The 55,907-nt window shown below is 61.9% G+C and carries 53 protein-coding genes (1 of these 53 running past the window's edge); 38 read left to right on the top strand and 15 right to left on the bottom strand.

Annotated elements, in window-relative coordinates; genetic code table 11:
- A protein-coding gene (locus ACW9I6_RS03825; protein WP_236260825.1) for a LysR family transcriptional regulator crosses the window boundary here: on the top strand, positions 1-815 show its 3' portion. Its footprint begins 82 nt before the window's first position; the window shows 815 of its 897 coding nt (coding positions 83-897); the start codon falls outside the window, past its left edge; it ends in the stop codon at positions 813-815.
- Here ACW9I6_RS03825 and ACW9I6_RS03820 read toward each other — a convergent pair.
- Positions 805-1,206 (bottom strand): RidA family protein, encoded by a 402-nt coding sequence (locus tag ACW9I6_RS03820; protein WP_003208087.1) that lies wholly within the window; start codon positions 1,204-1,206, stop codon positions 805-807. The genes ACW9I6_RS03825 and ACW9I6_RS03820 overlap by 11 nt on opposite strands.
- Positions 1,207-1,387: 181 nt before the next feature.
- Between ACW9I6_RS03820 and ACW9I6_RS03815 the strand changes: the two genes are divergently transcribed.
- Together ACW9I6_RS03815 and ACW9I6_RS03810 are read left to right on the top strand one after the other, a co-directional pair.
- The gene (locus tag ACW9I6_RS03815; protein WP_008437056.1) at positions 1,388-2,941 is read left to right on the top strand and encodes a DUF726 domain-containing protein; all 1,554 of its coding nucleotides are present in this window, start codon (positions 1,388-1,390) and stop codon (positions 2,939-2,941) included.
- Between the two features lie 41 nt (positions 2,942-2,982).
- On the top strand, positions 2,983-4,302 hold the full coding sequence (locus ACW9I6_RS03810) for an Nramp family divalent metal transporter (protein WP_087694160.1): 1,320 nt from the start codon (positions 2,983-2,985) through the stop codon (positions 4,300-4,302).
- 10 nt (positions 4,303-4,312) lie between these two features.
- Here the strand turns inward: ACW9I6_RS03810 and ACW9I6_RS03805 are convergent, their stop codons facing one another.
- The 3 genes from ACW9I6_RS03805 to ACW9I6_RS03795 form a co-directional block, all read right to left on the bottom strand.
- The gene (locus ACW9I6_RS03805; protein WP_003208092.1) at positions 4,313-4,690 is read right to left on the bottom strand and encodes a type II toxin-antitoxin system VapC family toxin; all 378 of its coding nucleotides are present in this window, start codon (positions 4,688-4,690) and stop codon (positions 4,313-4,315) included.
- Positions 4,687-5,058, bottom strand: coding sequence for a type II toxin-antitoxin system Phd/YefM family antitoxin (locus tag ACW9I6_RS03800; RefSeq protein ID WP_008437059.1), 372 nt, complete (start codon positions 5,056-5,058; stop codon positions 4,687-4,689). The genes ACW9I6_RS03805 and ACW9I6_RS03800 overlap by 4 nt, the downstream gene beginning before the upstream one ends.
- Positions 5,059-5,196: 138 nt before the next feature.
- Positions 5,197-6,129 (bottom strand): LysR family transcriptional regulator, encoded by a 933-nt coding sequence (locus ACW9I6_RS03795; protein WP_102604793.1) that lies wholly within the window; start codon positions 6,127-6,129, stop codon positions 5,197-5,199.
- Between the two features lie 118 nt (positions 6,130-6,247).
- Here ACW9I6_RS03795 and ACW9I6_RS03790 point away from each other — a divergent pair, with 118 nt between their 5' ends.
- The 3 genes from ACW9I6_RS03790 (at position 6,248) to ACW9I6_RS03780 (ending at position 7,456) form a co-directional block, all read left to right on the top strand.
- Positions 6,248-6,733, top strand: a complete 486-nt coding sequence (locus ACW9I6_RS03790; RefSeq protein WP_026078275.1) for a DMT family transporter — start codon at positions 6,248-6,250, stop codon at positions 6,731-6,733.
- Between the two features lie 4 nt (positions 6,734-6,737).
- On the top strand, positions 6,738-7,193 hold the full coding sequence (locus tag ACW9I6_RS03785; RefSeq protein WP_008437062.1) for a DMT family transporter: 456 nt from the start codon (positions 6,738-6,740) through the stop codon (positions 7,191-7,193).
- Positions 7,194-7,285: 92 nt separating this feature from the next.
- Positions 7,286-7,456 (top strand): metallothionein, encoded by a 171-nt coding sequence (locus tag ACW9I6_RS03780; protein WP_008437063.1) that lies wholly within the window; start codon positions 7,286-7,288, stop codon positions 7,454-7,456.
- Between the two features lie 117 nt (positions 7,457-7,573).
- On the opposite strand, the gene ACW9I6_RS03775 is transcribed toward ACW9I6_RS03780, so the two are convergent.
- Positions 7,574-7,816: a DUF6555 family protein gene (locus ACW9I6_RS03775; protein WP_003208104.1), complete on the bottom strand. Its 243-nt coding sequence runs from the start codon at positions 7,814-7,816 to the stop codon at positions 7,574-7,576.
- Between the two features lie 116 nt (positions 7,817-7,932).
- Here ACW9I6_RS03775 and ACW9I6_RS03770 point away from each other — a divergent pair, with 116 nt between their 5' ends.
- The 3 genes from ACW9I6_RS03770 to ACW9I6_RS03760 all read left to right on the top strand — a co-directional run bounded on the left by ACW9I6_RS03770 (position 7,933) and on the right by ACW9I6_RS03760 (position 9,950).
- Complete coding sequence (locus tag ACW9I6_RS03770; protein WP_008437064.1) at positions 7,933-8,697, top strand: AraC family transcriptional regulator; 765 nt, start codon at positions 7,933-7,935, stop codon at positions 8,695-8,697.
- 89 nt (positions 8,698-8,786) lie between these two features.
- Positions 8,787-8,960 carry a DUF1427 family protein gene (locus tag ACW9I6_RS03765; protein ID WP_003208108.1) on the top strand — a complete coding sequence of 58 codons (174 nt, stop codon included), beginning with the start codon at positions 8,787-8,789 and terminating at the stop codon, positions 8,958-8,960.
- A gap of 30 nt (positions 8,961-8,990) precedes the next feature.
- Positions 8,991-9,950, top strand: coding sequence for a quinone oxidoreductase family protein (locus ACW9I6_RS03760; protein WP_102369314.1), 960 nt, complete (start codon positions 8,991-8,993; stop codon positions 9,948-9,950).
- A gap of 142 nt (positions 9,951-10,092) precedes the next feature.
- Here ACW9I6_RS03760 and ACW9I6_RS03755 read toward each other — a convergent pair whose 3' ends face one another.
- Positions 10,093-11,130 (bottom strand): purine-nucleoside phosphorylase, encoded by a 1,038-nt coding sequence (locus ACW9I6_RS03755; protein ID WP_457338914.1) that lies wholly within the window; start codon positions 11,128-11,130, stop codon positions 10,093-10,095.
- A 20-nt stretch (positions 11,131-11,150) separates the two neighbouring features.
- Positions 11,151-12,107 carry a nucleoside-specific channel-forming protein Tsx gene (locus ACW9I6_RS03750; protein ID WP_032899590.1) on the bottom strand — a complete coding sequence of 319 codons (957 nt, stop codon included), beginning with the start codon at positions 12,105-12,107 and terminating at the stop codon, positions 11,151-11,153.
- 224 nt (positions 12,108-12,331) lie between these two features.
- Here ACW9I6_RS03750 and ACW9I6_RS03745 point away from each other — a divergent pair, with 224 nt between their 5' ends.
- Positions 12,332-13,141: an aminoglycoside phosphotransferase family protein gene (locus ACW9I6_RS03745; protein ID WP_008437070.1), complete on the top strand. Its 810-nt coding sequence runs from the start codon at positions 12,332-12,334 to the stop codon at positions 13,139-13,141.
- Here the strand turns inward: ACW9I6_RS03745 and ACW9I6_RS03740 are convergent.
- A complete protein-coding gene (locus ACW9I6_RS03740) occupies positions 13,111-14,058 on the bottom strand; it encodes a helix-turn-helix domain-containing protein (protein WP_177047422.1) in 948 nt (315 codons plus the stop codon). The genes ACW9I6_RS03745 and ACW9I6_RS03740 overlap by 31 nt on opposite strands.
- Positions 14,059-14,272: 214 nt before the next feature.
- On the opposite strand from ACW9I6_RS03740, the gene ACW9I6_RS03735 reads away from it, so the two are divergent.
- Both ACW9I6_RS03735 and ACW9I6_RS03730 read left to right on the top strand, forming a co-directional pair.
- Positions 14,273-15,583, top strand: coding sequence for an ABC transporter substrate-binding protein (locus ACW9I6_RS03735; RefSeq protein WP_457338913.1), 1,311 nt, complete (start codon positions 14,273-14,275; stop codon positions 15,581-15,583).
- A 22-nt stretch (positions 15,584-15,605) separates the two neighbouring features.
- Positions 15,606-16,379, top strand: a complete 774-nt coding sequence (locus ACW9I6_RS03730; RefSeq protein WP_003208119.1) for an L-iditol 2-dehydrogenase — start codon at positions 15,606-15,608, stop codon at positions 16,377-16,379.
- Positions 16,380-16,542: 163 nt separating this feature from the next.
- Here ACW9I6_RS03730 and ACW9I6_RS03725 read toward each other — a convergent pair whose 3' ends face one another.
- Complete coding sequence (locus ACW9I6_RS03725) at positions 16,543-17,250, bottom strand: NUDIX hydrolase (RefSeq protein ID WP_008437074.1); 708 nt, start codon at positions 17,248-17,250, stop codon at positions 16,543-16,545.
- Between the two features lie 147 nt (positions 17,251-17,397).
- Between ACW9I6_RS03725 and ACW9I6_RS03720 the strand changes: the two genes are divergently transcribed.
- Genes ACW9I6_RS03720 through nadE form a run of 3 tightly spaced genes read left to right on the top strand, consistent with a single transcriptional unit; the run spans position 17,398 to position 20,099 of the window.
- Positions 17,398-18,045 (top strand): nicotinamidase, encoded by a 648-nt coding sequence (locus ACW9I6_RS03720; RefSeq protein WP_003208124.1) that lies wholly within the window; start codon positions 17,398-17,400, stop codon positions 18,043-18,045.
- A gap of 10 nt (positions 18,046-18,055) precedes the next feature.
- Positions 18,056-19,282 (top strand): nicotinate phosphoribosyltransferase, encoded by a 1,227-nt coding sequence (gene pncB, locus ACW9I6_RS03715; RefSeq protein WP_457338912.1) that lies wholly within the window; start codon positions 18,056-18,058, stop codon positions 19,280-19,282.
- 1 nt (position 19,283) lies between these two features.
- On the top strand, positions 19,284-20,099 hold the full coding sequence (gene nadE / locus ACW9I6_RS03710) for an ammonia-dependent NAD(+) synthetase (protein ID WP_457338911.1): 816 nt from the start codon (positions 19,284-19,286) through the stop codon (positions 20,097-20,099).
- Here nadE and ACW9I6_RS03705 read toward each other — a convergent pair.
- Entirely contained in the window at positions 20,079-21,509 is a 1,431-nt protein-coding gene (locus ACW9I6_RS03705) for a serine hydrolase domain-containing protein (protein WP_457338910.1), read from the bottom strand. The two genes, nadE and ACW9I6_RS03705, sit on opposite strands and share 21 nt — an antisense overlap.
- Before the next feature lie 25 nt (positions 21,510-21,534).
- Complete coding sequence (locus ACW9I6_RS03700) at positions 21,535-22,449, bottom strand: LysR substrate-binding domain-containing protein (protein WP_003208132.1); 915 nt, start codon at positions 22,447-22,449, stop codon at positions 21,535-21,537.
- Positions 22,450-22,838: 389 nt separating this feature from the next.
- Here ACW9I6_RS03700 and ACW9I6_RS03695 point away from each other — a divergent pair, with 389 nt between their 5' ends.
- The 9 genes from ACW9I6_RS03695 to ACW9I6_RS03655 all read left to right on the top strand — a co-directional run bounded on the left by ACW9I6_RS03695 (position 22,839) and on the right by ACW9I6_RS03655 (position 35,139).
- Positions 22,839-24,398, top strand: coding sequence for an ABC transporter substrate-binding protein (locus tag ACW9I6_RS03695; RefSeq protein ID WP_008437103.1), 1,560 nt, complete (start codon positions 22,839-22,841; stop codon positions 24,396-24,398).
- Positions 24,399-24,400: 2 nt separating this feature from the next.
- A complete protein-coding gene (locus tag ACW9I6_RS03690; protein ID WP_003208135.1) occupies positions 24,401-25,342 on the top strand; it encodes an ABC transporter permease in 942 nt (313 codons plus the stop codon).
- Complete coding sequence (locus ACW9I6_RS03685; RefSeq protein ID WP_168197512.1) at positions 25,339-26,217, top strand: ABC transporter permease; 879 nt, start codon at positions 25,339-25,341, stop codon at positions 26,215-26,217. Before ACW9I6_RS03690 ends, ACW9I6_RS03685 begins: the two co-directional genes overlap by 4 nt.
- Positions 26,214-27,857: an ABC transporter ATP-binding protein gene (locus ACW9I6_RS03680; RefSeq protein WP_177066591.1), complete on the top strand. Its 1,644-nt coding sequence runs from the start codon at positions 26,214-26,216 to the stop codon at positions 27,855-27,857. The genes ACW9I6_RS03685 and ACW9I6_RS03680 overlap by 4 nt, the downstream gene beginning before the upstream one ends.
- 112 nt (positions 27,858-27,969) lie before the next feature.
- Entirely contained in the window at positions 27,970-29,223 is a 1,254-nt protein-coding gene (locus ACW9I6_RS03675; protein ID WP_008437109.1) for an OprD family porin, read from the top strand.
- Between the two features lie 145 nt (positions 29,224-29,368).
- Positions 29,369-30,487 carry a succinylglutamate desuccinylase/aspartoacylase family protein gene (locus tag ACW9I6_RS03670; RefSeq protein ID WP_177117202.1) on the top strand — a complete coding sequence of 373 codons (1,119 nt, stop codon included), beginning with the start codon at positions 29,369-29,371 and terminating at the stop codon, positions 30,485-30,487.
- Positions 30,488-30,591: 104 nt separating this feature from the next.
- Positions 30,592-31,785, top strand: a complete 1,194-nt coding sequence (gene rocD / locus ACW9I6_RS03665) for an ornithine--oxo-acid transaminase (protein ID WP_177080209.1) — start codon at positions 30,592-30,594, stop codon at positions 31,783-31,785.
- Positions 31,782-34,433, top strand: a complete 2,652-nt coding sequence (gene acnA, locus ACW9I6_RS03660) for an aconitate hydratase AcnA (protein ID WP_457338909.1) — start codon at positions 31,782-31,784, stop codon at positions 34,431-34,433. The genes rocD and acnA overlap by 4 nt, the downstream gene beginning before the upstream one ends.
- Positions 34,426-35,139 carry a transporter substrate-binding domain-containing protein gene (locus tag ACW9I6_RS03655; protein ID WP_457338908.1) on the top strand — a complete coding sequence of 238 codons (714 nt, stop codon included), beginning with the start codon at positions 34,426-34,428 and terminating at the stop codon, positions 35,137-35,139. Before acnA ends, ACW9I6_RS03655 begins: the two co-directional genes overlap by 8 nt.
- On the opposite strand, the gene ACW9I6_RS03650 is transcribed toward ACW9I6_RS03655, so the two are convergent.
- A complete protein-coding gene (locus ACW9I6_RS03650) occupies positions 35,136-35,498 on the bottom strand; it encodes an NUDIX hydrolase (protein ID WP_023658918.1) in 363 nt (120 codons plus the stop codon). The two genes, ACW9I6_RS03655 and ACW9I6_RS03650, sit on opposite strands and share 4 nt — an antisense overlap.
- Positions 35,499-35,639: 141 nt before the next feature.
- Between ACW9I6_RS03650 and ACW9I6_RS03645 the strand changes: the two genes are divergently transcribed.
- Together ACW9I6_RS03645 and ACW9I6_RS03640 are read left to right on the top strand one after the other, a co-directional pair.
- Positions 35,640-36,620: a Gfo/Idh/MocA family protein gene (locus ACW9I6_RS03645; RefSeq protein WP_457338907.1), complete on the top strand. Its 981-nt coding sequence runs from the start codon at positions 35,640-35,642 to the stop codon at positions 36,618-36,620.
- A gap of 36 nt (positions 36,621-36,656) precedes the next feature.
- Positions 36,657-37,295, top strand: a complete 639-nt coding sequence (locus ACW9I6_RS03640) for a ribonuclease T2 (RefSeq protein ID WP_371916592.1) — start codon at positions 36,657-36,659, stop codon at positions 37,293-37,295.
- A 6-nt stretch (positions 37,296-37,301) separates the two neighbouring features.
- Here ACW9I6_RS03640 and ACW9I6_RS03635 read toward each other — a convergent pair whose 3' ends face one another.
- Genes ACW9I6_RS03635 through ACW9I6_RS03625 form a run of 3 tightly spaced genes read right to left on the bottom strand, consistent with a single transcriptional unit; the run spans position 37,302 to position 40,591 of the window.
- A complete protein-coding gene (locus ACW9I6_RS03635; protein WP_003214649.1) occupies positions 37,302-38,144 on the bottom strand; it encodes a metal-dependent hydrolase in 843 nt (280 codons plus the stop codon).
- A gap of 15 nt (positions 38,145-38,159) precedes the next feature.
- Entirely contained in the window at positions 38,160-39,059 is a 900-nt protein-coding gene (locus ACW9I6_RS03630) for an SDR family NAD(P)-dependent oxidoreductase (protein WP_003214652.1), read from the bottom strand.
- The gene (locus ACW9I6_RS03625; RefSeq protein ID WP_457338906.1) at positions 39,056-40,591 is read right to left on the bottom strand and encodes a flavin-containing monooxygenase; all 1,536 of its coding nucleotides are present in this window, start codon (positions 40,589-40,591) and stop codon (positions 39,056-39,058) included. The genes ACW9I6_RS03630 and ACW9I6_RS03625 overlap by 4 nt, the downstream gene beginning before the upstream one ends.
- A 303-nt stretch (positions 40,592-40,894) precedes the next feature.
- Here ACW9I6_RS03625 and ACW9I6_RS03620 point away from each other — a divergent pair, with 303 nt between their 5' ends.
- The 12 genes from ACW9I6_RS03620 to ACW9I6_RS03565 all read left to right on the top strand — a co-directional run bounded on the left by ACW9I6_RS03620 (position 40,895) and on the right by ACW9I6_RS03565 (position 55,819).
- A complete protein-coding gene (locus tag ACW9I6_RS03620) occupies positions 40,895-41,893 on the top strand; it encodes an alpha/beta fold hydrolase (RefSeq protein WP_023658917.1) in 999 nt (332 codons plus the stop codon).
- Positions 41,894-42,211: 318 nt separating this feature from the next.
- On the top strand, positions 42,212-43,492 hold the full coding sequence (locus ACW9I6_RS03615) for an alkane 1-monooxygenase (RefSeq protein ID WP_087694132.1): 1,281 nt from the start codon (positions 42,212-42,214) through the stop codon (positions 43,490-43,492).
- Positions 43,493-43,638: 146 nt separating this feature from the next.
- A complete protein-coding gene (gene praA / locus ACW9I6_RS03610; RefSeq protein ID WP_008437144.1) occupies positions 43,639-44,133 on the top strand; it encodes an alkane oxidation protein activator PraA in 495 nt (164 codons plus the stop codon).
- Positions 44,134-44,264: 131 nt separating this feature from the next.
- Positions 44,265-44,780, top strand: coding sequence for an alkane oxidation protein activator PraB (praB, locus tag ACW9I6_RS03605; RefSeq protein WP_008437145.1), 516 nt, complete (start codon positions 44,265-44,267; stop codon positions 44,778-44,780).
- 148 nt (positions 44,781-44,928) lie between these two features.
- On the top strand, positions 44,929-45,444 hold the full coding sequence (praB, locus tag ACW9I6_RS03600) for an alkane oxidation protein activator PraB (protein WP_087694131.1): 516 nt from the start codon (positions 44,929-44,931) through the stop codon (positions 45,442-45,444).
- 103 nt (positions 45,445-45,547) lie between these two features.
- Entirely contained in the window at positions 45,548-46,042 is a 495-nt protein-coding gene (locus ACW9I6_RS03595) for a hypothetical protein (RefSeq protein WP_008437146.1), read from the top strand.
- A gap of 107 nt (positions 46,043-46,149) precedes the next feature.
- A complete protein-coding gene (locus ACW9I6_RS03590) occupies positions 46,150-47,592 on the top strand; it encodes an outer membrane protein transport protein (RefSeq protein WP_008437147.1) in 1,443 nt (480 codons plus the stop codon).
- 262 nt (positions 47,593-47,854) lie between these two features.
- Positions 47,855-50,392, top strand: a complete 2,538-nt coding sequence (locus ACW9I6_RS03585; RefSeq protein WP_457338905.1) for an acyl-CoA dehydrogenase — start codon at positions 47,855-47,857, stop codon at positions 50,390-50,392.
- Between the two features lie 160 nt (positions 50,393-50,552).
- Positions 50,553-51,896, top strand: coding sequence for a 3-oxoacyl-ACP reductase (locus tag ACW9I6_RS03580; RefSeq protein WP_177050055.1), 1,344 nt, complete (start codon positions 50,553-50,555; stop codon positions 51,894-51,896).
- 2 nt (positions 51,897-51,898) lie between these two features.
- Positions 51,899-52,789, top strand: a complete 891-nt coding sequence (locus ACW9I6_RS03575; RefSeq protein WP_087694128.1) for a MaoC/PaaZ C-terminal domain-containing protein — start codon at positions 51,899-51,901, stop codon at positions 52,787-52,789.
- Entirely contained in the window at positions 52,786-54,084 is a 1,299-nt protein-coding gene (locus ACW9I6_RS03570; protein WP_177123338.1) for an acetyl-CoA C-acetyltransferase, read from the top strand. Before ACW9I6_RS03575 ends, ACW9I6_RS03570 begins: the two co-directional genes overlap by 4 nt.
- 31 nt (positions 54,085-54,115) lie before the next feature.
- Positions 54,116-55,819 (top strand): AMP-binding protein, encoded by a 1,704-nt coding sequence (locus tag ACW9I6_RS03565; RefSeq protein WP_457338904.1) that lies wholly within the window; start codon positions 54,116-54,118, stop codon positions 55,817-55,819.
- Positions 55,820-55,907 lie beyond the last annotated feature (88 nt).

Raw genomic sequence — 55,907 nt, 5'->3', positions numbered from 1 at the left:
TGCCGCGTTCCACCGTCAGTAAACTCATCACGGACCTGGAGAAGCACCTTGGCGTCAAGTTGATGCATCGCACCACCCGTGCGCTGGCGGCGACGCCGGAGGGGTTGGAGTACTACAGCCACGCGCTGTGCCTGGTGGCGGAACTCGATGAACTGGACAATGCCCTGCGCGGGCAGAAGCTCAAGCCCGGCGGCCACCTGAAAGTGGATGCGCCGGCGTCCTTTGCCAATTGCCTGCTGATCCCGGCGCTGGTGGATTTTCATCGTGAGTACCCTGAGATCACCATCGCCCTGGGCATCAGCGACCGCGCCGTGAATATCGTGGGGGAGGGCGTGGATTGCGTGCTGCGCGCTGGCAAGCTCGATGACATGGCGATGATCGCCCGCAAGGTTGTCGACCTCGAGTACGTCACTTGTGCGGCCCCCGGCTACCTGGAGCGCATGGGTACGCCCGTGTCTCCCGAGGACCTCGAGAAGAACCACCTCAAGGCGGGGTATTTCTTTGCCGGGTCGGGTAAGCCGGAGCCGTTGATTTTCGAGAAGGGCGCGACTCGGTATGAGGTAGGCAACTGCGCGTTTTCCACCAACGAAGGCAACGGCCTCAAGGAAATGCTGCTCGCCGGCCTGGGCGTCGGGCAGCATTTCAAGACCATCGTTGACTACTACGTAGAGGCAGGCCATTTAGTCCCGGTACTCGAAGACTGGACTCGGCCCGCCACGCCGTTGCACATCATCTATCCACCCAATCGCCATCAGAACGCCCGGCTGAAGGTATTTATCGACTGGGTGATCGAGCGGTTCGGCGTCAGGCAATAATCGCTGTAACGCGGATTTCAATGCGCATTGCCGGCAGCCCCAGGGCTTCTACTCCCAGCTCAGTCCAGATGGGGGCGTGATTGGGCATGTAATGGCGGTACCACTTGACCATCTGCTCGTTCACCTCCGGCGGGAAACCTCCCACGTGGTAGGAATTGACGTGTACCACATGCTCCCAGCCGGCGCCGGCTGCCGCCAGGGTGCGTTCGAGGTTTTGAAAGGCCAGGGCGATCTCGTCGGTGAGGGATTCGGGAATCTGGAACTCGTCATCCCAGCCGCCCTGGCCCGAGGTTTCGACGCGGTTGCCGATTTTGACCGCCTGGGTGTAATGCAGGGTCTCGCGTGCAATGTCGCCGTAACCGGGTGTGATGAAAAACTCGGGCTTGCTCATGGTGTTCCTCGGCTTCAGTGGTTGACCCGACAAAGGTTAATGGACTGAATCTGCGAACAAAATCCGCGTTTTTTGTCATCACTGTGCAGGGATATGGATAGTCCGAGTATCAGTTATTCACATTCCCGTAGCCCGCCCTTTGTTACTATCGCCCTCCGTCGTCGCCAGGAGTCACCGTCACATGCAACACCAGTGGGATGAAATGCACCGCACCCGCAAGCCCACGTTTGTGTTGTGTGGCGAGCCCCAGGGGGATGTGCTCAATCTCTACGTGCATGGTTATTCGGCGTTCTTCAACCAGCAACAACTGGGTAGTTTCTCCCGGCAACTGGCAACCATCGAAGGCTCCACCAACCTGATGCTGTTCTGGCCGGCAGGGCATTTCCTGGAAAACCTGTTTGCGCCGTTCAAGGATGTGATTACCTCGATGCTGGGTGGCGGTAGCCTGGGTGCCGCAACCATCGGGGTGGGCAAGGCGATTGCCTATTTCCTCGACCACTACAAAAGCGTCGAGGCGCGGGTGGATGAGGTCGCCAAAAGCCTGCTGCCCGAATTGGCCAACTACCTCCATGGCGAGTCGATCAAGGTGCGGCAGATCAACCTGATCGGCCACTCCCTGGGCGCGCGCATCCTGGTCAAGAGCCTGCTGGCCAGCCCTGAGGTGGCCCGTGAGTTGCCGCTGAACAACCTGCTGCTGATGGGCGGTGCGATTTGTACCTCCAGCCCCTGGGACCTGGTCTCGGCGCCGCTCAGCGGTCGGGTGATCAACTGCCACTCGAGCAAGGATTGGGCGCTGGCGCTCAAGCCGGACACCGAGCGCTGCATCGGTCGTTATGCGATCCCGCTGACACCGGCGCTCAAGGCCAAGGTCGCCAACGTGCACCTGGCCACGTTCGACCACGCCGCGTATTGGCCGCAACTGAAGACGGTGGTGCAGTACACCGACCTGCTGCAGGAACGCCGGGGCATGATCCGCGCCGATCAACGCAGCAGCGAAGTGCGCTTTGCGGAAGAGGATGTCGAGCTGTTCCCGCTGCTGGTGCAGGCGCGGCCGGAGGAGTTGCAGTTTTTCGCCGAGCTGATGGCGCAAAAGCGCAGTGCCTCTATCGACGCCACCGTGCGCGAGCCCTTGAAGCTGGCCATCGAGTTGCAGCGCATGGGCGGCGACACCTTTATGAACCTGGCCCGTGGTCATGGCGTGAGCTATCGCGAAATCGCCCAGGACGTGGCGCAGCGGGTGGGTATCAAGTTTGATCAACCGATCGAGAAAGTGGCCCTTGCTGATCTGGAACTGCAGGTTGCCGAGCGGCTGATCGAGCAATACAAGGACAAGCTCAGCCAGGCTGATCGCCAAGTGTTCGAGGCAGAGTTGAAGGCTGCGGCACAAAAGGAACAGGGTTTTTTCAATCGTTTCGATGTCGGGCGCTCAGCCACCACTGCCCTCAGCGGGACCGCGCTGGCCGGGTTGACCGGGTTTATCCTGCGCCGCGGCGCGGCCACGGCCATTCCGGTGGTGGGGCAGGCGCTCGCGGCGGCGATGCTGCTGGTGACCGGCGTGCGGGCGTTTTCCGGCCCCGCGTATTCCATCACCACCCTGGCGGTGCTGGTGATCGGGGTGATTCGCGAGCGCCTGGAGCGTGAAGCACTGAACCAGGAGATGGATCTGGTGGTCCAGGTGGTAGAGGCATTTGATCTGCCCCGGGAGACGGTGATGCGTACCGTTGCGTCTGACTGATAAGCTGCGTTCACGTCTTGTGTGAAAGCCTGGTACCCCGCGTGAAATTCAGCCTGCCCAAAATCGCTACCGCCCCGTTCTGCCCGCCGGAAGTCGCCGGCTCCATCGTCGTTGATCCCCGTGCCTCGTTTTTCAAACGTGCGCTGATGTTTGCCGGCCCTGGCTTGCTGATCTCCATCGGCTACATGGACCCGGGCAACTGGGCAACGGCCATCGAGGCCGGTTCGCGCTACGGCTACAACCTGTTGTTCGTGGTGCTGCTGGCGAGCCTGGCGGGGATGGCGGTGCAGTGCCTGTGCTCACGGCTGGGCATCGCCACCGGCAAGGACCTGGCGCAACTGAGCCGCGAGCGCTACAGCCGGCGCTCGTCGTTCGTGCAGTGGATACTTGCGGAAATCTCGATCATCGCCACCGACCTCGCCGAAGTCCTCGGCTGCGCCCTGGCGTTTCACCTGTTGCTGGGCGTGTCACTGACCACCGGGATTGTCATCACTGCCTTCGATACCTTGCTGATCCTGGCCCTGCAAAATCGAGGTTTCCGCCGGCTGGAAGCGATCATGCTGGCACTGGTGGCGACCATCGGCGTGTGTTTCTTCATCGAGCTGGTGCTGATCAAGCCTTACTGGCCCGACGTGTTTCGTGGTTTCACCCCGTCGTTGTCCGCCATCAGTGATGCCGCACCGTTGTACCTGGCCATTGGCATACTGGGGGCCACGGTGATGCCCCATAACCTCTACCTGCACAGCTCCATTGTGCAAACCCGGCTGGTCGGCAAGGACCTGGCCAGCCGCCAGGACGCGGTGAAACTGGCGCGTATCGATACCATCGGTTCCCTGTCCCTGGCACTGCTGGTCAACGCGGCAATCCTGATACTGGCCGCCGCCGCGTTCCACCAGACTGGCCACACCGATGTGGTGGAAATCCAGGACGCCTATCACTTGCTCGACCCGCTGGTGGGTGGCGCGTTCGCCAGCGTGCTGTTCGGTGTTGCGCTGTTGGCTTCGGGCCAGAGCTCCACGTTCACCGGCACCATTGCCGGGCAAGTGATCATGGAAGGCTACCTCAACCTGCGCATTCCCTGCTGGCAGCGACGCCTGATCACCCGTGGCCTGGCGTTGATCCCGGCGTTCCTCGGGGTGTGGCTGATGGGGGATGATGCCATCGGCAAGCTGCTGATCCTCAGCCAGGTGGTGTTGAGCCTGCAGTTGCCGTTTGCGTTGTTTCCGCTGATCCGCATGACGGGTGACAAGCGCCTGATGGGGCCGTTCGTCAATAGCTTGCCTACGCGGCTGCTGGCCTGGAGCTTGTTTGTGGTGATCAGCGGGGCGAATGCCTGGCTGATCGGGCAGTGGTTGTTTTGAGCGAAGTGAATTAAGTCAAAACGGCCAATGATGTGTATTTCGCCACCATCGGGTCGGCTGTCACTAACTTCATCGGCTCAATGATAGCCGTTGCAATGATGAGCCGATCAAACGGGTCCCTGTGATGGTGTTCAAGGTCCTTGACCGCGATGGCGTGCTCCGAGGTGATGGGCAGTTCCACGTAGCCGCTTTCCAGGCAGTATTCGCGAATTTCGTCCAGGTTTACGTTGAGCTTCCCGAGCCCGACCTTTATCGCCAGCTCCCAGAATGTGGCGGCACTGACGTAAATTTCAGCCGCGTTCTCGATCAGCTTTCTGGCCTTCGCTGGCAGTTTTGGATCATCGCTCAGGGCCCAAAGCAGGATGTGGGTATCCAGCAGTATTCTCATGGGTGGTTTCCCTCAAACGCATCCAGCATGTCGTCTGGCAATGGCGCATCGAAGTCATCCGGCACCACCAGTTTGCCCTTCATCGCGCCAATTCGCCGGCCTGTCGGTTTCCCGACAGGAACAAGGCGAGCCATCGCCCGCCCATGCTTGGCTATGGTGATGATTTGGCCGGCGGCGGCATCATCGACCAGTTTTGATAAATTATTTTTTGCTTCACCCAACGGTACGGTAATCATTTGGTCTTCTCGAGGTTTTGGCCAAATATAGCCAAAATTTCGTAAGCAGGCAAAGATCAACCGACTGCTGGCGGAGGGTGATTTTTGCGGGGACGATTGCAGGTTTCCAAACGAGTAATGACTGGCATCCATGACGTCTCTCCTGAAGGAATTCCTCGAAGTCTGCCCGAGTGCAAGCGGTTTTTGACCCGTGTTGTGGAAAATCAGATCGGACTTACTTGAAGGGGGATTTTTCCCGACAGTGCGGGCCGAATAGTTTCCCACAGTTGCTCAACGGTCCCAGTAAGGCACTGCCCCAAAACACTCGACGAAGTAATCAATCACGGTCCGCACCTTCAACGACAGCCGCCGGCTACCCGGCCACAGCGCAGCAATCTGTTGCGGCTCCAGGGTCGTCGCCACTTCATAGTCGCTGAGCACCGCCTGCAGCGTGCCGGCGCGCAGGCCTTCACCGATCAACCATGACGGGAACACCACCAGCCCCAGGCCTTGTTCGGCAGCGTGGGTCAGGGTGTCGGCGTGGTTGCCGGTGATCGGGCCCTTGACGCTGTAGGACGTCCAGTCGCCCTGGTCGCGGCGGAAGAACCAGCGCTGCTGGCCGGTGACGCCCTTGTAGGCCAGGCACTGGTGGTTCACCAGTTCGTCCGGATGCCGGGGCGTACCGAAACGCTCCAGATAGCCGGGGCTGGCAGCGAGACGAAAGCGCTGGGGGGCGAAGATTCGCGCCTGCATGCCGGAATCGTTCAGCACGCCGATGCGAAACAGCAGGTCTGTGCCGTCTTGCAACGGGTCGACGTAGGTGTCGGTTTGCTGGATATCCAGTTGCAGCTTCGGGTAACGCCGACACAGCTCCCCAAGCCACGGCGAGAGGTGGCGTTGGCCAAACACCATCGGCGCATTGATGCGCACCAGGCCGCTGGGTTCGCTTTCCTGCTCCTGCAACGCCTGGCCGGCGGCTTCCAGTTGCTCCAGCATCAATCGCGCATGCCGGCCCAGCAGGCGACCGGCTTCGGTAGGGCTGACCGCACGGGTATGGCGGTACAGCAACTGTTGGCCCAGGGCCTGCTCCATCAACTGGATCTGCCGGGAAATGGAGGAGGGCGCCAGGCCTTCGCGGCGTGCGACTTCGGAAAAGCTGCCGTAGTCCAGTACCGCGACAAACAGGCGAAGCGCCTTGAAGCTCAGTTCGTTCAAACCCTGCATCATCACTCCATGTTGTGCGTATTGCGCAAAGGTGTTGTCGGCATGCTCCCATTTATCGCACAGCAGTGCCACCGGATAATACGCGCCATTGTTCCTCTCTCTAACGCGCAGGTGATGTATGCAGGCTTCTTCAATGGCGGGTGTGGCTCAGGCCCGGCCCAAGACATTTCTTCGGTTGCTGTTGCTGCCGCTGGTAATTTTCGCGGGCATGGGCTTGTCGGTGGAGGCCGGGTTGCTGGGCCCGCTGGGTGTGCAGGTCGGGCATCTGTGGGCGACCTTGAGTATCTTCGGCGTCGGCTCGGCGATCCTGTTTTTGCTGTTGCTGTTCAGCGGCCCGCAAAAGGGCCCGGCGTTGACCGACCTGCCGCGCTGGCAATTGATCGGTGGCTTCCTGGGGCCGATGTACGTGGTGGTGCTGACCCTGGCGACCCCGCATATCGGGATCGCGATGACCATGATTGCGATCTTGTCGGGCCAGGTGGGCAAGAGCGTGCTGATCGACCACTTCGGCTGGTTTGGCACTGCCCGCAAGCGGGTCAACGTGGAGCGCTGGATTGCATTGGCGTTGATCGTGGTTGCACTTGTTCTGATTGCGCGAGGTTAAGGCGATGAACCTGTTTCTGTTGTTGGTATTGGTAGTGGCCGCCGGTGCGGTATTGAGTGTGCAGGCCGCCATCAATGGCCGCCTCGGGCAGGCGGTGGGCGTATTGCGCAGCAGCCTGCTGACCTTTGTCGTGGGCGCGATCAGTACCGGGTTGCTGATTCTGTTCTTTGAGCCCGCCCACGCGGTCAGCCTGCTGGACGTGCCGAAGTGGCAACTGACCGGGGCGTTGTTCGGGGTGGTGTACATGATGGTAATGGTCGGCGCGGTCCCGATTGTCGGCACGGCAGTGGCGACGGTGGCGGTGATTGTCGGGCAGTTGGGCATGGGCATGCTGATCGATAACTTCGGCTGGCTCGGCAACCCGGCGATCGAACTGTCCGGCAGCCGCATCGTGGCGATGCTGTGCCTCGCGCTGGCCCTGGTGTTCATGTACCGCAGCAACGCTCGTCGGGCTGACTGACGGGCCTTTGAACCTTGAATCGTTGCCTATAGTCATTGCTTGAGGTGCCGGCGTTCGCCGCACCTGGACGACCACGAAAAAGGAGTCTGACCATGCAAGAGAAAACATGTGCCTGCCCCCACTGCAACTGCCAGTTGGGGAAAAACGCGGTGATGAAGGATGGCAAGGGCTATTGCTGCCAAGGCTGCGCAGAGCATCATGCCCATGGCGAGCCTTGTGCTTCGGCGACCGGGTGCGAGTGTGCCAAGTCGGCGCACGGCTAACGCTGGCTGCCTCCTGTAGGAGCGAGCTTGCTCGCGAAACACCCGAGAGCGACGCGGGGCACCAGGTGCCCCGCGTCATCGTTAACGACCTTCGCGAGCAAGCTCGCTCCTACAGTTTCACGCGCTGGGGCGCGCATCCGAGCGGCGCCATTGCACGTTTTCGATGCCGAATTTCTCGGCCTGGGGCTGGCTCGTCTTCTTCACCTGCTCACGGGCAAAGCGCCCGATGCGGCCTACGCCGGCGTCGCAGCTCGCCCAATGCCAGGCTTCGGCGTTGTCGAGTTTTTCCAGGCGGATGATGAATGACTTGGGCTGGCCATGCAGCGTGTAGTCGATCACGAAAAGTTTTGCGTTAGTCATGGATCCGTAAACCCTCCTTGTGTCTTTAAGTGACCCTGCGCAGGTGGTAAAAATTCACTCGGATCATCCGGTTCACGTCTTATCATGGCGCTCCATACTTGAACGATGTGTCTTCCATGGCCCTTGCCGCGCCTCCCGACCTCAGTGATCACGCCGTCCCCGTGCAACCCTTGGCGCGCACCTACCCGCGTGGGTTGTATGTCGAGCCCCATCAACACGATTGGGGCCAGTTGCTGTATGCCATGAGCGGCGTGATGTGGGTCGAGACACCCCAGGAAGCGCTTGTGGTGCCGCCCCAGCGCGCGGTGTGGCTGCCGCCGGGTGTCGAGCATGGGATTCGCGTGGTGTCGGACTTGCAGATGCGCAACATCTACCTGCGCCCGGCGCTGGCAGCGACCCTGGACAGCCAGGTGCAAGTGATCGAGGTCGGCGGGCTGCTGCGCGAACTGATCGTGGCGCTGGTGGAGCAGGGCGACAAGGGGGACCAGGCCTATTACGAAGCCGTGGTCGGCCTGGCCCTGCTGGAACTGCAACGGGCCCGGCGCTCGCCGATCCGCATTGCCTTGCCCGTGGGCGCCGACCGACGCCTGACCAGCGCCTGCCAGGCGGTGATGGCGTCACCGTCCCTGGACATTCCCTTTGAACAGCACGCCGAAGCCGCCGGCGCCAGCGTACGCACCCTGGCCCGGCTGTTCCAGAACAGCCTGGGCATGGGCTTTGCCGAGTGGCGCCGCCAGGTGCAGTTGGCCACCGCCGTGGCCGAGTTGATCCAGGGCCAGTCGGTCAGCGCGATCGCCCGTTCCCTGGGTTATTCGCCGAGCAGTTTCAGCGACATGTTTCGCCGTGAACTGGGGATGGCGCCGTCGCAGTATCCCGTCTGAGGCTTGGCCGAAATCCTGAAGCACTTGGCCGATGCTTCGGTTTCAGCCCCCCTACACTGACCGCATCAACCCTTGCTGCGGAGTGTTCCATGAATTACCTGATTTCCTTGGCCATCGGCCTGTTGGTCGGCGTGATTTACGGTGCCCTGGACTTTCGCTCGCCTGCGCCTCCTGCCATCGCCCTGATCGGGCTGATGGGCATGCTGATGGGCGAGAAGCTCTGGCCCATGGGCCGGCAAATGGTCAGCGCCTGGTTCTCCTGAAACCCTTTTTAACCTCGATGGATATTGGTCATGAAAGCACTGCAATTTTCCGCCACCGGCGATCTCGCTGCCCTTGCTTACGTTGATGTCGCCACGCCGGTGCCGGCGGCCGGTGAAGTCCTGGTGCAGATCAAGGCTGCCGGGCTGAACCCCAGCGACGTGAAGAACGTGCTCGGGCGTTTCCCCTACACCACGTTGCCACGCATTCCCGGCCGTGATTTTGCCGGGGTGGTGGTGGAAGGCCCACAGGAACTGGTCGGCCAGGAGGTCTGGGGCACCGGTCGCGACCTGGGTTTTTTCGCCGACGGTTCCCACGCCCAGTACCTCACCGTGTCGGCCAAGGGCGTGGCGCACAAGCCCAGCCATCTGAGCTTTGCCCAGGCCGCCAGTCTCGGCGTACCGTACACCACGGCGTGGGATGCCCTTGAGCGCAGCGGTGTCGGCAAAGGTACTCGCTTATTGGTGATTGGTGCCAATGGAGCGGTAGGCAGCGCGGCGTTGGCCCTGGCGAAGATTCGTGGGGCTCAGGTGCTCGGGGCCGTGCGTCGGCCGGAACAGGTCGAGGCCTTGCGCGAGCAGGGTTTCGAGGGCTTGTTACTGGGCCAGCCGGAAGCGCTGGGAGGGCAGGTTAATGCGCTGTTCGGTACGGGCGCCGATGTGATCTTTGACACCACCGGCTTCTGGTTGCCGGCAGCGGTGGCGGCACTCGCACCTTTTGGCCGTATCGCAATCATCGCCGCGCCGGTTGACGGGCACGTGCAATTGCCGGCCCTGGCGTTGTACCGCAAGGGTGGTTCGGTGGTGGGGATCAATTCGCTGCTCTACAACTGCGAGCAATGCGCCGTGATGCTGGAGCAGTTCGGGCGGTTCTTCGATGAGGACTTGTTGCCGCTGCCGACCGGTTTGCGAGAAGTGTCGCTGGCCGACGGTGTGAAGTGCTTTGAGCAAGTGAACCAGGGCAGTGCCGACAAGATTATCTTCCTGCCCTGACCCGCTTATTGTGGGCGCGGGCTTGTGTGGGAACGGGCTTGTCTGGGAGCGAGCTTGCTCGCGAATACGGTGTGTCAGCCAATACATTCGGCACTGATCCACCGCTTTCGCGAGCAAGCCCGCTCCCACATTTGATCTTTGTTCAGGCTTCGGGAACGCCTTTTTCCCACGCCGACCAGTTCTTCAGAATTGCCTGCACCAGCGGATTACCGGTGCGATACAGGTTCTCCAGCGCCGGCACAAATCCGCCCTGGTCCGCATACTTCAGCAGGTTGTCCACTTCGCTGTAGCCCGGGTACGGCCGATCAAAGTCGGAACCGGCCCGCACCACCGCCAGGCGATTGATATCCACCAACCCTTCACGGCTGGCCCGCAGCAACGCTTCATAGGTGGAGTTGTCTTCCTGCTGGGTGGTGCAGTACACGCCTTTATTGTCCGTCAGCAATTTGGTCCAGACCTCGGCGCGCTCACTCAGGCGCGTCCCGGAGAACCAGGTATTGCCCGCCAGGGTGTCGCACTGGGTGACCTGCGGCGGCTGATTGGCCGGCGCGTACGGATAGTGTTTGCGCCAGGCCGTGGACTCCTTGCTTTCACTGAGCTCGACTTTTTGCGACAGCGCAAACGCCTTGGCTTGCAGCTTGGGATTGAGCTCGAACACTTCGGTCTTGTAGTCCAGCGGCGGCTTCTCGTTCGGCCCCTTGGTATTGATGCCGATATAGCCGGTCGGCCAGTCCTTCGGCGCGTCCCGTGAATCCAGTTCCCATTGGGTTCCGAATTCCACCAGGTAATGGGCCCACGCGGCGGTGCCGATGGTGCCATGGTGCGGGTTGATCCCGGCGATCCCGGCGATCAGGAAGTAGCTCTGGCGCAGGTCGAACTTGGGCGACAACGCCAGCGCCAGGGTCGAGGCGGCAGCGTTGGTCTGGCCCATGCCGGTCACCAGCAGGCACACGTCCTGGGTATTGCAGCGGATCACTGGATACTCGGCCGACAAGCCTGGCACGCGAACTTCCTGCTTGAGTTCCAGGCGGTCGATCCAGTTCTGCGCTTCGGGGGCGAACATGGTGATCAGCATCACCTTGGGCTTGATCGGGGCCCGGGCATCAGCCAGCACGACATGCGGCAACAGCGCCCCGGCGGCCAGCCCGATGGCGATTGAAAGGCGGGTAAAGGTCTTCATTTACTGCTCCTTGTTCACACTCAGAATTGATAGCCCACGCCGGCGTAGTAACCCCAGCCGTTGGAGCGGGCGCGGAAATTACCGTCGCCAAAGTTCAGCTCGCTGCCGTCTTCCCAGTTGCCGCCGTTGTGGAAGTAGCGGCCGACCAGGGTGAAACGCAGATGAGTGAACGAATACAACAGCACGTTTGTTGCAACCAGGGAGTTGGCGGTGCGCGCGGGGTTGTCTTTATGCAGGTCCGAGCCGAAATCGTAGTTGGTGAAGCCGATATAGGTCAGCGACGCACCATTGTCGAAGCTGCCAATGGGCACGATGTATTTCATCTGCGCCCGGTAGCCGTCCCACGAATACTCGTTGCTGGCGCCATAGTTTTCCCACTGGTAACGGCCATAGAAGTTGGCCGACAGGTTGACCCGCGAGTGGGTCTCGATGTCGGTGCCCAGGCCGCTGTACAAGGTGTTGGCACGGTTGTCCTTGTTGCTGCCGTGGTCGTAGATCCAGTCAAACGCTACATACCATTCCTTGAACGGGCCGATGGCCAGGCTGCGACCGGCCAGGTAGTCGATGGAGATGCGCGGTTCGTGCTCCATGAACACCGGCGAGCCGTGGTCCCACGCGCCTTTGTCGTTGCTGTTGCCGATCCCGAAGATCTTCGGGATGTCGACGTAGCCATACAGTTCGAACGGGCCCTTGCGGCCGAAGTATTCGTACTCCAGGTACACGTCATCGGCGGGTTTGGGGCCGAAGCTGATGTCTTTGCTGCCGATCACCGTCAGGTCCTGGTTGAACCAGTCCGACAGGTACACGCCTTTTTTCGACGGGCTGGCTTCCGGGGCCAGGGCTTCGCCCTGTGCTGAGTCATCGGTGGGTTTTTCCTGCGCCAAAATGGGTCCGCTGAGTACTCCCGTAACGGCAGCCAGTAGCAGGGAAACAGCAAAAGGGGTAGCCGACGCGGATCGTCTGGAAGTGGGTTGCATTGAAAATCCCTGTTCGTACGCGGTTGGGGCCCGATTCTTCGGGTTGAGGTGAACCTGGTTGCCAAGTTCGTTCCGCAAACGTTTGCACAGGTTGTACCAATTTGTGTCAATTGCATGAAGGAATTGAGAAAAGTGGGAAATAGTCGGCCTTTTGGTCAGAAACGTAACGGACCGGGTAAAGGCGTGTGTGGCATCCTGCAGGACCTCGCACTGGGAGTCGCCCGATGTTCGATCACTATTTGAAACGCTGGAACCTGACACCCGAGGGTGACGCCATCATCACCCCCGGCAGCGACCTGCTGCCGGTGCGCTGGGACGGGCAGCCGGCGATGCTCAAGATCGCCCGCGAGCCCGAGGAAAAGCTCGGCGGCGAATTGATGACTTGGTGGGCCGGCAAGGGCGCCGCCCGCGTGTTTTTCCATGACGGCGATGCCGTGGTGATGGAGCGCGCAACCGGCCCGGGTTCGCTGATGCACATGGCCCTCAACGGCCAGGACGATGAAGCCAGCCGCATTGCCTGCGCCACCGTGGCGTTGTTGCATGCGCCGCGCCCGTCGCCACCGGCGGGCTTGCACTCATTGGAGCTCTGGTTCCGCTCCCTGTGGCTCGCCGCTGAGGGTAAAGGCGGGCGGATACGCGAGTGTGCCGCCACGGCGCGCAGCCTGCTGGCGTCACCTCAGGAACCGGTGGTGCTGCACGGTGATGTGCACCACGACAACATCCTCGATTTCGGCCCCCGGGGCTGGCTGGCGATTGATCCCAAGCGGGTGGCCGGCGAGCGTGGCTATGACTACGCGAATTTGATCTGCAATCCGGATTTGCCCACTTGCACCGATCCGGCGCGATTTACACGCCAGGTCGAGATCATCGCCGGGGCTGCGGGCCTGGAGCGCCAGCGCCTGTTGCAATGGGTGGTGGCGCACGCCGGTTTGTCGGCGGCGTGGTTTCTGGAGGATGACCAGAGACACCGCGCCGATGGGGAGCTGGAAGTGGCACGCCTGGCTCAATGCGCCTTGGTAAACGGCAGCGCCTGATCGCCATTGCGGTTAAACAGGTACATCGCGGTTTCCCGGCGATATTCGCTGGGCGTCTGGTTCATCTCGATGCGAAAGTGCCGGTTGAAGTTGGAGAGGTTGGCGTAACCCACTTCAAAGCAGATATCGGCCACTGACATCTCGCTTTGCAGCAACAGGCGGCAGGCGCGCTGCACCCGGAACTTGCGCATCAGGTCGATAAAGCCGTGACCGGTGACGCGCTTGAAAAAACGCGAGAAGCCCGGTTCGCTCATGTCCAGCCGTTGGGCGATCACCGACAGCCGTAGGTCGCCGGTCAATTCCGTCATCAGGTATTCGAAGGCCTTGTGGATACGCTCCGAGCTGCGGGCATCCAGGCTTGGCGTGTAGCAGGCACTGGCCAGGCAATGGGCTTCCCCGGAGGGGGCCTGCCCCAAGGTATGCAGTAACTGGATGAACAGAATCAGGCGCGCCAGGCCCTCGGCGGGGCCGATGGACTCCAGCAGGTGCGCAGCCTTCAGGGCGGTTTCACCGGTGAATTCCAGGCCGCGCCGGGCCCGGTCAAACAGGCCTTGCAGGTCGCCCAGCTCGGGCAGCGTGGTGCGCAGGGCCAGCAGTGCGGCGCCGTCGAACTGCAACACCACATCGCGCCCCGTCAGGTACTCGCCGGGGGCCAGGTCGCCGATCCAGTCGTGGGGCAGGTCGGGGCCGATCAGTGCGACATGGCCGGCGCCAAACGCACCGATATAGTCGCCCGCCACGAGCTTGCCGCTGCCCTGGCGGATCAGGTGGATTTCAAATTCGGGGTGATGGTTCCAGCGGGCGAGCTCGAACGGATAGTCATGTTCGTACCAGCGAAAGCCATGCTCGGGCTCGGCCAGAATCACTTCCAGCTCGGCGGGGCGCTGCTCGAAAAGGGCGGATCGGCTTGCAGGCATGGGCTTGGCCCTTCTGGGCTTTTTGGAATGGGACCAAAATACGCCCTTTGTCCAAGTAGCCGCTACCCCGGGTTTTGCCCGCCACTGATACTTTTTTGATCTTGGCGATGCGGTTAAAAAAGTATCAGCCGGGCATCCGTCAGTCGTTTGTCCGGCCTTGGGCAAGCTGCTGTAATCGGGCCGTCAACAACAAAAACAATAAGTGGAAACCGCCATGCTCAAGATTCCGAAACCGCTGTTCCTGCTCTCCGGCCTCACGCTCGCGATGGCCGCACATGCTGCCGAAACCGTGACCATCGCCACGGTCAACAACAGTGACATGATCCGCATGCAGCGCCTGTCCAAGGTGTTCGAACAGCAGCACCCCGAGGTGAAACTCAATTGGGTGGTGCTCGAAGAAAACGTCCTGCGCCAACGCCTCACCACCGACATCGCGACCCAGGGCGGCCAATTCGACGTACTGACCATCGGCACCTATGAAACCCCGCTGTGGGGTGCCAAACACTGGCTGGAGCCGATCACGCCGCTGCCCGCCGACTACGACGTGGAAGACATCTTCCCCGCGGTACGCCAGGGCCTGTCGGTGAACAACACCCTCTACGCGTTGCCGTTCTATGGCGAAAGCACCGTCACCTATTACCGCACCGACCTGTTCAAGCAGGCCGGCCTGGCGATGCCCGAGCATCCGACCTGGACCCAGCTGGGGACGTTCGCCGCCAAGCTCAACCAGCCCGCCAAGGACCAATACGGCATGTGCCTGCGGGGCAAGGCCGGCTGGGGTGAAAACATCGCGTTGCTGAGCACCATGGCCAACGCCTTTGGTGCGCGCTGGTTCGACGAGCAATGGAAACCCGAGCTGACCAGTCCCGAGTGGACGGCGGCGGCGAACTTCTACGTCAACACCCTGAAAAACTATGGCCCGCCGGGCGTCTCCAGCAACGGTTTCAACGAAACCCTGGCGCTGTTCAACAGCGGCAAATGCGCGATCTGGGTCGACGCCAGCGTTGCCGGCTCGTTCACCACCGACAAAACCCAAAGCAAAGTCGCCGACAGCGTGGGTTTTGCCGCCGCACCCACCGAGGTCACCGACAGGGGTTCGTCGTGGCTGTACGCCTGGTCCCTGGCGATCCCGGCCACCTCCAAGCACAAGGACGCCGCCAGAGCCTTTATCACCTGGGCCACCTCCAAGGAATACATCCAGCTGGTAGCGGATAAGGACGGCATCACCAACGTACCGCCGGGCACGCGCCAGTCCACCTACAACGCGGCGTACCTGGCCGCAGCGCCGTTCGCCAAGGTGACCTTGCAGATGATGCAACACGCCGACCCCGCGCACCCGTCGGCCAAACCCGTGCCGTACGTGGGCATCCAATACGTGACGATCCCCGAGTTCCAGGCCATCGGCACCTCGGTGGGCAAGCTGTTTTCGGCAGCGCTCACCGGCGGCATGACGGTCGACAAGGCACTGGCCGAGGCGCAGTCCACCACCGAGCGTGAAATGAAACGCGCCGGCTACCCGAAATAATCACCTCAGGGACACTGCATTGATGAAACGACTGGAAGGTAAAAGTGCGCTGGTCACCGGCAGCGCGCGGGGCATTGGCCGGGCGTTTGCCCAGGCCTACATCAACGAAGGCGCGACCGTCGCCATCGCCGACATCAACCTGGAGCGGGCGCGGGCCACCGCCACGGAGCTGGGCCCGAAAGCCTACGCGGTGGCGATGGATGTCACCGACCAGGCGTCCATCGATGCCGCGATTGCCGCCGTGGTGGCGCAGGCCGGCAAGCTCGACATCCTGATCAACAACGCCGCCTTGTTCGACCTGGCGCCCATCACCGACATCACCCGCGAGAGCTTCGACCGGCTGTTCTCGATCAACGTCGCCGGTACGTTGTTCACCTTGCAGGCGGCGGCCCGGCAGATGATCAAGCAGGGGCATGGCGGCAAGATCATCAACATGGCCAGCCAGGCCGGGCGCCGGGGTGAGCCTCTGGTGGCGGTGTACTGCGCGACCAAGGCGGCGGTGATCAGCCTCACGCAATCGGCGGGGCTGAATCTGATCAAGCAGGGCATCAACGTGAACGCCATCGCGCCGGGAGTGGTGGACGGCGAGCATTGGGACGGGGTGGACGCGATGTTTGCCAAGCACGAAGGGCTGCCGCTGGGCGAGAAGAAAAAGCGCGTAGGAGCAGAGGTACCGTTTGGGCGGATGGGGACTGCCGAGGATTTGACCGGAATGGCGGTTTTCCTCGCGTCCAAAGAAGCCGACTACGTGGTTGCCCAGACCTACAACGTCGACGGCGGCAACTGGATGAATTGAGCGGGACGCAGCTCCTCGAACCATCGCAGATCAAAAAAGGTGGGAGCGGGCTTGCTCGCGAAAGCGGTGTATCAGTCAATCTATCCGGCGACTGACACTCCGCATTCGCGAGCAAGCCCGCTCCCACAGTTGATCTTCATTGTCCTGGGAAGGGGGCTTGGTCTTATTCGGCAAAGCTGCGATCAAAGAAGTACACTGCCCCAGGCTTCAGATTCTCCACTGTCGCCTGCGGCCGTCCGCCCTCGCCATGCTTCTTGCGCCCCGTCTCCCGCAAAAAACCGGCCTCGGTCAACTTCAGCAACCGCTGGCGGATACTGGTCTTCAGCACCGGCCGCGCCAATACCAGCGAAAAGATCGTAGTCGCCTCCGGCGCACTGAACTCATTGCCCAAAAACATCAATGGCAAGCTGCTGTACAGCGACTTGGAAAACAGCCTTTCCTGTACCGCTGCCACAATCGCGTTGTGATCGAAGGGCAGCTTGACCCCGCCAGTCGCCACGGCATCAACAGAGCACCACTTTTGATGCCCCCCCAGCTCCACCTCATCAGCCACGATCGCCAGGTAATAGGTCGACGACGACCAGCAGCGCGGATCGCGAAACGCATCGCCCACCGTGCCCACTTGCTCATACCAGGCCAGCGGCAACCCAACCTTGTCACTGGCCCGCAACCGCTCCACGGCATCCTGCAGGCTCAGATCTTGCACGCCGCCATTCACCACTACACCGGGCAAGGCCCAGTGCCCGGCGAATGGCTCGGCGTCGCGCTGGTTGAGCAATATCTTCAGTTCCCCGGATGCACGGCAATAGAACAGCACGCACAAGTCCACGGTGTGCAGGTAGGCGCTAAGGGTTGGGGCGTGGTCTGGCATGTCGGGTCCTGTGGGCAGCGGTGGGGCACAGTCTAACGGATCAAACGGGTGTGTCGTGTACTTGATCCAGCATAGATAACAAAATGTTTCTTGCTATGAAAGTACATGACGTGTACTTTTATATCCAGGCCACAGGAGAACACGACCATGACCGTCTCTAAGAACGCTATCGCCTCATTCGACGTTGACGCCCAGAAGAGCTTCACACCGCTGTGCCCCAACGAATTGCCGGTCGCTGGCGGTGACCAGATCGGCGCCGAGCTCAATTACATGGCCAGCCTCGCCGCGCGCCGTGTCGGCAGCAAGGACGCCCATACCCCGCACGCGCCCTGGGTGGTGCAACAGCACAGCGAGATGCTGCAACCCACCGGGCTGGTACATGCCGATGTCACCTGGGTCGCCCACTGTGTGCCCGGCACCGAAGGTTTCACCCTGTTGGACGAATTGCCCACGCCCTATGACTACGACTACTTCATCTGGAAGGGCGTCGAACCCGACCTGCATCCCTACGGCGCCTGCTACCACGACCTCCACGACAAACTCTCCACCGGCGTTATCGAATACCTCAATGCCCAAGGCATCCAGCGTGTGATTGTCGGCGGCCTGGCCCTGGACTACTGCGTCAAGACCACCGCCTTGCAACTGCTCAAGGCCGGTTTCGAGGTGATCCTGCACCTGCCGGCATGCCGTGGCATCAGCGAGGAGGGCGGTGTGCAGGCGGTCAGCCATCTGCAACAAGCAGGCGTTGTAATTACCCGCAATCGGGAAGAACTGGCCGCGATGGCCGCGCGTTAAGGAGTACCTCATGGAAAGTGCATACGACTACGAAAACGCTGTGATCCAGGGCCTGCTGGACACCGACTACTACACCTTCACCATGATGCAGGCCGTGTTGCACCAGCACCCGAATGTCGATGTGGAATACCAGTTCATCGTCCGCTCCAGAGAGAAACTGGGGCACCTGATTCCCGAGCTGCGGGTGGAGCTGGAAAAACTCGCCGGCCTCAGCATGCGCGAAGGCGAGCTGCGCTTTCTGTTCAACCAGCGCCGTGAGTACTTGACCCCGGATTTCGAGCGCTTCCTGGGGCTGTTCCGCTTCAACCTGCGCTATATCCACGTCAGTGAAATCGACGGCCAACTGAACGTCCGCGTGGTCGGCCCGATGCTGCACTGCATCATGTTCGAACAGCCGGTATTGGCCCTGGTCAGCGAGCTGCGCAACCGCGACAAATACCCCGACGTCAGCCTCGAAGACGTCACCCGCAAGCTCTACCAGAAATTCGACTGGCTGGAGAAAAACCTCACCCGCGACGAACTGGCCGACCTGCGTGTCTCGGACTTCTCCACCCGCCGGCGGTTGTCGTTCAAGGCCCAGCGTGAAGTGGTCGACATCATGCGCCGCGACTTTCCCGGCCAGTTCATCGGCACCAGCAATGCGCACCTGGCCTACGAATTCGACCTGCCGCTGATCGGCACCATGGCCCACCAGTGGCTGATGGTGCACCAGCAACTGGGGCGGCTGCGGGAAAGCCAGAATGCGGCGCTGGAAAACTGGGTGCGCGAATACCGTGGGCGCTTGGGTATCGCCCTGACCGACTGCATCAGCACCGACTTTTTCCTCAAGGATTTCGACCTGTACTTTGCCAAGCTGTACGACGGTTTGCGCCAGGACTCCGGTGACCCGATCGTCTGGGCCGACAAGGTGTTGGCCCGCTACAAGGAGCTGGGCATCGACCCGATGACCAAGGACCTGATGTTCTCCGATGGCCTGAATTTCGAGAAATGCCTGCCGATCCTGCGGCACGTGCGGGGCAAGGCCAGGTTCGGCTTTGGCATGGGCACCAGCCTGGCCTGTGATGTCGACGGAGTGGAGCCGCTGAGCATCGTGATGAAACTGGTGCGGGTGCACGGCGAGCCGGTGGTGAAATTCTCCGATGACCCGATCAAGAACGTCTGCGAAGACGCCTCGTTCCTGCAGTATGCAGCGCAGGTGTTCAACGTCGGCAACGTCAATCCGCAACTGGGGGTGTGACATGGACACTCAGGCACGTATCGCACAAGAACTGAAGATCAACCGGCTGCTCGGCAATGGGGGCGAGGACGCTGAACTGCAACGGCGCATCGACTTCATCAAGGGCACGTTGCGCCAGTCCGGCTGCCACGCGCTGGTGCTGGGCATCAGTGGCGGTGTCGACTCACTGACCGCCGGGCGCCTGTGCCAACTGGCAGTGGAACAACTGCGCAACGAAGACTACGAGGCGCGGTTTATTGCCATGCGCCTGCCCTATAAAACCCAGGCGGACGAGCGCGACGCCCAGGCTTCCCTGGACTTTATCGCACCGGACCGGATCGAGACGCTGAACATCGCCACCTGCGTCGACGGGCTGATGGGCAGCCTGTCTGCCGCGCAAGCCAGCGCCGAACGCATCGACTTTATCAAGGGCAACGTCAAGGCCCGGGCGCGGATGATGGCGCAGTACGCCGTGGCGAACCTGCACAACGGCCTGGTGGTGGGCACCGACCATGGCGCGGAGGCGCTGATGGGATTTTTTACCAAGTTCGGTGACGGCGCCTGCGACCTGGCGCCGCTCTCAGGGCTGACCAAGACCCAGGTGCGCCTGCTGGCCAGCGCCCTTGGCGGGCCACGGCAGTTGGTGGCCAAGGCACCGACCGCCGACCTGGAAGAACTGGCACCGGGCAAGCCGGATGAGTTGGCGTATGGCTGCAGCTATGACGAGATCGACCGCTACCTGATGGGCGAGGCAGTGAGTGAGCGGGTGAGGGCGATTGTCGAGAGCGCCTACCTCAAGACCGCCCACAAGCGTGCATTACCGGCTGTTCCCGACTAAGACTTCCTGCTCCTTCCCGGCACTGTTGACGTTGACCGTACGCGCCACACTCACGCGGTCACCGTCAAACCCGCACACCACCCGATCGCGAAACGCGGTTTGCGGGTAGATCCAGGTCATCTCCAGCGTCCTGGTATCCAGCCAGCGCGCGCCGGCAACGATCTGCGCATCCTTGAACTCATAACCGTGGTGCAACGCCCGGCCCGGCATGTTGGTGGTGCCGGCGATCCAGTGATCAATCCCCACCTCTAGGGCATGAGTCGCCTTGCTGTCGGTCAGTTGGAAGCGCAGTACATTGCCTTCGACGGCGAACGCCAATTGCTGCACATCCAGCCCGTTGGGCTCTACCTGATACACGCCCGTGAAATCTCTCGGCCCTGCACACGCTGAAAGCAACTCAGGCCGCTGTGCCATGCTCGCCAGACGTTGCTGCAACCGTGAATCCGCTTCGGCTTTGACCGTGCAATCATCGCCAAACGCCGCCGGAAAATGCCGCTCGACAAACGGAATCAGCTCCGCCGAATTCTTCATCCCGCCGATCACCACCAGCGTTGCACCGTACTCGCGGAACACCATCGCCATCTGCACAAACACCCCGACAGCGCTGAAGGCGTGTGCCGGTTTCATCATCCAGTGATAACCGTAGCGGCTGTCCGGCCCGCCTTGTGGTCGGGTGGCCGCTGCAACCCAAGCCGCCGGTAGAACCTGCTTGCCATGCCACACGCCGCCTTGTGCATGCAGCACACCCAGCTTGAGCATGGCCGAGGTCGGCGCCTTCAAGCCATTGCCGCCGGGATTCACGCCATCGGGGCCGATGTCCCAGCTTTCATTATGGATCTCCAGCGGTACAAACAGCCGGGGCTTTAGGTACGCGTGCAAGGTTTGCCCGGTGACCTTGTTGATCAGCGCCGAGAGCATGTAGCTGGCCGCACTCGTATAGACGTAGGTGGTGCCCGGTGCATAGGCCAGCGGAATCTTGAAGAACTCGGCAATCCAGCTGGTCTCGATCCCCCGCCACACTGACCCCGAGGTATTGGTGGCGTGGCCGGTGCGCATGGTCAGCAGGTGTTCTACGGTCATGTCCGCCAGGCGCGGGTCGGCATCCATCGGCACACACTCCGCAAAGAACGCCACCAGCCGGTCATCCAGTTTCAGCAAGCCTTCATCCACGGCCAGGCCAATGGCGCAGGCGGTGAAGCTCTTGGCCACCGAGTGCAATACCCGCGGCTCGTTGGGGTCCACCGGCCAGCTCCAGCCTTCGGCGACCACGTGGCCGTGGCGGTGCAGCATCAGGCCTTGCAGGTCGAGGCCGGCCGCTTTCACTTCATCGAGAAAGGCAATCAGGTGCTCGGGATCAACGCCGACGCTGCTGGCGCTGGCGCGGGACAAACCATCGTAGGACATGGGCATAAACAGGCTCGTAGGGGGAGGGAAATCAACGGCTGCGGTGCACCAGCCGCGAATAGGAAATCAGCATGCTGGTCAGTTCCTGGCTGACGCTGGTGAGCGGCGATGAACGGCGGCTGATCAGGCATACATCACGGGTCGCCAGCGGTTCTTCGATGGCGATGGTGGTCAGGGCGCTGGAAAACAGCTTCATCCCCGGCAGCATGCGCGGCTCGATGGTCAGGTAATCGGTTTCCGAAACGATGTGCAGGGTTTCCAGCAACGAATCAGTGGTGATCGCAATCTTTGGCGGCGCCAGGCCCTGGGTACGGAACAGCTCGATCAAGCGGTTCTCCGCGCCGCCCACTACGCCGGCCGGGCGTACGCTGATCCACTGGCAGTCGGTGAGGGCTTGCACGGATTTTGCGTGGGCCTGCGGGTGGCCCTTGCGCGCAATGATGCCGGCGTTTGAGCTGTAGAGGCGATCGATGGCCAGGTCGATATCGGCCACGTTGGGCGCCAGCGGGCACAAGACGAAATCCAGGCGGCCATCGCGGACTTTTTCCACCAGGCCCTTGGTGGTGCCGCTGGCCACGTGCACCTGCATGCGCGGGAAGCGCTGGGTGAAGTTGCTCAGTACCGGCAGCAGCAATTCGGCCAAGGGTTCGGAGGTGACGCCCAGGGCGATATGGCCTTCGGGCTCGCCTTTCCAGGGTTGCAGGTCGAGCAGGGCACGTTCGCAGTCGAGAGTGATGGAACGGGCACGGGCCAGGAACACCTCGCCGGCCGGGGTCAGGTTGATGCCTTGGTTGGAGCGTTGCAGCAGCACCACCCCGAGTTCCTTTTCGAGGGTCTGGATTGACTGGGTCAATGTGCTTTGGGCCACATCCAACTGGCGTGCGGCCGAGCGGAAGCTGCCTTTTTCAACCACGGAGCAGAACGCGCGAAGATGGGTGAGGGTCATGACGGTGGGCTCGCTCAGTGCTGCATTTAAACCATTGAATGCCAGCCAGCTTATCTGATGACTATAGGTGAGCACAGATCGGTCTGGATGATCGCGATCATTATTTCTGATCAGGAAAACCCCATCTTTTCCAGCTCAAGGCCCTGATTTCTCGGTACGGTAAGGCCAGGGCAACCCGCGGACGGTTGATGATCGGATAAACCGAGCCCGATCACTCGGAGCGTTCTTCTCAAGTTGATCGGGTGGCGAATAAGATCGTTCCAGGAACATTCGCAAACCGTAATCAGCGACTAAAACAACAACAACTATTCAGGTGTTCGGCCGTGCCTCTTTTTGGGTCCTGCCAGCGTCCGAACCCAAGCGTAAGGATCATTCAAGGTGCATTTATCATGAACAAGACTTTATTCCTGGCTGGCGCCTTGTCCGCCGCGCTGGTGGGCACTGCCCACGCCGAGAATCTATTGAAAGTCGCGTTGAACGCCGACATTCGCAGCACCGAGCCAGGCGTCAACCGTGACACCAATTCCGACGCCGTCATCTTGCACATTACCGAAGGACTGGTGGCCTTCCGTGAAGATGCCACCGTCGGCCCGCTGCTGGCCAAGGACGTGCAGGTGTCCGACGACGGCCTGCGCTACACCTTCCACCTGCGCAACGGGGTCAAGTTCCAGAACGGTGCGCCACTGACCTCCGCCGAAGTGCTGTGGACCTGGAAACACTACCTCGACCCGAAAACCCAATGGCGCTGCGCCCCTGAGTTCGACGGCCATGGCGGCGCGAAAATCGTCGACATGAGCGCCCCGGACCCACTCACCGTGGTGTTTACCCTGGACAAGCCCAACGGCCTGTTCCTCACCAGCACCGCGCTGCCGGAATGCGGTGGCAGCGGCATCCTGCACCCCGACTCGGTGGTCGACGGCCAGTGGAAAGCCCCCATCGGCACCGGCCCGTTCCGCCTGGGCGAGTGGAAGCCCGGCCAATACATCGACCTGCTGCGCAACGCCAACTACACCCCGCGGGACGAGAAAGAGCCGGATGGCTACACCGGCAATAAAAACACAACCCTCGACCGCGTGCGCCTGCTGGTGATCCCGGACCCGGCGGCGGCCAAGGCGGCCTTGCTGTCGAAGAACGTCGACCTGCTGATTGACGTCACGCCGCTGGACGCCACCGAACTGGCTGCCAACCCCGGCATCAAGGTCACCTCCAGCGGCACCATGTCAGTCAACGCGTTGCTGTTCCAGACCCGCGACCCCTTGCTCAAAGATGTGCGCCTGCGCCAGGCCATCGCCCATTCGCTGGACTCCGCACAAATCGTCGCCGCCCTGACCGGTGGCCGTTCCCAGGCCAACAATTCGATGGTCGCCAGTGGCAGCCACTACCACCAGGCAATCGAGAACCAGGGCTTCGATTTCGACCCGGCCAAGACCGCCCAACTGCTGCGGGAAGCTGGCTATAAAGGCCAGCCAATCAAACTGATCGTCAACAAGCGCTACGCCGCGATCTTCGACATGGGCGTGTTCGTGCAAGCCATGGCCAAGGCCAGCGGCATCAACCTGGAACTGGAAACCCTGGAGTGGGGCACCCAGCTGGAGCGCTACCAGACCGGCAACTACCAGATGATGGCGTTCCCGTATTCCGAACGCCTTGACCCGGCCCTGAGTTTCGACTCGATGACCGGCGACAAGGACAAGGAAGCGCGCAAGGTCTGGGACAACCCCCAGGCCCAGGAATGGCTGCGTGAAGCCCAGCGCGAAGGCGATATCAGCAAGCGCCAGGCGCTGTTCGACCAACTGCATCAGCAGATGCTCAAGGACGTGCCGATGATCCCGATGTACAACGGCAATGCCATCGCCGCCAGCCGTGATTACGTCAAAGGCCTGCGCACCTGGCCGGTGTCCAAGCCGCGCCTGTGGACCGTCAGCGTGCCTGCGACCGGGAGTAACTGAGGATGTTGCGTTTCATCTTTCAACGGCTGGCGATGTCGATCCCGACCTTGCTGCTGATCTCGCTGATGGTGTTCGCGATCATCCGCCTGGTGCCCGGTGATCCGGCGCTGCTGATGCTCGGCGACATGGCCGATGCCCACAGCCTGGAGGTCGCCCGTGCGTCCCTGGGCCTGGACCAGCCGCTGCCGCTGCAGTTTGTGATCTGGCTCAAGGCGGTGCTCAGCGGCGACCTCGGGCATTCCATCACCACCAATGAAGCGGTGTTGCCGCTGATCCTTGACCGCTTCCAGGTGAGTGCCGGGATCGTGCTGGTCTCGGTGTTGCTCGCGGCGTTGATTGCGGTACCGGCAGGCTTGCTCTCGGCGTGGAAACAGAACAGTTCCCTGGACTTTGGCGTGGTCTCCACCGCGACCCTGTTGCTGTCGATCCCGAGTTTCTGGCTGGGCCTGCTGTTGCTCTACGCGTTCGGCATCAAGCTCGGCTGGCTGCCGGTGGTGGGTTACGTGTCATTCGGCCAATCGCCGTGGCAGGCCTTGAGTTTTATCGTGCTGCCGATTGTCACGCTGACGTTGGTGGAACTCGGCGCGATCACCCGCATGGCCCGGGCCAGTGCAATTGAAGTGCTGCGCCTGGAATACATCACCCATGCCCGCGCCAAGGGTTTGTCGGAGCGGGCGGTGTTGTGGCGCCATGCGCTGCGCAACTCGTTTGCACCGACCCTGACCCTGATCGGCCTGATCCTCGGCAACCTGCTCAGCGGCATCGCGGTGCTCGAAACCGTGTTCACCCTGCCAGGTATCGGCCGGCTGATGGTCGACGCCATCTACGCCCGGGACTACCCCGTGCTGCAAGGCTGCCTGCTGCTGGTGACCTTTGTTTATGTGCTGGTCAACCTGTTGGTGGACCTGCTGTACCCGCTCTTCGACCCCAGGGTTAAGTTATGAATAAGCCTCTACCTGTCGCACCCGAGGTGCTGTTGCCGGCACCGGCGCGTGCCCCCAGGGCCTGGCGTGTGCCGCCGCTGAACGCGCTGATCGGTGCGCTGCTGCTGGCCTTGTTGTTGATCATGGCCTTGCTGGGCCTGGTCTGGACGCCCCATGACCCGTTGGCCTTGAACCTGCTGGCGCGCTTGCAGGCGCCCACCGCCGCGCACTGGCTGGGCACTGACGAGTACGGTCGCGACGTGCTGAGCCGCCTGATGATCGGCGCGCACACCAGCCTGTGGGTGAGTGTGTTGACGGTGACGCTGGCGATCACCGCCGGCACGGTACTGGGCCTGCTGGCCGGGTTCCTGCGGGGCTGGGTCGACCGGGGCTTGATGATGGTCAACGATGCGTTGCTGGCGTTTCCCGGGATCCTGCTGGCCCTGGGCTTGATGGCGATCATCGGCCCGAGCCTGTACGGCATCGTGTTTGCCTTGAGCCTGGCCTACACACCGTCGGTGGTGCGGGTGGTGCGCGGCACGGTGTTGTCGTTGCGCGAGAAAGAGTTTGTCGAAGCCTCGCGGGTTATCGGTAACTCCGAGCTGTACACCATGCTGCGGCACATCGCGCCGAACTGCGTGGCGCCGGTGTGCGTGCTGGCCACCAGTATGTTCGGCTGGGCGATTCTGGCGGAAAGCTCCCTGAGTTTCCTCGGCCTGGGCGTCCCGCCGCCGGCCGCCACCTGGGGCAACATGCTCGCCGCCAGCCGGCCGTATATCGCCACGGCCAGCTGGCTGGGGCTGTTTCCCGGTGTCTGCATCGCCATGGCGTTGCTGGCGTTCAACCTGTGTGGCGATGCCTTGCGCGATCGTCTCGACCCGCGGATGAGTAAATGACCATGACTGACATCCTTCTGGCAGTCGACAAGCTGAAAATCCGCGTGGGGGCCAACGGCCCGCTGGCGGTCAATGACCTGAGCTTCACCATCGCCCCCGGCGAAATCGTGGCGCTGGTGGGCGAGTCCGGCAGCGGCAAGACCATGGCCGCCCGCGCCGCCATCGGCCTGCTGCCACCGCCGCTTGAGCAATGCAGCGGCCAGGTGCGTTTCCAGGGCCATGACCTGGGCAGCCTTGCGCCGGAGCAATTGCGCCAGTTGCGCGGGGCGAAGATCGGCATGGTGTTCCAGGAACCCATGGTGTCCCTCAACCCGTCCATGAGCATCGGCGAGCAAATGGCCGAGGGCCTGCGCCTGCACACCAGGCTGAGCGATGCGCAGATCCGCGAGCGCAGCCTGGAGATGCTCGGGCATATCGGCATCAAGGACGCCGAGCGTTGCCTGGCGGCGTTTCCCCACGAGTTCTCCGGCGGCATGCGCCAGCGCATCATGCTCGCCTCGGTGATGCTGCTGCGCCCGGCCTTGCTGATTGCCGACGAGCCCACCACGGCCCTGGATTGCCTGGCGCAACTGGACGTGTTGAAACTGATGCTCGACCTTACGCGCGAGCAGGGCACGGCGATCCTGTTTATCAGCCACGACCTGTCGCTGGTGGCGCGCTACGCCGACAAAGTGGTGGTGATGCGCGAAGGCCGCGCGGTGGAGCAGGGCACCATCGAGCAGATCCTGCTGGCGCCCAAGGCCGAGTACACCCGGCAACTGCTCGAGGCCCTGCCGCGGCGCGGCACCCTGGCAGCCCTGCCCAAGGCGGACCGGCCGTTGCTGACGGTCAAGGACGTGTGCATCGAGCACCCGGGGCCGCGCAGCCTGTGGGGCCGCAGTCAGTTCAAGCGGGTGGTGCATGCGGCCAACCTGTCCATCGCCCCGGGGGAAACCCTGGCGCTGGTGGGCGGCAGCGGCTCGGGCAAGACCACCCTCGGCCGGGCGATTGTCGGCCTGAACAGCCCGTGTTCCGGTGCCATCGAGTTTGAGGGCGTGGACATTCTCAAGGCTGGCAACCGTGACCATCGCCTGCAATGCCAGATGATTTTCCAGGACCCGTATTCGTCCCTCGACCCGCGCATGAAGATTGGCGACATCCTCGCCGAACCCCTGCGCCATGTGCCCGGCATGACGCCCGCGCAGCGTCGTGAGCGGGTGGCGAAAACCCTGGTGGACATCGGCCTGGCGGAACAGTTTGTCGACCGCTTCCCGCACCAGTTGTCCGGTGGCCAGCGTCAACGGGTGGCCATTGGCCGGGCGCTGGTGCGGCACCCGCGACTGGTGATTGCCGATGAGCCGATCTCGGCGTTGGACATGACCATCCAGAAGCAGATCCTCGAGCTGTTCGAACGCCTGCAGGCGCAGTATGGCTTTGCCTGCCTGTTCATCTCCCACGACCTGGCGGCGGTGGAACGCATCGCCCACCGGGTGGCGGTGATGAGCGAGGGCAGGGTGGTGGAAATGGGTGCCCGCGACGAGATCTTCGACCGCCCGCAGCACCCCTACACCCGCAAGCTGCTGGCCGCCGCCAGCCCCTTGGAGAAACTTGAAAACGGTGGCTACCGCATCCGCCAGGGCCCCGTACCGCTAGCGCTGTAACCCAGGACTGACGTCACCCGCCGCGCAAATCGCCGATTTGCGCGAACGGCGAAGCCATGCCCGAAGAACAATAAAAACACCAACCCCCACCCCACTGCCAGGAGCTAAAAAAATGAAAAAATCCCTGACTCAACTCATCACCGGCGTCGGCGTTGTCAGCAGCGGGCTGGTCCCGTCACTGGCCCATGCAGACTTCATCAAGGACAGCAGCGGTACGCTGGACTTGAAGAACTACTACTTCAACCGTGACTACCGCGAGGCCGCTTCCCAGTCGATGCGCGCCGAGTGGGCCCAAGGTTTTATCCTCGGTATCAAGTCCGGTTTCACCGAAGGCACCGTGGGCTTCGGCCTGGATCTGACCGGCATGCTGGGGGTGAAACTCGACTCCAGCCCGGGGCTGTCCGGTACCGGTTTGCTGCAGCGTGACAGCGACAAGAATGTCTCCGACGAGTACTCCAAGCTTGGGGTGACCGCCAAGGCCCGCTTCGCCAAAAGCGAGCTGCGTGTGGGCTACCTGGTGCCGGACCTTCCGATCCTGCAACCCAACACCAGTCGTCTGTTTCCGCAGTCCTTCAGCGGCACCCAGCTGGTGTCCAACGACATCAGCAACCTGAAAATCACCCTCGGGCAGATCGACCAGGCCAAGGACCGTGACTCCACCAACTACGAAGACATGAAGCTGACCACGGTGAGCAAGGTCTACAAGAGCACCGCCCTGAGCGACCAGTTCCGCTTTGCCGGTGGCGACTACTCGCTGACCCCAAACACCTTGCTCAGCTACCACTTCGCGGCGCTGGACAGCATCTACCAGCAGCAATACGTGGGCTTCAAGAACAACTTCGGCCTGGGGCCGGGCACGCTGAAAACCGACGTGCGCTACTTCAAGTCGGACAAGGACGGCGCGGGCCTGGCGGGCAAGGTCGACAACAGCGCCTTGAGCAGCCGCCTGACCTACCAGTACGGCGGCCACAGCATCGGCGGCGGCTTCCAGCAGCAATACGGCACCACGCCGTTTACCTACCTGGACGGCTCCATCACCTACCTGTTCACCGAGTACCAGTTCAGCAACTTCACCCAAACCAGGGAGCGAGCCTGGCACGCCCGCTACGACTACAACTTCGCCGATCTCGGCTTGCCCGGCCTGTTGTTTGGGATCAAGTACGCCAAGGGTGATTCGGCTGAAGTGCTCGGCTTCAACCGCGAAGGCCGCGAGTGGGAGCGCGACCTGGACCTGGGCTACGTGGTGCAGAACGGGCCCTTCAAGGGCGTGTCGATGCGCTGGCGCAACGCGCTGAGCAAAGGCAACTACTTCAACGACGTTAACGAGAACCGCGTGATGCTGGGTTACACCCTGGCGCTCTGGTAACCACCCACTGTGGGAGCGGGGTTGCCCGCTCCCACACTGATCGGATTACCAGATCAAGATAGTGTGGGCCGCCCTTACAGACGATCACGCCGGCTCGTTAATATTTCTTCAGCGTTCATCACTCGAATATCGAGATTTCCGGTTTATGAAACTTAAATCACACCCCTTGCTGCAAGCGACACAAGGCACCCACAGGCACGTGGACAGTGAGCATTACGGTGCAATGGGTGCAAGTCGAAAAATCTATATCCAGGCGGCGCTGCATGCCGACGAAACCCCGGCGCTGCTGGTGGCCGCGCACCTGCGCCGGCAATTGGTAGAACTGGAAAATGCCAACCGGCTGAATGCGCAAATCGTGCTGGTGGCCGTGGCCAACCCCACCGGGCTGAGCCAATACATCATGGGCGCGCCCAGCGGGCGTTTCGAACTGGGCAGCGGGCGTAATTACAACCGGGGCTTTCCGGTGCCGTACCAGGCAATCGCCGACAAGATCGAGCACCTGCTGGGCCAGGACATCGACGCCAACCGCCAACTGATCCGCCAGGCCTGGGGCGAATGTCTGCTGGACGCGGCGCCGCTGGACGAATTCCAGTCGCTGCAACGCACCCTGATGCTGCTGGCCCACGATGCCGACATCGTGCTGGACCTGCACTGCTCCCGCGAAGCGGCGATGCATGTGTACACCGGCGAGGCAGTGTGGGCGACCGTGGAGCCGCTGGCGCGCTACATCGGCTCTGAAGCCTCGTTGCTGGCCACCGATTCCCAGGCCAACTCGTTCGATGAGGCGCTGTACCTGCTGTGGGTCAACCTGCGTGAGCGGTTTGGCGATCGGTTTCCGATTCCGGACAGCAGCGTGGCGGTGACCGTCGAGCATCGTGGCCAGCGGGATGTGTCCTATGAACTGGCAGAACATGACGCCACGGCGATCATTGATTACCTGACCCACCTGGGCGCGGTTGAAGGCGCGCCACGGCCATTGCCGGCCCTGCGTAACCCGGCGACGCCGTTGGCCGGCAGCGAACAGTTTTATGCGCCGTGCGCCGGGGTGCTGGTACACCGGGCGGCGGTGGGCAGTCGCATCGAGGCGGGGCAGGCGTTGTTCGATATCGTTGATCCCCACAGTGGGCAGGCCACCACGGTTTGCAGCCACAACACCGGCGTGTTGTACATGCGCCGTGACGTGCGCTTTGTGAAGCCGGGGGATCCGCTGGGCCGGGTGTCCGGTGCCACGCCGATTCGCAGCGGCAAGCTACTCAGCGCCTGATTTGCCAGCTATGGAATACGGTCAAAATGTGGGAGCGAGCAAGCCCGCTCCCACATTGGGTCTTTGTTGTTCATTCATTATTTATTCGGCAGGACATCCCCACCATGCACCCCAACCCGGCAATCACCCTCGAAAACCAATTCTGCGCCCACAACTATTCCCCCTTGCCGGTGGTGATCGTCAAGGGCGAGGGCGTCTGGGCCATTGGCGATGATGACAAGCGCTACCTGGACATGATGTCGGCCTATTCCGCCGTCAGCCACGGCCATGTCCACCCGCGCATCCGCGCCGCCGCCGTGGCGCAGATCGACAAGATCAGCGTGGTGTCCCGGGCGTTCTACAGCGAACCCTTGGGCAACTTCCTCAAGACCTTGTGCCGCATCACGGGCTTCGACTCGGCCCTGCCGATGAACAGTGGCGCCGAAGCTGTGGAAACCGCGATCAAGGCGGCGCGACGCTGGGGCTACCGGATCAAGGGCATCCCGGCCAATCAGGCCAACATCGTGGTGGCCGACAACAATTTCCACGGCCGCACCTCGACCATCGTCGGCTTCTCGTCGGAGGCGGACTACAAGGCCGACTTCGGCCCATTCTGCAACGGTTTCACCGAGGCGCGCTTCGGTGACATCGAGAGTTTCCGCCAGGCCATTACCGCCGACACCTGCGCGGTGCTGATCGAGCCGATCCAGGGCGAGGCCGGCATTCGCGTGCCGGCCGCAGGTTTCCTGCGGGAACTGCGCCAGCTGTGCGACCAGACCAACACCTTGCTGATCCTCGATGAGATCCAGTCCGGCCTGGGCCGTACCGGCAAGTGGTTTGCCTTCCAGCACGAAGGCATTCGCCCCGATGCATTGATCCTCGGCAAAGCCCTGGGCGGCGGGATCATGCCGGTGTCGGCGTTCGTCGCTGATCATTCGATCATGGACCTGTTCGACGCCGGCAGCCACGGCTCGACCTTCGGCGGCAACCCGTTGGCGGCGGCCATTGGCCTGGAAGCGTTGAAGGTGCTGGAAGAGGAGGGCTTGATCGATAACAGCGCGCAACTGGGCCACTACCTGGTGGAGCGCCTGAAGGCCATGCACTCGCCGGCCATCCGCGAGATTCGCGGGCGTGGCTTGTGGGTCGGCGTGGAACTGGACCGCGATGCGCGGCCCATCTGCGAAGCGCTGCTGGCCGAAGGGCTGCTGACCAAGGAAACCCACGAAAACGTACTGCGCATCGCACCGCCGTTGTCCATTACCCGCGAAGAACTGGACTGGGGCCTTGAGCGTATCGAACGGGTATTCAAACAGCTATGAGTGAGTATCTCAGTCACCTCGACATCGACGGCCAGCGCTTTGCCTGGATCGACCTGCGCCAGTTGCTGACCCCGGCGCAACTGCAGCGCCTGCCGTATTCCGTGCGCATTCTCCTGGAAAACATTGCCCGCTGTGCCCCGGCTTCATTGCCACAGGTAGCGGCGCGGGCCATCGGCGAAGGGCCGGATTGCGAGGTGCCGTTCCAGCCCAACCGGCTGATGTTCCACGACACCACGTGCCTGCCGGCCCTGGCGGATTTCGCCGGCATGCGCGATGTGGTGGCCGAGCTGGGCGGTGATCCACGGGCGGTGAACCCTTCGATCCCGGCGGTGCTGACCATCGACCATTCGGTGATCGTCGAGCACTACGCCGAGGCGGGCGCGGTGGATGCCAACCTGGACATCGATTTTCGCCGCAACAGCGAGCGCTACCGTTTTATCAAGTGGGCCCAGGCCAGCCTGGATAACTTCAAGGTGATCCCGCCGGGCACCGGGATCATCCACCAGATGAACATGGAGTCCATCGCCCAGGTGGTGTGGGAAAGCGCGCCGCGCAACGGCCACGTGCTGTTGCACCCCGACTGCATGGTCGCCACCGACAGCCACACGCCGATGATCAATGCCATCGGCGTGCTGGGCTGGGGCGTTGGCGGGCTGGAAGGGCAGGCGGCGATGCTCGGCGAACCGGTGCCGATTCCTTATCCGCAGGTGGTGGGCATTCGCGTCACCAATGCGTTGCGCGACGGCGTGACGGCCACTGACCTGGCACTGACGGTGACTGAACTGCTGCGCCGGCGCAGCATGGTCGGCAAGTTTGTCGAGTTCACCGGGCCGGGCCTGGCGTCCCTGAGTTGGGCGGCGCGGGGCACCGTGGCGAACATGGCGCCGGAATACGGTGCCACCGTGGTGTTTTTCCCGTTTGATGACGAGACGCTGGCGTACCTGACCCTGAGTGCGCGCCCGCAGGCCTTGATCCACAAGGTCTCGGCCTACATGTCGGCGCAATCTCTGTGGCGCCGGGACGACGATCCCGAGCCGGTGTTCGATGAGTTGATCGAGCTGGATCTGGCGCAGGTTGAACCGAGTGTCGCCGGCCCGCATCAGCCCCATCAGCGCCAGTCCCTGGCCCACGCCGGGGCGTCGTTTCATCAGCATGTAAGCGCGCAAAAGCAGGATTTCTTCGAGCCGTCATTCCAGGTGCCGATCACCCATGGCGCGGTGGTGATGTCGGCCATCACCAGTTGCACCAACACCGCCAACCCGGCGCAGATGATCCAGGCCGGGCTCTTCGCCCGCAACGCCCGCGCCCGTGGGCTGACGCGCAAACCGTGGGTCAAGACGTCGCTGTCGCCAGGCTCACGGGTGGTGGCCGATTACCTGGAAGCCGCCGGCTTGCTGGAGGATTTCGCCGCGCTGGGTTTCGACCTGGCGGGCTTTGGCTGCATGACCTGCATCGGTAATTCCGGCAGCCTCGAACGCCATGTCGAGACCTTCGCCGAGCAGGGCTTGAAAGGCGTGGTGGTGCTCTCGGGCAACCGCAATTTCGAAGGCCGGGTCAACCCGAAAGTCCCTGCCGGCTACCTTGCCTCGCCCGCGTTGTGCGTGGCCTATGCGATTGCCGGCAGCATCGACACCGACCTGTCGGCCCAACCGCTGGCGATGGATGCCCACGGCCAGCCGGTGTTCCTGCATGAGTTAATGCCCAGCGAAGCCGAGGTGGCCGCGCAAGTGGCGGCGGTGGTGCGCCCGGCGCTGTTTCACCAGCGCCAGGCACTGCTGTGGCAAGGCACTCACCATTGGCAGGCGCTGGAAGCCGACGCCAGCGTGCAGTTTGCCTGGCACCCGGCCTCCACTTACCTGCGCCGCCCGCAGTACCTTGCCGGGGTAACGCCGGTGCCGGCCGCGTCCTTGGCCATCAGCAACGCCCGAGCTTTGGTGGTGCTGGGGGATAACGTCACCACCGACCATATCTCCCCGGCGGGCACGATTCCGGCCGACAGCCTGGCCGGGCATTGGCTGCGGGAGCGCGGTGAAGCGCTGGCGGACCTCAACCAGTATTCGACCCGGCGCAGCAACCACGAAGTGATGGTGCGCGGCGCGTTTACCAACCCGCGCCTGAACAATCTGCTGTCCTGCGACCAGCCCCCGCGCCAGGGCGTCTGGGCCTGGAATGCCGACCGCAGCGACTACCTGCCGCTGTACCTCGCCGCCCAAAGCTACGCCGGTACACCCACCGTGTTGTTCGCCGGGATCAACTACGGTGCCGGCTCCAGCCGCGACTGGGCAGCGAAGGTCCTGACCCTGCTGGGGATCAAGGTGGTGGTGGCCCGCAGCATCGAGCGAATCCATCGCAGTAACCTGATCGGCATGGGCGTGTTGCCGCTGGTGTTCGATGAGGGCGCATCGGTGCAGGACTTGAACCTCGACGGCAGTGAGTCCCTGAGTTTCCTCGGCCTGGACGCGTTGCAGGTCGGCGACAACCCGATCACCTTGCAGATTGACCGCGCCACCGGTGAGACCACGCGTACCCCCCTGACCTTGCGCCTCGACTCGTTGCAGGAGGTTGGTTACCTTGAACACGGCGGCGTCTTGCCCTTCGTCATTCGCAAGACCGTGCAAAGAACCGTTCAAGGAGCGCGTAATGATTGACCCGCAGGTACTGCAACAACTGGCCCCCGAGGGTGTGCTCAGGGCTGCCATCAACTTTGGCAACCCGGTGCTGGCCCAGCGCGGCGAGGACGGCCAGCCCCAGGGCGTGTCGGTGGCGCTGGCCAGGGCCCTGGCCGATGAGTTGGCGGTCGACCTTGAGTTGATCACTTTTGATGCGGCGGGCAAGGTCTTCGCCGCGCTGGGCGATGACCGCTGGCGCGTGGCATTCCTGGCCATCGAACCGGTGCGCGAGCAGGAAATCGCCTTCAGCGCGCCCTACGTGATCATCAAGGGTACGTACCTGGTGGCGGTGGATTCACCCCTGGGCAGCGTGTCCCAACTCGATGCTCCGGGCCAACGCATCGCTGTCGGCCAGGGTGCCGCGTATGACCTGTACCTGAGCCGCACAGTGCAGCATGCCGAACTGGTACGCGCGCCGACCTCGGCGGCTGCCGTGGACCTGTTTATCGAGCAAGGCCTGAACGCCGCGGCCGGGGTTCGGGATTACTTGCAAAACCGGCTGGATGAGCGCTGGTGCCTGCTGGAGGATGACTTCATGAGCATCAGCCAGGCGGTCGCGGTACCGGTAGCGCACGCAGCCGCTGCCGCGTTCGTCAAATCCTTTGTCGAACGGCAGAAAGCCAATGGTCTGGTAAGACAGGCGTTGTTGCGCAGTGGGCAAAGCCCGGAACTGGCGGCGCCTTAGAGACGGCGCAGGAAGGATTTGACGATTTTCTGGGTGGCCTGGGTGGTGTCCAGGTCATCCAGGCGACTGTAGGGATGCCACTGGCATTCCTTGATTTCGCTCAGTGGCCGGGCATCGTCGATATTCACCACCGACGCCTCGAACACATGGTGCAGGGTGTCGCTGGCCTTCAGCTCCTGCAATAACAGCAAACCGTCCACGTTCAGCCCGGTTTCCTCTTCCAGCTCCCGCGCGGCCGCGCCCACTGGCCGCTCATCGCGCTCGACCTTGCCGCCGGGCAATGCCCATTTCGATCGGGCTTTACGCACGAACAGGATGTGCCCGTCGTGCTCGCAAATCACCGTGGCCCTTATTTTCATCGTCTGTGCCCCCGCAGCTGGATGATTGTCATAAAAGTGTAATGCAATTGTCATGCTCAGTCTTTATCCGGCAGGGTGGAGAGGGGGCCGGAAAACACCGATACTGCCCCATCGAAAAAAACTCACCTGAAGGAGATGCAGATGAACACCGTACGCTGGGGCATGATCGGCTGTGGCGATGTCACTGAACTCAAGAGTGGACCCGCCTTCTACAAAGCGCCAGGTTCTGCGCTGGTGGCCGTGATGGGGCGGCGCGAGGAGGCCGTGCGCGATTATGCGGCACGCCACGGCATTGCCCGTTTCTACACTGACGCCCAGGCGCTGATCGACGACCCGGAAGTGGAGGCGGTCTACATCGCCACACCGCCCGACAGCCACCTCGAATACAGCCTGATGGTGGCCGCTGCCGGCAAGCATTGCTGCGTCGAGAAGCCCATGTCCCTGAATGCCGAGCAAAGCGCGCTGATGCAACGCACCTTCGAACAGGCCGGGCTGCACCTGTTTGTCTCCTATTACCGGCGTTCCCTGCCACGCTTCCAGCAGGTGCGGGACTGGCTGCAGGACGGGCGCATCGGCGAATTGCGTCATCTGACCTGGACCCTGTGCAAGCCGCCTTCGGAAGACGATGCCAGCAGTGCCAACTGGCGCACCGACCCGGCGATTGCCGGCGGCGGGTATTTTGCCGACCTGGCCAGCCACGGTTTTGACCTGTTCCAGTACCTGGTCGGGGATATCGTCGAGGTGGCCGGGTTTACCGCGCGCCAGGCGGGGCGCTATGCCGCCGAAGATGCCGTCACCGCCTGCTGGACGTTCGCCTCGGGCGCGCTGGGCATGGGCTGCTGGAACTTTGTCGCCGACCGGCGCGAAGACCGGGTAGAGATGATCGGCAGCAAGGGCCGCATCACGTTTTCGGTGTTCGATGAGGCGCCGTTGCGGCTTGAGGGCGAGACCAGTGAGGTGCTGGATGTGCCCAACCATGCACATATCCAGTGGCATCACGTGCTGGGGATGAATGCGCATATTCGCGGCGAGAGCAAACACCCGGCACTGGCGATCGAGGCGTTGAAGACCGACCGGGTCATGGACCGGGTGCTACAACGTAACCCCAACCTGGCGGTCTAGCGGTGCTTTAATTTTGTCTTTTTAAGGAATGAACGGATGAAAATGAAAGCAGCCTGGATTGTGCTTTGCCTGGCGTTGGCCGGGGCCGCGACGGCAGCGCCGCGGGCCCAGGGGCAGGCCGGGGAGTTTGATTTCTATGTGTTGTCGCTGTCCTGGTCGCCGACCTTCTGCCTGACGCACCCGGACGACCAGCAGTGTTCGGGCAAGGGCTACGGGTTTGTCCTGCATGGGCTGTGGCCGCAGTACGCGAAGGGCGGCTGGCCGGCTTCGTGTGAGCCGCAGTCGCGCTTGTCGGATGCAGACTTCGCCCGGGGCAGGACGCTGTTCCCGTCGCCCAAACTGCTCAGGCATGAATGGGCCAAGCACGGCACCTGCAGCGGCCTTGAGGCGTCGGCTTACCTGGACAAGACCGATGCAGCGCTCAGCGTGGTCAAGATTCCGCAGCCGCTTGAGCCCTTCAATGTCCGAAGCGGCCTGGGCGCGCGGGACATCGAAGCGCTGTTTCGCGAGAGCAACCCGGCCATGGGCAACCATAGCCTTGCGGTGATCTGCAAGGGTGCCGTGCTGACCGAGGTGCGGGTGTGCCTGACCAAGGACCTGGCGTTTGCCGGCTGCCCGCGCAGCGTCAAGAGCCAGTGCCGGGATGGTGATATTCGGATCCCGACCCAGCGCTAAGCGGACTCAGGCGGGCCCATAACCTTTATGGGCCTGCTCGATCTCCTCCACCAGGCGGTCAATACCCGCCAGGCGTGCCCGGTTGTCGTGGTCCCAGGGATGGAACCCGGGCTTGAAGTAATGCAACCAGGGCAGCGCCATGCGCGGGAACACGCCCTTGGGCCCGTACAGAAACTTGAGCATCCGCCAGAAGCCCTTCAAATGCCCGCCCGAACGCCGGTCGGCAAACAACAGGCGCAGGTGAAAGTCCAGGATCGTCAGCCAGAACAGCCCCGTGGTGATGAGCATGGTGGAAGTGCGCAGCAGATAACGCTTGGGCCCGGGCTTGATCACGCTGTTCCACACATCAAACGCCACCGCCTTGTGCTCGGTTTCTTCCAGGGCATGCCAGTACCACATCTGCTGGTAACCCTTGACCGAATCCCCGAACCGCGACGGGTCGCTGAGGAGGATTTCCGCGAGCATCGCGGTGTAGTGCTCCAGGGCAATGGTCACCGCCAGGTTGAAGGAGGCGGGCAGGTATTTCTTTTGCGCGTCGAGGATCATCTTCAGCCGACGGTCGAGGGTATTCGCCGGCAGCCCTGCGGCTTGCAGCAGATCGTTGTAGGCCACGTGCTCGCGGCTGTGCATGGCTTCCTGGCCGATGAAGCCCTGGATTTCTTTCTTCAGCTCCGGGTCTTCGATGCGCTGGCGGTAGTGACGCACGCTGTCCATGAAGAACAGTTCGCCCTGGGGAAATAGCAACGACAGTGCGTTGAAAAAGTGGGTAATGAACGGGCCTTGTTCATGCCAGTCCTTGATGCGTTCGGCCGGCAGGGCAAAACGGAGGTCGCGGCGAATCGGCAGCATGGTCGGTACTCCAGTTCAGAGACGGTGCTCTTCGTTGGTTTCAAGGACGGGCGAGGGCGCATTGCGTTGCTTGGGCGCCATGCGTTTGCTGGCCAACACCACCAGCGCTTGATAGGCGGCAGGCAGGCAGCGGGCGAGCAGGTCCAGAAAATAGGCGTCGCGGCCAATCAGCACGCGGCGTTTGTTTTTGCGTACGCCTTGCAGGATCACTTTGGCGGCCTGGTCGGCGTCGGTGATGAACAGCTTTTCGAAGTCGGCCCGGGCCTGCTGTTCGCTGTGAATCAGGAAGCCGGTCATGTTGGCGTCGATCCGGCTGCTGCGGCAGATGTCGGTGCGGATCCCGCCAGGGTGCACGCAGGTGGCCGAGACCCCGCTTTTCTGCAGGTCGAGTTCCTGGCGCAAGGACTCGGTAAAACCACGCACGGCGAACTTGGTGGCGTTGTAGCCGCTCATGCCCGGCTGGGCGAACAGGCCGAACACGCTGGAAGTGTTGACCACATGCCCATCGCCGCTGGCCTTGAGGTACGGCAAAAAGGCCTTGGTGCCGTACACTACGCCCCAGAAGTTGATCCCGACGATCCATTCCAGGTCGGTGTAGTCCACGCCTTCGACGGTGCTCGACAGCGCGACGCCGGCGTTGTTGAAGATCAGGTTGATCTGGCCATGTTCGGCGGCGCATCGGGCGGCCCAGTCTTCCACGGCCTGGCGCTCGGAAACGTCCAGCACCTGCGAGGTGACCAGCACCGGTGCAAGCACCTGGGCCTTGATCAGTGCGACGGTCTGCTCCAGGCCCTGGCTGTTTTTATCCGCCAGCGCCAGGTGGCAGCCTTCACGCGCCAACGCCAGGGCCAAGGCGCGGCCCATGCCGGAAGCGGCGCCGGTAATGGCCGCCACGCGGCCGTTGAATGACTTCATGACAGGCTCCCTTCTGCGGTGGTGTGGGGCGTTGCGGCCGGGCGCGCGGTGGACGGTATCGGCACCAGGCTGGCGACGTAGTCCTTGAGGGCGAAATGCCGGGTGACCTGCTTGAAACGCCAGGTGGAGCCGGGCCACAGCGTGGTGTTCTTGCCGGTGCGTGGGTCCAGGTACCAGCTCTTGCAGCCGCCGGTGGACCAGATGGTGCTGTTGAGTTTTTCCTGCAGCCTGGCGTTGTAGGCCAGTTCCACCGCCGGCTTGACGTCCACCGTGGCGATGCGATGACGCTGCATTTGCTGCAGGGCATCGAGGATGTAGGTGACCTGGGCCTCGATCATCAGAATCATCGAGTTATGCCCCAGCCCGGTGTTGGGGCCGACGATCAGGAACAGGTTCGGATAACCCGGCACCGTGGTGCCCAGGTAGGCGTGGGCGCCGTCTTGCCAGGTGTCCATCAGGTCGATGCCGTGGCGCCCGATGATGCAGTTGCGGGGCAGCGGATCGGTGGCCTGGAAGCCGGTGCCGAAGATGAGGCAGTCGGCCGGGTGCTTGATGCCGTCGGCGGTGATCACCCCGTCCGCCTCGATGCGCAGCACGTTGTCGGTTACCACCTGCACATTGCTGCGGGACAGGGCCGGGTAGTAGTCGTTGGAGATCAGCACGCGCTTGCAGCCGATGGTGTAGTCCGGCGTCAGGGTCTTGCGCAGGGAAGGGCGGGCCACTTGTTTGTGCAGGTGGCGCACGGCGATTTTCTGCACCATTTTCATCAGGCGCGGGTGCAGGGCAAAGCCCACCACGCGACCTTCCAGTGCCCAATAGAACGCGCCGCGTACCAGGCGCTGGGTGAACGGCAGGTGCTTGAATGCCCAGCGCTCGAAGCGTGAAATCGGCCGGTCGGGCTTGGGCATGATCCACGGCGGGGTGCGCTGGAACAGGTCCAGGTGGGCCACCTGCGGCGCAATCTGCGGCACGAACTGAATGGCACTGGCGCCGGTGCCGATCACCGCCACGCGCTTGCCCTTCAATGAATACTCGTGGTCCCACTGCTGGGAGTGGAAGCGCTTGCCCTTGAAGCTGTCCAGGCCCGGAATATCCGGCAGTGCCGGGCGCGACAGGCCGCCCATTCCCGACACCAGCACCCGCGCACTCACCTGGCGGCCATTGCTGAAGCTCAGGCTCCAGCGCTGTTGCGCCTCATCAAATACCGCCTTCTCCAGGCCCATGCCAAAGCGCAGGAACGGCGCCAGTTCGAAGCGCCGGGCGCACTGCTCCAGGTAGGCGCGAATCTCCGCCTGTGGCGCAAATTGCCGGGTCCAGTCCGGGTTGGGCGCAAAGGAAAACGAATAGACATGGGATTGCACGTCGCAGGCGCAACCGGGGTAGTGGTTGTCCCGCCAGGTGCCGCCGAGAGCATCGGCCTGTTCGGCAATAAAGAAGTCGTGGAACCCGGCTTCCTTGAGTTTGATCGCCATGCACAGCCCGGCAAATCCGGAACCGATGATGGCGATGTCGATGGTGTCATGGGCATTCATAGGCTGTCCCTCGTGGGCCGGTGGCGCCTTACGGGTGTCGACATCGGATGTGCTCCTTGTTTTTGTTTTGGCTTTTTAGATAGAACACCATTGCAAAGGAAAATTGAATTATTTATTTTAAAAAAGATTTCAAATAATCTACCTGAAAATATCGTCTAGGCTACGACCCAGTTCCTCATGTGCGACTTATCCGACGGACGAGAGCTTGTACGCACACAGTTAAGGTCCAGGGTGGACGATGGCTGAGGCCTTGACCAATACCGGTCGGGCCGCCAGCAACGCAGGGATGCAGAGGACCGAGCTATGGCTGTCGAGTGGGTTGTCGCTGCGGGTGTGTGTGTAGGGTTAAGCGTAGTGTTGTGGGCCTTCAGTGCCCGGATGACACGGCGAATAGAAGCTGCTGTTCCGATCAACGGGCGCTTTCTGGAGATCAACGGCGAGCGCTTTCATTATGTAGACGAGGGCAAGGGCCCACCGCTGGTGATGATCCACGGGCTGATGGGCAGCAGTCGCAACTTGACGTACGCCTTGTCTGCCCAATTGCGTGAGCACTTTCGAGTGATCACCGTGGATCGTCCGGGGTCGGGTTATTCCACCCGGCATGCCGGCACGGCCGCGGACCTGCCTGGCCAGGCCCGGCAAGTCGCCAGCTTTATCCAGACGCTTGACCTGGATAAGCCGCTGGTGCTGGGGCATTCCCTCGGCGGGGCGATTTCCCTGGCCCTGGCCCTGGACCATCCCCACGCGGTGTCCGGATTGATCCTGGTGGCGCCCCTGACCCATCCCCAGCGCCTGCTGCCGCTGGTGTTTATGTCGTTGGCGATACGCCCGGGATGGCTGCGACGCTTTATGTCGCACACCCTGACCATGCCGATCGGATTGCTGACCAAAGGCTCGGTGGTCAAGGGCGTGTTTGCCCCCGACCCGGCCCCGGAAGACTTCGCCACCCGTGGCGGCGGCTTGTTGGGCATGCGGCCCGAGAACTTCTATGCCGCCTCCACCGAGATCAACCTGGTCAACGATTTCCTGCCGGACATGGTCAAGCGCTACCCGCAGCTGACGTTGCCGATCGGGCTGATTTATGGCGCGCAGGACAAGGTGCTGGATTTCCGCAAACACGGGCAGGCCCTGGCCAGCCTGGTGCCGGGCCTGAAGCTGCAGCTGGTGGAAGGGCGCGGGCATATGTTGCCGATCACGGCCACCGAGCGTGTCGCGGCGGTGGTCGAGCAGATAGCCAAGCGCGTCCGGCCGCCGGAAAGCGCCACGGTGTTGCACCCGCCGTTTGCGTTGGCGAGTAAATAATTGTGCGACTGAACTCGCGGTTCGAACTCGTCAATGCTTGCCCTAGACACCTGACCAAACGGCTGAAAAAGAGACTGCCCGGTCACGTTCAAAAGGGTTCAAGAAACTAGTTGACGACCTAACGATTCCGCGCTATTTATTTAAAAAAATTATTTCAATGTCTAATTTGAAACAATTTTTGAAATGCCTAAGAGCGAATAAAATAATGAAAAAAACGCCTTTTATCGCATGGTTGAATTCTCGGGGCAGTCACCGCTCCGTGTACCTGTCCAGTGTTGATTTTTGCTCCCTGCCTGCCTGCGTCGTGCGGAGGCTGCCATGAATCAGACCCTGGCTGCCCCGAACGTCTGGACCGACGGCAAGCGCCACCTGTGGTGGCTCGGCATCATGCCCTTGGCAACCCCAATTCTCTCTGGCGCCCTGGCCATCACTACCGGCGTGCAACAACTGTGGTGGGTCGGTGTGCTGGTGATCTTCGGCCTGATCCCGCTGATCGACGGCCTGCTGGGTGAAGACGTCAGTAACCCGCCCGAGTCCGCCGTCAGCAACCTCGAATCCCAAAGCTACTACCGCTGGATCGTCTACACCGGCGTGCTGTTTGTCATCTCATCCCTGGTGGTCACCGGGTGGCTGGCCGCAGGCGGTATCGACTGGATTATCAATGGCGGCCTGTTGCATGCCACCGCCACCCTGGACCCGTCGAGCTGGCTGGCGAAAACCGCCGCGTTCATCACCGCGCGCACCGAGCTGCATGGCGAGGTGAGCTGGTTCACCTACCTGGGCATGGCAATGTCCACTGGCGCTGCCACCGGCATCGCCATCAACACCGCCCATGAGCTGGGGCACAAGCCGCGCCTGCTGGAAGTCGTGCTGGCCAAGATCACCCTGGCGCCGACCTTCTACGGGCACTTCTACACCGAACACAACCGTGGCCACCACGTGCGCGTCGCCACCCCGGAAGACCCGGCCAGTTCGCGGTTGGGGGAGAGCTTCTGGGCCTTCCTGCCGCGCTCGGTATGGTTCAGCGCCCGCTCGGCGTGGAACCTGGAGCGTGAACGCCTGCGCAAACTCGGCCTGCCGGCCTGGCACTGGAAGAACGCCGTACTCAGCGCCTGGATGTACAGTGTGGTGTTGTGGGGCGCGATGATTGCCTGGCTGGGCGCGGCAGTGATTCCATTCCTGATCATCCAGGGCATCTACGGTTTCTCGCTGCTGGAAGTGGTGAACTATGTCGAGCACTACGGCCTGAAACGCCAGAAGTTGCCCAACGGTCGTTATGAACGTTGCTCGCCACGCCATTCCTGGAACAGTAATCGGATTGTCACCAATATCTTTCTGTTCCAACTGCAGCGGCACTCCGACCATCACGCCAACCCAACCAGAAGTTATCAGTCACTGCGTCATTTTGATGAATCGCCGCAACTCCCATACGGTTATGCCAGCATGATTGTCTGGGCGTATGTGCCGTACTTGTGGCGACGACGCATGGATCACCGGGTACTTAATCATTACGCCGGGGATATCACCCTGACCAATCTTCAACCTTCACAGCGTTTGAAGTACCTGGAGAAGTACAGCAACACCACCAGACCCTTCTAACGAAAGCAGTCAGTTGTAGGGCGTACTCGGGATCTGTGTATCGCGCAGGTTTTCATCGCCCAGGCTTTACCGGTTTCGAGTACGGCTTAGTTGCAAGACAGTTGTTTGACCCGAACAAAAATAAAATTAAGGGAAGGACGTACACCATGCAAACCCCTGCCAAGTTCACCACGCACATTGTATTGGCCGCCCTGGGCCTGATCGTTTACCACCAGGCCCAGGCCGCCCGTATCGAACCTGCCGGCAGCGCGTTTACTGCCCAGGGCCCCATCAGCTTTTCCAAAGGCGCGCTGATCAGCGCGGATTGCACCATCAAGGTCGCCGGCAAAGTGGCGGCGGATGGGTCGTCAGTAAATGTCGACAAAGTTGAGTTCGACGGCGGCCTCAAGTGCAGCCGGGTCGAAGCCATCAACTTGCCGTGGGTATTGGTGGCTAAAGATACCAGGAGCGGCTCGATGTCGAAGATCGCCGTGGATGTGCATGCCTTTGGTTTGGGCGGCAAGTGCGGGCCTTCTACTGCCGATGGAACCTGGGATAACGCCACCGGCAAGCTGGAAGCGTCGAATGTGCCTATCGGCGAAGACTGCAAGATCAAGACGGTGTCGATCAAGATGCCGCCGAGTTTCAAAGTTGTTGAGTAACAGTGGGATGTTGTAGCGGTAATTGAATTGAAATTTGGCTGGAAAGGGAAGTTCTGCAGATTCACCGTGACCTCTCGATCATGGCCATTACCCCTGGCGAAATGACTCGCCATAACATGTGAGGAAAAATAATGAAAAGCTTGAAAACCCTCGTGTCTTTGACTGCTTTGACTGTTTGCATGGGTGCTGCTTCGATGGCCAGTGCGGCGTCTTTCAGCCCTATTGGTGCAAGCATCACCGCTAACGGCAGCATTACGGTCAAATCGCCGTCGTCGTTTCAGCAGCCAGTGACTTGCAACATTCTTTTCCAGGGTGTTGTTAACGCCGATGGTACTGCCAATATCAATAGCGCCACCGTATCGGGTTCCAACAGCCTGTGCGCATTGCCCAAGATGACTAACCTGCCATGGAAACTATCGGCTACCTCCGTTACTGCGGGTACCGTGACCAACGTTGGCTACACCATCGCAGGTGCACCGCCAATCATTCCTGCCACCAACTGCGGCCCGACCACTATTGCCGTGGGCCTGGCGTCAACTGCCAGCCCAGCTTCCAGCACGATCACTGCAACCAACCAGACGCTGACCGGCAGTTGCACCGTGGTGTCGCTGAGCCTCACCGCACCGGGTGCCGTGGTAATTCCTTGATAGGCGTACTCCGTAAAAAGGGTTGATCACCCCGATGGAAGGCAGGCGCCTCGCGAGAGGCGCTTGTTCAGGGATGGACAGCCAACGGATCGGCTGACAACACCGTTCATTGCGCTTGGTGAATACGTCACCAGACAGGTGGAAAAACATGGAAAGCTTGAAAACGTTCGTGGGTGCTACTGCTGTTGCAATGTGCATTTGTGCGGCTTCGATGGCCAACGCGGCGTCTTTCATTCCTGCCGACCAATCATTTACCACCGTTAACGGCACCCTGACGCTGAAGTCGCCGTCTTCGATGAGGACACCTGTAACGTGTAATATCCAGTTTGTTGGGCGGGTATCCCACGATGGTTCCACGGCAAGTCTGACCAGTGTTTATATCGCTGGCAGCAACGCCCTGTGTGCCATGTATCGTGTCAGTAACTTGCCATGGGTATTGAGTCCAACAGCCAGTGCTTTCGGCGCATTATCTAATGTCAGTTTCACTGTGGCGAGCCTTCCGCCAATTATTCCTGGTACTAACTGCGGTCCTGCAACTATTAGCGTTTCTCTCTTCAATAACACCGATGGCTTAAATCTCTATGCAATCAATCAGGTACTTCCCGGTAGCTGTGAAGTTGTGTCGATGCGCTTCGCAATGCCATACCTGATGATAAATCCTTGATAAACGAATTTTGATCGGCTTGCGCCTCAGGCGAGGTGTCTGGCCATGTAACTGATGCCGGCGGAGCCGGTGGATAACAATAAAAAGTCTGGGGACTAAGACAATGCAAAGCCTTACCACACGTATTTCTCTAACTGCGCTGCTGCTTGGCCTGGCATTCACATCCTCAATGACCCACGCGGCATCGTTTGCCCAGGCGGGCGCCGCATTTACTGCCACTGGCTCGATCTCTACCGCAGTAAAACTTTTGGTATGGACACCCGTCCCTTGCACAGTCGCGCTGACCGGAAAGGTCGCTTCCGACGGTTCAAGTGCGACCATCACCGGTGCCACTTTTACGGGCAACGCACTGTGCGGAGTTTCCGGGCCGCTTAATCTGCCGTGGACCCTCGTACCGACGAATGCCAGCACCGCAACACTTTCAGGTTTCGCCGAGAAGTTCTTCTCCGACACGTGCGCGTCTCCAAGTACGTTGACCACGCAATGGAGTGCTGCTGATAACACCTTTAGCCTCCTTAGCCCTCACACCGTAAGCGACAGCTGCCGAATCACGGCATTCAGTTTCAAGCCTTCGCCAGTCCTCACGATTAGTCCTTGAACTTGATCATCAGATCAAAGGTTGAAATATGCCCCTGAACGGGCAAACGAAGCAGCAAGACGAGCCGGCTCGAGCAGGCTCAGTTTGATAACAATAAGGAGTGCCGCATGAATAATAAAAAACAACAGGTGCAGGCTGTATTGGGGCTCGCATTGCTGGGGGGGCTGATGATTACCGCTCCGGCGCAGGCAGGTGGTTTTGCTACCCCGACCTATGGCGCGCAGGGCTGGGGCCGTGCCTTTGGTGGTGGTTCGCTGTTCAAGGATGACCCTTCAGCTGCGTACAACAACCCGGCTGCCATGGCATTTATTGATCACACTATCGTGCAGCAAACCGTCGACTACGCCCGCGTCAATATCAAGTACAAGGGCAGTGCTTACGACTACAAGGGAGATCCGAGCAGTTCCAGCGTCATTGATCCGTTGACAGGTATACCTACCTCAACCCCGCGCACAGGCAACGGCGGCGAAGCAGGCTTCACCGCTTGGCTGCCTACCGGCTTTGCGGTGATTCCGCTCAATGACCGTTTTGCGCTCGGCTTTAGCGCTGTTGTCCCTCAAGGCATGAAAAGTACCTGGGACCCGGATTGGAAGGGTCGCGACTTCGCCGTCGACACCAAGATCGAAACGGTAGGTGTGACGGGCTCGCTGTCGTTCAAGGTCAACGACCAGTTCTCCATTGGTGGTGGCGCCATCGTGCAGCACAGTAGTGGCTTTGTCAGCCAGAACGTCGACCTGCTGGCAGCGGCGGCCTTGTCGCCAGGATTGGGCGGTGCACCCTTTCCTTCAGGGGTTGGGCATGCCTTGATGCGGGTCAAGGTAGATAACACCTCTGTCGGCTGGTTTGCCGGCGTGGTCTGGAAGCCGACGCTGCAGGATACTGTTGGCCTGAACTACCACGCCAAGATCAAGAACAAGCTGGAGGGTAACTACAATATCTATGCCGATGACGGCTCCAGAAGCCTGATGACCGATATCAACCCTGCTTTCGGCAAAACCCTGGTAGAGCAGGCGTACCCGGGCCTGCATCTGTACCCGGATGGCGCCAACGCCTCAACCCAGCTGGATATTCCGGCCAATGCCGCGATTGATTGGGTGCACGTGTTCAACGACCGCTTCACCCTGGGTGTCAGCGCCATGTGGACGCAATGGTCTTCGTTCAAGGACCTGACCCTGAAGTCCGACGGCAGCACCATCGTGTCGATTCCCTACAAGTACCGTGACGTCTGGATGCTGTCGGTGGGCGGTGACTACAAACTCACCGACGACTGGACCGTGCGTGCCGGTGTCGCCAATGACCAGACTCCAACCCGTAACTCCACACGTGACCCACGTATTCCTGACGGTGACCGCTGGTTTGCTTCCCTGGGGCTGAGCTACGCCGTAAGAGCTATTCCGGGGCTGACCCTGGACGGTGCGTACTCCCGGCAGTTTGTGGAAGAGGTCAAGTTGAAGACGCAGAACGTCGATCGTCTCGGCGGCGCACGCCTGGATGGCAAGGTCGACAGCAAAGGGGAGGTGGTCAGCCTATCAGCGACTTACGCGTTCTGATCGCGTGCAGTGAAGTGAATTGACTAGCCGATAAAGGAGGGCAGCAAGCGCATCTTGCTGCTCTTCCGGCATTTCTCACGTGCTCCCTTTGATCCACCAGGCTGACTTGCTCAGCCCTTGATTTTTTCGTCCAAGCATTAAATAAAAATTTCAAAACAAAATTTGAATTTATCTTTTCAAGTTTGTAGTGTGGCTTTACGTCACAGGTCATTCCGATCTGCCCGGGCGTTGGCCGTACCCTGAATTGAGTAGAGGTATCCCCATGGTTATCTGGTTATTGGCGGGACTCGCAGCAGCGATTGCCCTGGCGTATCGACAAGCCGCTGCCACCCTCTGGCTGGGTGCCGGCCTGGCCTGGCTGGCGGCCGGTTACCTGTTCAACGCAGTCGCCGGTTTCGGCGCCGGCGTGGTGGCGGTGCTGGTGGTGTTGCCCGCGCTGCTGCTGACGATCAAACCCCTGCGCCGCACCCTGTTGACCAGCAAGGCCCTGGGCCTTTTTCGCGGCATCATGCCGGCGATGTCCGACACCGAGCGTGCTGCCATCGAGTCCGGCACCGTGTGGTGGGACGCCGAGCTGTTCAGCGGCAAACCCCGCTGGGAACGCCTGCTGCAAGCCGCACCCGCCAGCCTCAGCGCTGAAGAACAGGCTTTCCTCGACAACGAAGTGGAGACCCTGTGCGACATGTCCAACGACTGGGAAACCACCCAGGTCTGGCAAGACATGTCCCCCGAAGGCTGGCAGTACACCAAGGATGCCGGCTTCCTCGGCATGATCATTCCCAAGCAGTACGGCGGCAAAGGCTTCTCCCACTATGCGCATTCGCAAGTGGTGATGAAGCTCTCGACCCGCTGCTCGGCGGCGGCGATTTCAGTGATGGTGCCCAACTCCCTGGGCCCGGCCGAACTGCTGCTGCACTACGGCACCGACGCCCAGCGCAACTACTACCTGCCACGCCTGGCACGGGGCGAAGACATCCCGTGCTTCGCCCTGACCAGCCCGTATGCCGGCTCCGACGCCGGCGCGATTCCAGACCTGGGCATCGTCTGCAAGGGCATGCACGAAGGTGAGGAAGTGCTGGGTTTCCGTGTGACCTGGGACAAGCGCTACATCACCCTCGGCCCAATCGCCACCGTGCTCGGCCTGGCCTTCCGCGCCGAAGACCCGGACGGTCTGCTCGGCCAGCCGGGTTCCCTGGGCATCACCTGCGCGTTGATCCCCACCACCCATCCGGGGGTGAACAGCGGCCGGCGTCACTGGCCACTCAACGCGGTATTCCAGAATGGTCCGACCACCGGCAAGGATGTGTTTATCCCGCTGGAATGGGTGATCGGCGGCCGCGAGCAAGTCGGCAACGGCTGGCGCATGCTGATGGAATGCCTGGCGGCTGGCCGGGCGATTTCCCTGCCGTCGGCCAACGTCGGCCTGGGCAAGGTGGCTGTGCGCGGCACCACCGCTTATGCGGCGATGCGCAAGCAATTCGGCCTGCCCATCGGCAAGTTCGAAGGCGTGCAGGCGCCCCTGGCGCGCATGGCCGGGCATCTGTATGCCTGCGACGCGGTGCGCAAAGTCTCGGTAGCGTCACTGGATGCCGGTGAAAAACCCTCGGTGATCTCGGCCATCGCCAAATACCACGTTACCGAGCGGGCGCGGATCATCGTCAACGACGGCATGGACATCGTGGCCGGCAAGGGCATCTGCATGGGGCCCAACAACTTCCTCGCCCGGGCCTACCAGCAAAGCCCCATCGCCATCACGGTGGAGGGCGCGAACATCATGACTCGCTGCCTGATCATCTACGGCCAGGGCCTGATCCGCTGCCATCCGTATGTGTTCCGCGAGATGGAAGCGGCGCGCAATACGGACCGGCGCAAGGCCCTGGTGGACTTCGACAGCGCAATGTTCGGTCACCTGAGCTTCGTGCTGGCCAATACCGTGCGTGCCGCAGTGTATTCGCTGACGGGCGGACGGCTGATTTCCGTGCCGGGCAAGACCGATCCGGCGCTGGCGTCCTACTACCGCCAGGCCAATCGGCTGTCGGTGGTGTTGGCGTTGATCTCGGACATTTCCATGGGCGTGCTGGGCGGTGCCCTCAAGCGCAAGGAAAGCATCACCGGGCGGCTGGGGGACATTCTGTCCCAGCTGTACATCCTGTCCTGCGTGCTCAAGCGTTTTGAGGATGATGGCCGGCCACAGGCAGATTTGCCGCTGGTGCATTGGGCGGCCCAGGACGCGTTGCTGCGCGCCCATGAGGCCCTGGCCGAAGTGCTCGACAACTACCCGTCGAAAGCCGCGGCGGCGGTGGTGCGTGGCTTGACGTTCCCGTTCGGTATTCCACAGCGCAAACCGTCGGATCGCCTGTTGGCGCAAGTGGCGGAGCTGGTGCAGGTGCCGGGGGAAACCCGCGACCGCTTGCTGGGCAATTCCTACATTCCTCGGCCGGAAATCGACAAGCTGGCTTACGGCGAGCTGGCCTTGCGCCTGTTGCCGCAAGTGGAGCTGATCGAGGCGCGGCTCAAGGGGGCGATCAAGCAAGGCCTGATCGAGCCAATGCCGATTTCCAGTGCGGCGTTTACTCCGTGGCGAGTCAAGGCGCGGGCGCTGGACCTGATCAGCGAGGAAGACGACAGCTTGCTCGCGCGCTATGTGGAATATGGCGATCACGCGATCCAGGTGGACGACTTCCCGCAGGACTTCGGTTTGCTGGAAGCCTTGCAACAGCGCCAGCAGGCGCTGGAACAGGCCGCCAAACCGAGCGCAAGACGCCGCGCCAACCAAGGCGAAAACGCGCCGGTCAACTGACTGGAACTGGAGGAACACGACCCCTGTAGGAGCTGGCTTGCCTGCGATAGCGTTGGTTCAGTGCCAGATGTGTTGGCTGACACACCGCAATCGCAGGCAAGCCAGCTCCTACAAGGATCGGGTTTCCATGGCAACACCGTGTTTGTGAGTGAATTTATCCATGAGTGACAGCTACCTCTCTTTCGTCAATTCCCCCTGGGGAGCCTGGTTGGCCCGCACTGCCGGGCTGCCCCAACCCCTGGCATTGCAACGTCACCGCAGCGGCCAGCAAGGCCTGGCCAACCCGGTAATCGTCGCGGGGGTAGGGCGCCTGGGGGCGCAAATCCAGCGCATCTTCACCGCCACCGATACAGTGACCGCCACCGCTGCGACCCTCAAGGCGCCCTCCACGGTCAAGGTCCAGGGCGCGGTGTTCGACGCCAGCGACATCGCCGACCTCAAGCAGTTGGACGAGCTCTACGAATTCTTCCACGCCAACGCCAGGCGCCTTGGGCAGCACGCCCGGGTGGTGGTGCTCGGCACCGCGCCGGAGCAGTGCAAGGACCTGCCCCAGGCCATTGCCCAGCGTGCCCTTGAGGGCCTGGTGCGTTCGTTGGCCAAGGAGTTGCGCCGGGCGATCACCGTGCAGTTGATCTACGTCGCACCGGGTGCCGAGGACGGGCTGGAAAGCAGCCTGCGGTTCTTCCTGTCGCGGCGCTCGGCCTATGTCTCGGGGCAGGTGGTGCGCCTCGAAAAAACCGTCGATAGCCCAACCGAAATCAACTGGGACAAACCCCTCGGCGGCCGCCGTGCCCTGGTCACCGGCGCCTCCCGTGGCATCGGCCTGGCAATCGCCCAGGTGCTGGCCCGCGATGGAGCCCATGTGGTCTGCGTGGATGTGCCCCAGGCCCAGGATTCGCTGCAACAGGCGGCCGGCAGTGTCGCAGGCACCGCACTGGCGCTGGACATCACCGCCACCGATGCCGCGCAGCAGTTGCACGCCCATGTCAGCCAACACGGTGCATTCGACGTGGTGGTGCACAACGCCGGGATTACCCGCGACAAGACCATCGCCAAGATGACTGAGACCGCGTGGCGCAGCGTACTGGCGGTCAACCTGGAAGCACCGTTGCATCTGAGCACGGCGCTGCTGGAAAGCCAGGGCCTGAATCCGGGCGGGCGGATCGTGTGTGTCTCATCGATTTCCGGTATCGCCGGCAACCTCGGGCAAAGCAACTACGCCACCTCCAAGGCCGGGGTGATCGGCCTGGTACAAGGCCTGGCCCCGCAGGCGGCGGCGCAGCAAGTGACGGTGAATGCCGTGGCACCGGGCTTTATCGAAACCCAGATGACCGCGAAGATCCCGCTGATGATTCGCGAAGCGGGGCGGCGGATGAACTCGATGTCCCAGGGCGGGCAACCCATCGACGTGGCAGAAACCATCGCCTGGCTGGCGCATCCGGCATCCGGCGGGGTCAATGGCCAGGTGGTGCGGGTCTGCGGCCAAAGCCTGTTGGGAGCCTGAGCATGGACTATGTGACGCAGATTATTGACCCGCCGCCCTCGCGCTCGCGGCTGTTGCTGGACGGGGTATTGGGGCTGCGCAAACCGAAGCTGGAAGGCGAGCCGACGTTGCCGAAAGAACGCCTGGTGCGTTCGGCCGTCGAGCTGTCTGCCCAAGGGATCGCGGCTTACGGTCGGGCCTGTGGTTTCCGCCATGAGCAAGGCGTGCCGCTGTCCTATCCCCATGTGCTGGCGTTCCCCTTGCACCTGATGCTGCTGACCCGCCCGAGTTTCCCGTACCCGGCCAGCGGCATGGTGCATTTGGCCAATCGCATCCGCCAGCATCGACGGCTGGAGGCGGGCCAGGCCTTGCGCCTGGAGGTGTATTGCGAACGCTGGGTCGCCCATCCCAAGGGCCAGGCCCTGAGCATCGCCACCCGTGGCTACAGCGCGGGCGCCCTGATATGGGAGAGCGACAGCCTGTACCTGCGCCGTGACGTAAACGCGCCGGTTGGCGAGCCGTGGGACGACGCGTTGCCCTTGCAGGAAGAAGGTTTGCTGCGCACTCAACGCTGGGTGCTGCCGGCGGATCTGGGGCGGCGTTTCGCCAGGGTCTCGGGGGATTTCAATCCGATTCACACCTCGGTGATTGGCGCCAAACTCTTCGGCTTTCGCCGGGCCATCGCCCACGGCATGTGGACCCTTGGCCGCGCCCTGGCCGCCCAGCAACCCCCCGGCGGACTGGACCAGGCCGAGGCCCATTGCGACTTCAAGCTGCCGATCTTCCTGCCCGGCCAGGTGGCGCTGTGGAACGTTCCGCCAACCGGCCCGCGCCGTGAGTTTGAAGTGCGTAATTTCGCCGGTGACAAACCCCATATGCGTGGGCTGTTTATCTGGAATGAGACCGATCGATGAGTGACTACAGTTTCAACCCGGCCCCGACGCGCCGCGTGGCGATTATCGGCGGCAACCGTATCCCGTTCGCCCGCTCCAACACTGTGTACGCCCATGACAGCAACCAGGATCTGCTGGTCGCCGCCCTGCAAGGCCTGGTGGACCGCTACAACCTTCACGGCCTGCGCCTGGGCGAGTTTGCCGCGGGTGCGGTGATCAAGCACTCCCGGGATTTCAACCTGGCCCGGGAAAGCCTGCTGTCTACCACACTGTCTCCCGAAACCCCGGCTTACGACCTGCAACAAGCCTGCGGCACCGGCCTGGAAGCGGCGTTGCTGGTGGCGAACAAGATCGCCCTTGGGCAGATCGAAGTGGGCGTTGCCGGTGGTTCCGACACCACCTCCGACGCGCCCATCGGCATCAACGAGTCCCTGCGCCGCACCTTGCTTTCAGCCAACCGCGCCAAGGGCACCGGCGCCAGGTTGAAGGCCTTGGTGGGGGTGCGCCCGTCGATGTTTTTCAAGCCGCTGCTGCCGCGCAATGGCGAGCCGCGCACCGGCTTGTCCATGGGTGAACACTGCGAGGAAATGGCCAAGCGCTGGCAGATCAAGCGCCTGGCCCAGGACGAGTTGACCCTCACCAGCCACCAGCGGCTGGATGCGGCGTACAAGCAGGGTTTCTTCGATGATTTGATCAGCCCGTATCGCGGCCTGGCCCGGGACAACAACCTGCGGGCCGACGCCAGCCTGGAGAAACTTGCCGGCTTGTCCCCGGCCTACGACCGCCAGAACGGCACGCTCACCGCCGGCAACTCCACGCCCCTGACTGACGGCGCGTCGGTGGTGCTGCTGGCCAGCGAGGAATGGGCCGCCGAGCGCGGCTTGCCCGTATTGGCGTACCTGCGAACCGGTGAAACCGCTGCGGTGAATTTCGTCGACGGCACCGAAGGCCTGCTGATGGCGCCGGCCTACGCCGTGCCACGCATGCTCAAGCGCGAGGGCCTGACGTTCGCCGACTTCGATCTGTTCGAGATCCACGAAGCCTTCGCCGCCCAGGTGCTGTGCACCCTCAAGGCCTGGGAAGATCCGGATTACTGCCGCGACCGCCTGGGTCTCGACGCGCCGCTGGGCAGCATCGACCGCAGCAAAATGAACGTCAACGGCGGCTCCCTCGGCTGCGGCCACCCCTTCGCCGCCACCGGTGGCCGGCAACTCGCGGCACTGGCCAAGGCGATCCACCAGCGTGGCGGCGGCCGCGGCCTGATTTCGATCTGCGCGGCGGGTGGGTTGGGCATTACCGCTATCGTCGAAAAGTAGTTCCCACCATAAAAACAACAAGGAGACTGCCATGAACGCTGTAAGCCTGGAACAGACCGAACGCCTCTGGTTGAACGCTTACCTGCCCGGCGTACCGGCAGACATCGACGCCGGCATCGAGGATTACCCGTCGTTGCGCGAGGTGTTCCTGGAGCACCTGCAAAAATTCCGCGACCGCGTGGCCTACGTCAGCATCGGCACCGAAATGACCTACGCCGACTGGGAGGTGCAGGGCATCGCCTTTGCTGCGTGGCTGCAAGCCCAGGGTGTGAAGAAGGGCGACCGGGTGGCGTTGATGATGCCCAACTGCTTGCAGTACCCGATCTGCCTGCTGGGCACGATTCTCGCGGGTGCGGTGGTGGTCAACGTCAACCCGCTGTACACCGCCCGGGAGCTGCAGCATTTGCTCAAGGACAGTGGCGCAGAGACCCTGGTGATCTTCGAAAACTTCGCCCACACCCTGGAGAAGGTGGTGGCCGCCAGTACCGTCAAACGTGTGGTGATCGCGGCCATCGGTGACCTGCTCGGCACCTTCAAGGGCGCGGCGATGAACTTTATCCTGCGCAGCGTGCAGAAGCAGGTGCCGCGTTTCAACCTGCCGGGGGCCGTGCGTTTCAACCAGGTGTTGAAACAGGGACGCGGACAAACCCATCTCGCCGTGCCGATGAACCGCGAAGACCTGGCCTTCCTGCAATACACCGGCGGCACTACCGGCGATGCCAAGGGCGTCATGCTCAGCCACCGCAACATCATCGCCAACCTGTTGCAGGCCAAGGCGTGGGTCGGTGATCAGCTCGATCAGAACCAGCAGGAAACCAACGTCACCCTGCTGCCGCTGTACCACATCTTTTCCCTGACGGTGAACTGCCTGATGTTCATGTGCCTGGGCGGGCGCAACATCCTGATCGCCAACCCACGGGATGTGAAGCGGGTGCAGATGATTCTGCGCAAGGAGCGTTTCAACGGGATTGCCGGGGTGAATACGCTGTTCAACGGCCTGCTGGAAAACAAGGAATTCTGCGCCCGGGATTTTTCCGATTTGCGCATGGTGATCGCCGGCGGCATGGCCACCCATACCGCTGTGGCCAAGCGCTGGAAGGAAGTCACCGGCTTGCCGATCATCGAAGGCTACGGCCTCACTGAATGTTCGCCGGTGGTGAGCATCAGCCCCATCGACATCTCACGCATGCGCGAGATGGAATTCACTGGCAGCATCGGCGTGCCGTTGCCGTCGACCTGGGTGCGGTTCATTCGTGAGGACGGTGAGTTGGCGGAACTGGGCGAGCAGGGCGAACTGCAAGTACGCGGCCCGCAGGTGATGCAGGGTTACTGGAAACGCCCGGCGGAAACCGCCGAGGTGCTGGATGCCGAAGGGTGGCTGTCTACCGGGGACATCGGGGTGATGAATGAGCAGGGCTTCATCCGCCTGGTGGACCGCAAGAAAGACATGATCCTGGTGTCCGGGTTCAACGTGTACCCCAACGAGATCGAAGACGTGGTGGCGTTGCATCCGGGCGTGGCGGAAGTGGCGGCGATCGGGGTTGAGGATGGGGTGACCGGCGAGCGGGTCAAAATCATCGTGGTGCGCAAGGACCCAAGCTTGACCCAGGAGCAGATTCTGGCGCATTGCCGGGAATATTTGACGGGGTACAAGGTGCCGCGGTTTGTCGAGTTTCGTACTGAAGAGTTGCCCAAGACGACGGTGGGCAAGGTGTTGCGCCGGGCACTGCGCTAAGCCTGAGTGAACGCGGTCAAAAATGTGGGAGCGGGCTTGCTCGCGAATGCGGTGGAACAGTCGATTGAGATGTTGACTAACAGACCGC

This window comes from Pseudomonas sp. SDO5522_S412 (genome assembly GCF_054071215.1).
The sequence above is the reverse complement of the archived record's forward strand: the minus strand, read 5'-3'. Positions and strand labels throughout refer to the sequence as shown.

Bases quoted from the DNA above. Each gene is read 5' to 3' on its own strand.
- ACW9I6_RS03820 (WP_003208087.1), bottom strand. From the start codon at position 1,206: ATGAGCAAGCCCGAGTTTTTCATCACACCCGGTTACGGCGACATTGCA.
- ACW9I6_RS03815 (WP_008437056.1), top strand. From the start codon at position 1,388: ATGCAACACCAGTGGGATGAAATGCACCGCACCCGCAAGCCCACGTTT.
- ACW9I6_RS03805 (WP_003208092.1), bottom strand. From the start codon at position 4,690: ATGAGAATACTGCTGGATACCCACATCCTGCTTTGGGCCCTGAGCGAT.
- ACW9I6_RS03800 (WP_008437059.1), bottom strand. From the start codon at position 5,058: ATGGATGCCAGTCATTACTCGTTTGGAAACCTGCAATCGTCCCCGCAA.
- ACW9I6_RS03795 (WP_102604793.1), bottom strand. From the start codon at position 6,129: ATGCAGGGTTTGAACGAACTGAGCTTCAAGGCGCTTCGCCTGTTTGTC.
- ACW9I6_RS03790 (WP_026078275.1), top strand. From the start codon at position 6,248: ATGCAGGCTTCTTCAATGGCGGGTGTGGCTCAGGCCCGGCCCAAGACA.
- ACW9I6_RS03785 (WP_008437062.1), top strand. From the start codon at position 6,738: ATGAACCTGTTTCTGTTGTTGGTATTGGTAGTGGCCGCCGGTGCGGTA.
- ACW9I6_RS03780 (WP_008437063.1), top strand. From the start codon at position 7,286: ATGCAAGAGAAAACATGTGCCTGCCCCCACTGCAACTGCCAGTTGGGG.
- ACW9I6_RS03775 (WP_003208104.1), bottom strand. From the start codon at position 7,816: ATGACTAACGCAAAACTTTTCGTGATCGACTACACGCTGCATGGCCAG.
- ACW9I6_RS03770 (WP_008437064.1), top strand. From the start codon at position 7,933: ATGGCCCTTGCCGCGCCTCCCGACCTCAGTGATCACGCCGTCCCCGTG.
- ACW9I6_RS03765 (WP_003208108.1), top strand. From the start codon at position 8,787: ATGAATTACCTGATTTCCTTGGCCATCGGCCTGTTGGTCGGCGTGATT.
- ACW9I6_RS03760 (WP_102369314.1), top strand. From the start codon at position 8,991: ATGAAAGCACTGCAATTTTCCGCCACCGGCGATCTCGCTGCCCTTGCT.
- ACW9I6_RS03755 (WP_457338914.1), bottom strand. From the start codon at position 11,130: ATGAAGACCTTTACCCGCCTTTCAATCGCCATCGGGCTGGCCGCCGGG.
- ACW9I6_RS03750 (WP_032899590.1), bottom strand. From the start codon at position 12,107: ATGCAACCCACTTCCAGACGATCCGCGTCGGCTACCCCTTTTGCTGTT.
- ACW9I6_RS03745 (WP_008437070.1), top strand. From the start codon at position 12,332: ATGTTCGATCACTATTTGAAACGCTGGAACCTGACACCCGAGGGTGAC.
- ACW9I6_RS03740 (WP_177047422.1), bottom strand. From the start codon at position 14,058: ATGCCTGCAAGCCGATCCGCCCTTTTCGAGCAGCGCCCCGCCGAGCTG.
- ACW9I6_RS03735 (WP_457338913.1), top strand. From the start codon at position 14,273: ATGCTCAAGATTCCGAAACCGCTGTTCCTGCTCTCCGGCCTCACGCTC.
- ACW9I6_RS03730 (WP_003208119.1), top strand. From the start codon at position 15,606: ATGAAACGACTGGAAGGTAAAAGTGCGCTGGTCACCGGCAGCGCGCGG.
- ACW9I6_RS03725 (WP_008437074.1), bottom strand. From the start codon at position 17,250: ATGCCAGACCACGCCCCAACCCTTAGCGCCTACCTGCACACCGTGGAC.
- ACW9I6_RS03720 (WP_003208124.1), top strand. From the start codon at position 17,398: ATGACCGTCTCTAAGAACGCTATCGCCTCATTCGACGTTGACGCCCAG.
- pncB (WP_457338912.1), top strand. From the start codon at position 18,056: ATGGAAAGTGCATACGACTACGAAAACGCTGTGATCCAGGGCCTGCTG.
- nadE (WP_457338911.1), top strand. From the start codon at position 19,284: ATGGACACTCAGGCACGTATCGCACAAGAACTGAAGATCAACCGGCTG.
- ACW9I6_RS03705 (WP_457338910.1), bottom strand. From the start codon at position 21,509: ATGCCCATGTCCTACGATGGTTTGTCCCGCGCCAGCGCCAGCAGCGTC.
- ACW9I6_RS03700 (WP_003208132.1), bottom strand. From the start codon at position 22,449: ATGACCCTCACCCATCTTCGCGCGTTCTGCTCCGTGGTTGAAAAAGGC.
- ACW9I6_RS03695 (WP_008437103.1), top strand. From the start codon at position 22,839: ATGAACAAGACTTTATTCCTGGCTGGCGCCTTGTCCGCCGCGCTGGTG.
- ACW9I6_RS03690 (WP_003208135.1), top strand. From the start codon at position 24,401: ATGTTGCGTTTCATCTTTCAACGGCTGGCGATGTCGATCCCGACCTTG.
- ACW9I6_RS03685 (WP_168197512.1), top strand. From the start codon at position 25,339: ATGAATAAGCCTCTACCTGTCGCACCCGAGGTGCTGTTGCCGGCACCG.
- ACW9I6_RS03680 (WP_177066591.1), top strand. From the start codon at position 26,214: ATGACCATGACTGACATCCTTCTGGCAGTCGACAAGCTGAAAATCCGC.
- ACW9I6_RS03675 (WP_008437109.1), top strand. From the start codon at position 27,970: ATGAAAAAATCCCTGACTCAACTCATCACCGGCGTCGGCGTTGTCAGC.
- ACW9I6_RS03670 (WP_177117202.1), top strand. From the start codon at position 29,369: ATGAAACTTAAATCACACCCCTTGCTGCAAGCGACACAAGGCACCCAC.
- rocD (WP_177080209.1), top strand. From the start codon at position 30,592: ATGCACCCCAACCCGGCAATCACCCTCGAAAACCAATTCTGCGCCCAC.
- acnA (WP_457338909.1), top strand. From the start codon at position 31,782: ATGAGTGAGTATCTCAGTCACCTCGACATCGACGGCCAGCGCTTTGCC.
- ACW9I6_RS03655 (WP_457338908.1), top strand. From the start codon at position 34,426: ATGATTGACCCGCAGGTACTGCAACAACTGGCCCCCGAGGGTGTGCTC.
- ACW9I6_RS03650 (WP_023658918.1), bottom strand. From the start codon at position 35,498: ATGAAAATAAGGGCCACGGTGATTTGCGAGCACGACGGGCACATCCTG.
- ACW9I6_RS03645 (WP_457338907.1), top strand. From the start codon at position 35,640: ATGAACACCGTACGCTGGGGCATGATCGGCTGTGGCGATGTCACTGAA.
- ACW9I6_RS03640 (WP_371916592.1), top strand. From the start codon at position 36,657: ATGAAAATGAAAGCAGCCTGGATTGTGCTTTGCCTGGCGTTGGCCGGG.
- ACW9I6_RS03635 (WP_003214649.1), bottom strand. From the start codon at position 38,144: ATGCTGCCGATTCGCCGCGACCTCCGTTTTGCCCTGCCGGCCGAACGC.
- ACW9I6_RS03630 (WP_003214652.1), bottom strand. From the start codon at position 39,059: ATGAAGTCATTCAACGGCCGCGTGGCGGCCATTACCGGCGCCGCTTCC.
- ACW9I6_RS03625 (WP_457338906.1), bottom strand. From the start codon at position 40,591: ATGAATGCCCATGACACCATCGACATCGCCATCATCGGTTCCGGATTT.
- ACW9I6_RS03620 (WP_023658917.1), top strand. From the start codon at position 40,895: ATGGCTGTCGAGTGGGTTGTCGCTGCGGGTGTGTGTGTAGGGTTAAGC.
- ACW9I6_RS03615 (WP_087694132.1), top strand. From the start codon at position 42,212: ATGAATCAGACCCTGGCTGCCCCGAACGTCTGGACCGACGGCAAGCGC.
- praA (WP_008437144.1), top strand. From the start codon at position 43,639: ATGCAAACCCCTGCCAAGTTCACCACGCACATTGTATTGGCCGCCCTG.
- praB (WP_008437145.1), top strand. From the start codon at position 44,265: ATGAAAAGCTTGAAAACCCTCGTGTCTTTGACTGCTTTGACTGTTTGC.
- praB (WP_087694131.1), top strand. From the start codon at position 44,929: ATGGAAAGCTTGAAAACGTTCGTGGGTGCTACTGCTGTTGCAATGTGC.
- ACW9I6_RS03595 (WP_008437146.1), top strand. From the start codon at position 45,548: ATGCAAAGCCTTACCACACGTATTTCTCTAACTGCGCTGCTGCTTGGC.
- ACW9I6_RS03590 (WP_008437147.1), top strand. From the start codon at position 46,150: ATGAATAATAAAAAACAACAGGTGCAGGCTGTATTGGGGCTCGCATTG.
- ACW9I6_RS03585 (WP_457338905.1), top strand. From the start codon at position 47,855: ATGGTTATCTGGTTATTGGCGGGACTCGCAGCAGCGATTGCCCTGGCG.
- ACW9I6_RS03580 (WP_177050055.1), top strand. From the start codon at position 50,553: ATGAGTGACAGCTACCTCTCTTTCGTCAATTCCCCCTGGGGAGCCTGG.
- ACW9I6_RS03575 (WP_087694128.1), top strand. From the start codon at position 51,899: ATGGACTATGTGACGCAGATTATTGACCCGCCGCCCTCGCGCTCGCGG.
- ACW9I6_RS03570 (WP_177123338.1), top strand. From the start codon at position 52,786: ATGAGTGACTACAGTTTCAACCCGGCCCCGACGCGCCGCGTGGCGATT.
- ACW9I6_RS03565 (WP_457338904.1), top strand. From the start codon at position 54,116: ATGAACGCTGTAAGCCTGGAACAGACCGAACGCCTCTGGTTGAACGCT.